This window comes from Enterobacter sp. 186315 (assembly GCF_053290175.1).
The window spans coordinates 227788-285458 of record NZ_JBPTTK010000003.1; the positions used below are offsets into that span (position 1 = coordinate 227788).

At 57.1% G+C, this 57671-nt stretch carries 48 protein-coding genes, 1 pseudogene and 1 riboswitch (1 of these 50 running past the window's edge); of the genes and pseudogenes, 27 read left to right on the forward strand and 22 right to left on the reverse strand.

What is annotated here, in order from left to right; all coding sequences use genetic code 11:
* The 4 genes from ACSVHP_RS05225 to ACSVHP_RS05240 all read left to right on the forward strand — a co-directional run.
* Positions 1-3231: the 3' portion of a response regulator gene (locus ACSVHP_RS05225; RefSeq protein ID WP_447551184.1), read on the forward strand. Its footprint begins 372 nt before the window's first position; 3231 of the gene's 3603 nt are visible here — the last part of the coding sequence; its start codon lies beyond the left edge, outside the window; the stop codon is at positions 3229-3231.
* 189 nt (positions 3232-3420) lie between these two features.
* Positions 3421-4812 carry a glutamate decarboxylase gene (locus ACSVHP_RS05230; RefSeq protein WP_447551185.1) on the forward strand — a complete coding sequence of 464 codons (1392 nt, stop codon included), beginning with the start codon at positions 3421-3423 and terminating at the stop codon, positions 4810-4812.
* Between the two features lie 79 nt (positions 4813-4891).
* Positions 4892-6430: a glutamate:gamma-aminobutyrate antiporter gene (gene gadC / locus ACSVHP_RS05235; protein ID WP_447551186.1), complete on the forward strand. Its 1539-nt coding sequence runs from the start codon at positions 4892-4894 to the stop codon at positions 6428-6430.
* Positions 6431-7074: 644 nt separating this feature from the next.
* Positions 7075-9351: an FdhF/YdeP family oxidoreductase gene (locus tag ACSVHP_RS05240; protein ID WP_447551187.1), complete on the forward strand. Its 2277-nt coding sequence runs from the start codon at positions 7075-7077 to the stop codon at positions 9349-9351.
* Here the strand turns inward: ACSVHP_RS05240 and ACSVHP_RS05245 are convergent, their stop codons facing one another.
* Together ACSVHP_RS05245 and ACSVHP_RS05250 are read right to left on the reverse strand one after the other, a co-directional pair.
* Positions 9352-10107, reverse strand: coding sequence for a phosphate/phosphite/phosphonate ABC transporter substrate-binding protein (locus tag ACSVHP_RS05245; protein ID WP_447551188.1), 756 nt, complete (start codon positions 10105-10107; stop codon positions 9352-9354).
* Positions 10100-11053, reverse strand: a complete 954-nt coding sequence (locus tag ACSVHP_RS05250; RefSeq protein ID WP_447551189.1) for a fatty acid desaturase — start codon at positions 11051-11053, stop codon at positions 10100-10102. Before ACSVHP_RS05250 ends, ACSVHP_RS05245 begins: the two co-directional genes overlap by 8 nt.
* Before the next feature lie 181 nt (positions 11054-11234).
* Here ACSVHP_RS05250 and ACSVHP_RS05255 point away from each other — a divergent pair, with 181 nt between their 5' ends.
* A complete protein-coding gene (locus ACSVHP_RS05255; protein ID WP_447551190.1) occupies positions 11235-12215 on the forward strand; it encodes a GlxA family transcriptional regulator in 981 nt (326 codons plus the stop codon).
* Between the two features lie 78 nt (positions 12216-12293).
* The gene (gene gap / locus ACSVHP_RS05260) at positions 12294-13304 is read left to right on the forward strand and encodes a type I glyceraldehyde-3-phosphate dehydrogenase (protein WP_447551191.1); all 1011 of its coding nucleotides are present in this window, start codon (positions 12294-12296) and stop codon (positions 13302-13304) included.
* Positions 13305-13424: 120 nt separating this feature from the next.
* Here gap and ACSVHP_RS05265 read toward each other — a convergent pair whose 3' ends face one another.
* Entirely contained in the window at positions 13425-14612 is a 1188-nt protein-coding gene (locus ACSVHP_RS05265) for an MFS transporter (RefSeq protein ID WP_447551192.1), read from the reverse strand.
* Between the two features lie 116 nt (positions 14613-14728).
* Here ACSVHP_RS05265 and ACSVHP_RS05270 point away from each other — a divergent pair, with 116 nt between their 5' ends.
* Complete coding sequence (locus tag ACSVHP_RS05270; RefSeq protein ID WP_447551193.1) at positions 14729-15685, forward strand: AraC family transcriptional regulator; 957 nt, start codon at positions 14729-14731, stop codon at positions 15683-15685.
* Positions 15686-15696: 11 nt separating this feature from the next.
* Here ACSVHP_RS05270 and ACSVHP_RS05275 read toward each other — a convergent pair whose 3' ends face one another.
* The gene (locus ACSVHP_RS05275; RefSeq protein WP_447551194.1) at positions 15697-17079 is read right to left on the reverse strand and encodes a carbohydrate porin; all 1383 of its coding nucleotides are present in this window, start codon (positions 17077-17079) and stop codon (positions 15697-15699) included.
* Positions 17080-17175: 96 nt separating this feature from the next.
* Positions 17176-18534 (reverse strand): glycoside-pentoside-hexuronide (GPH):cation symporter, encoded by a 1359-nt coding sequence (locus ACSVHP_RS05280; RefSeq protein ID WP_447551195.1) that lies wholly within the window; start codon positions 18532-18534, stop codon positions 17176-17178.
* A 359-nt stretch (positions 18535-18893) separates the two neighbouring features.
* Between ACSVHP_RS05280 and ACSVHP_RS05285 the strand changes: the two genes are divergently transcribed.
* A complete protein-coding gene (locus ACSVHP_RS05285) occupies positions 18894-20576 on the forward strand; it encodes an alpha,alpha-trehalase (RefSeq protein ID WP_447551196.1) in 1683 nt (560 codons plus the stop codon).
* Between the two features lie 62 nt (positions 20577-20638).
* Here ACSVHP_RS05285 and ACSVHP_RS05290 read toward each other — a convergent pair whose 3' ends face one another.
* Positions 20639-22741: a TonB-dependent siderophore receptor gene (locus ACSVHP_RS05290; protein WP_447551197.1), complete on the reverse strand. Its 2103-nt coding sequence runs from the start codon at positions 22739-22741 to the stop codon at positions 20639-20641.
* A 160-nt stretch (positions 22742-22901) separates the two neighbouring features.
* On the opposite strand from ACSVHP_RS05290, the gene ycgR reads away from it, so the two are divergent.
* Entirely contained in the window at positions 22902-23633 is a 732-nt protein-coding gene (gene ycgR / locus ACSVHP_RS05295; RefSeq protein ID WP_447551198.1) for a flagellar brake protein YcgR, read from the forward strand.
* A gap of 36 nt (positions 23634-23669) precedes the next feature.
* On the opposite strand, the gene emtA is transcribed toward ycgR, so the two are convergent.
* Positions 23670-24281, reverse strand: a complete 612-nt coding sequence (gene emtA / locus ACSVHP_RS05300) for a membrane-bound lytic murein transglycosylase EmtA (protein WP_234674550.1) — start codon at positions 24279-24281, stop codon at positions 23670-23672.
* 107 nt (positions 24282-24388) lie between these two features.
* Here emtA and ldcA point away from each other — a divergent pair, with 107 nt between their 5' ends.
* Positions 24389-25303, forward strand: coding sequence for a muramoyltetrapeptide carboxypeptidase (ldcA, locus tag ACSVHP_RS05305; RefSeq protein ID WP_447551199.1), 915 nt, complete (start codon positions 24389-24391; stop codon positions 25301-25303).
* Between the two features lie 97 nt (positions 25304-25400).
* Positions 25401-27065 (forward strand): annotated as a pseudogene (locus ACSVHP_RS05310) (potassium/proton antiporter); the annotation flags it as partial.
* Positions 27066-27230: 165 nt separating this feature from the next.
* On the opposite strand, the gene dadX reads toward ACSVHP_RS05310, so the two are convergent.
* Positions 27231-28301 carry a catabolic alanine racemase DadX gene (gene dadX, locus ACSVHP_RS05315; protein WP_447551200.1) on the reverse strand — a complete coding sequence of 357 codons (1071 nt, stop codon included), beginning with the start codon at positions 28299-28301 and terminating at the stop codon, positions 27231-27233.
* A 9-nt stretch (positions 28302-28310) separates the two neighbouring features.
* The gene (locus tag ACSVHP_RS05320) at positions 28311-29609 is read right to left on the reverse strand and encodes a D-amino acid dehydrogenase (protein ID WP_447551201.1); all 1299 of its coding nucleotides are present in this window, start codon (positions 29607-29609) and stop codon (positions 28311-28313) included.
* Positions 29610-29930: 321 nt separating this feature from the next.
* On the opposite strand from ACSVHP_RS05320, the gene ACSVHP_RS05325 reads away from it, so the two are divergent.
* Positions 29931-31463, forward strand: a complete 1533-nt coding sequence (locus ACSVHP_RS05325) for a SpoVR family protein (RefSeq protein WP_234674555.1) — start codon at positions 29931-29933, stop codon at positions 31461-31463.
* A 92-nt stretch (positions 31464-31555) separates the two neighbouring features.
* Here ACSVHP_RS05325 and fadR read toward each other — a convergent pair whose 3' ends face one another.
* Positions 31556-32275: a fatty acid metabolism transcriptional regulator FadR gene (fadR, locus tag ACSVHP_RS05330; RefSeq protein ID WP_234674556.1), complete on the reverse strand. Its 720-nt coding sequence runs from the start codon at positions 32273-32275 to the stop codon at positions 31556-31558.
* A 200-nt stretch (positions 32276-32475) separates the two neighbouring features.
* Here fadR and nhaB point away from each other — a divergent pair, with 200 nt between their 5' ends.
* Positions 32476-34014: a Na(+)/H(+) antiporter NhaB gene (nhaB, locus tag ACSVHP_RS05335; RefSeq protein WP_447551202.1), complete on the forward strand. Its 1539-nt coding sequence runs from the start codon at positions 32476-32478 to the stop codon at positions 34012-34014.
* Between the two features lie 143 nt (positions 34015-34157).
* On the forward strand, positions 34158-34688 hold the full coding sequence (gene dsbB / locus ACSVHP_RS05340; protein ID WP_234674558.1) for a disulfide bond formation protein DsbB: 531 nt from the start codon (positions 34158-34160) through the stop codon (positions 34686-34688).
* 122 nt (positions 34689-34810) lie between these two features.
* Here dsbB and ACSVHP_RS05345 read toward each other — a convergent pair whose 3' ends face one another.
* The 3 genes from ACSVHP_RS05345 to ACSVHP_RS05355 form a co-directional block, all read right to left on the reverse strand.
* Entirely contained in the window at positions 34811-35251 is a 441-nt protein-coding gene (locus tag ACSVHP_RS05345) for a YcgN family cysteine cluster protein (protein WP_447551203.1), read from the reverse strand.
* 93 nt (positions 35252-35344) lie between these two features.
* Positions 35345-36004, reverse strand: coding sequence for a fumarylacetoacetate hydrolase family protein (locus ACSVHP_RS05350; protein ID WP_447551204.1), 660 nt, complete (start codon positions 36002-36004; stop codon positions 35345-35347).
* Positions 36005-36051: 47 nt separating this feature from the next.
* On the reverse strand, positions 36052-36327 hold the full coding sequence (locus ACSVHP_RS05355) for a YcgL domain-containing protein (RefSeq protein ID WP_234674562.1): 276 nt from the start codon (positions 36325-36327) through the stop codon (positions 36052-36054).
* A gap of 124 nt (positions 36328-36451) precedes the next feature.
* On the opposite strand from ACSVHP_RS05355, the gene minC reads away from it, so the two are divergent.
* Genes minC through minE form a run of 3 tightly spaced genes read left to right on the forward strand, consistent with a single transcriptional unit; the run spans position 36452 to position 38265 of the window.
* Complete coding sequence (minC, locus tag ACSVHP_RS05360; protein WP_447551205.1) at positions 36452-37159, forward strand: septum site-determining protein MinC; 708 nt, start codon at positions 36452-36454, stop codon at positions 37157-37159.
* A gap of 23 nt (positions 37160-37182) precedes the next feature.
* Entirely contained in the window at positions 37183-37995 is an 813-nt protein-coding gene (gene minD, locus ACSVHP_RS05365; RefSeq protein ID WP_234674499.1) for a septum site-determining protein MinD, read from the forward strand.
* A 3-nt stretch (positions 37996-37998) separates the two neighbouring features.
* Positions 37999-38265, forward strand: a complete 267-nt coding sequence (minE, locus tag ACSVHP_RS05370; RefSeq protein ID WP_003859937.1) for a cell division topological specificity factor MinE — start codon at positions 37999-38001, stop codon at positions 38263-38265.
* Positions 38266-38350: 85 nt separating this feature from the next.
* On the opposite strand, the gene rnd is transcribed toward minE, so the two are convergent.
* The 5 genes from rnd to ACSVHP_RS05395 all read right to left on the reverse strand — a co-directional run bounded on the left by rnd (position 38351) and on the right by ACSVHP_RS05395 (position 44731).
* Complete coding sequence (gene rnd, locus ACSVHP_RS05375) at positions 38351-39478, reverse strand: ribonuclease D (protein WP_447551258.1); 1128 nt, start codon at positions 39476-39478, stop codon at positions 38351-38353.
* 72 nt (positions 39479-39550) lie between these two features.
* Positions 39551-41236 (reverse strand): long-chain-fatty-acid--CoA ligase FadD, encoded by a 1686-nt coding sequence (gene fadD / locus ACSVHP_RS05380; protein ID WP_447551206.1) that lies wholly within the window; start codon positions 41234-41236, stop codon positions 39551-39553.
* A gap of 203 nt (positions 41237-41439) precedes the next feature.
* Positions 41440-42021 carry a Slp family lipoprotein gene (locus tag ACSVHP_RS05385; protein ID WP_447551207.1) on the reverse strand — a complete coding sequence of 194 codons (582 nt, stop codon included), beginning with the start codon at positions 42019-42021 and terminating at the stop codon, positions 41440-41442.
* Positions 42022-42058: 37 nt separating this feature from the next.
* Positions 42059-42754: a tRNA (adenosine(37)-N6)-threonylcarbamoyltransferase complex dimerization subunit type 1 TsaB gene (tsaB, locus tag ACSVHP_RS05390; protein ID WP_234674496.1), complete on the reverse strand. Its 696-nt coding sequence runs from the start codon at positions 42752-42754 to the stop codon at positions 42059-42061.
* A gap of 66 nt (positions 42755-42820) precedes the next feature.
* A complete protein-coding gene (locus ACSVHP_RS05395) occupies positions 42821-44731 on the reverse strand; it encodes an ATP-dependent DNA helicase (RefSeq protein WP_234674495.1) in 1911 nt (636 codons plus the stop codon).
* 133 nt (positions 44732-44864) lie between these two features.
* Here ACSVHP_RS05395 and ACSVHP_RS05400 point away from each other — a divergent pair, with 133 nt between their 5' ends.
* Positions 44865-45209 carry a RidA family protein gene (locus ACSVHP_RS05400; protein ID WP_234674494.1) on the forward strand — a complete coding sequence of 115 codons (345 nt, stop codon included), beginning with the start codon at positions 44865-44867 and terminating at the stop codon, positions 45207-45209.
* A 6-nt stretch (positions 45210-45215) separates the two neighbouring features.
* Here the strand turns inward: ACSVHP_RS05400 and ACSVHP_RS05405 are convergent, their stop codons facing one another.
* The gene (locus ACSVHP_RS05405; RefSeq protein ID WP_234674493.1) at positions 45216-45401 is read right to left on the reverse strand and encodes a YoaH family protein; all 186 of its coding nucleotides are present in this window, start codon (positions 45399-45401) and stop codon (positions 45216-45218) included.
* Positions 45402-45462: 61 nt separating this feature from the next.
* Here ACSVHP_RS05405 and pabB point away from each other — a divergent pair, with 61 nt between their 5' ends.
* The 4 genes from pabB (at position 45463) to ACSVHP_RS05425 (ending at position 50651) form a co-directional block, all read left to right on the forward strand.
* On the forward strand, positions 45463-46791 hold the full coding sequence (pabB, locus tag ACSVHP_RS05410) for an aminodeoxychorismate synthase component 1 (protein ID WP_447551208.1): 1329 nt from the start codon (positions 45463-45465) through the stop codon (positions 46789-46791).
* A gap of 3 nt (positions 46792-46794) precedes the next feature.
* A complete protein-coding gene (locus tag ACSVHP_RS05415) occupies positions 46795-47373 on the forward strand; it encodes a CoA pyrophosphatase (protein ID WP_417313373.1) in 579 nt (192 codons plus the stop codon).
* Positions 47374-47557: 184 nt separating this feature from the next.
* Positions 47558-48922 (forward strand): L-serine ammonia-lyase, encoded by a 1365-nt coding sequence (gene sdaA, locus ACSVHP_RS05420; RefSeq protein WP_447551209.1) that lies wholly within the window; start codon positions 47558-47560, stop codon positions 48920-48922.
* Between the two features lie 130 nt (positions 48923-49052).
* On the forward strand, positions 49053-50651 hold the full coding sequence (locus ACSVHP_RS05425) for an EAL domain-containing protein (protein ID WP_447551210.1): 1599 nt from the start codon (positions 49053-49055) through the stop codon (positions 50649-50651).
* 6 nt (positions 50652-50657) lie between these two features.
* Here the strand turns inward: ACSVHP_RS05425 and yoaE are convergent, their stop codons facing one another.
* The gene (gene yoaE, locus ACSVHP_RS05430) at positions 50658-52217 is read right to left on the reverse strand and encodes a TerC family protein (protein ID WP_234674488.1); all 1560 of its coding nucleotides are present in this window, start codon (positions 52215-52217) and stop codon (positions 50658-50660) included.
* Complete coding sequence (locus ACSVHP_RS05435; protein WP_447551211.1) at positions 52205-52528, reverse strand: protein YoaL; 324 nt, start codon at positions 52526-52528, stop codon at positions 52205-52207. The genes yoaE and ACSVHP_RS05435 overlap by 13 nt, the downstream gene beginning before the upstream one ends.
* A 152-nt stretch (positions 52529-52680) precedes the next feature.
* Here ACSVHP_RS05435 and manX point away from each other — a divergent pair, with 152 nt between their 5' ends.
* The 5 genes from manX to mntP all read left to right on the forward strand — a co-directional run bounded on the left by manX (position 52681) and on the right by mntP (position 56838).
* Entirely contained in the window at positions 52681-53646 is a 966-nt protein-coding gene (gene manX / locus ACSVHP_RS05440; RefSeq protein ID WP_447551212.1) for a PTS mannose transporter subunit IIAB, read from the forward strand.
* Positions 53647-53693: 47 nt separating this feature from the next.
* Entirely contained in the window at positions 53694-54494 is an 801-nt protein-coding gene (gene manY / locus ACSVHP_RS05445; protein WP_012906092.1) for a PTS mannose transporter subunit IIC, read from the forward strand.
* Between the two features lie 12 nt (positions 54495-54506).
* Positions 54507-55358, forward strand: a complete 852-nt coding sequence (locus tag ACSVHP_RS05450; RefSeq protein WP_006810994.1) for a PTS mannose transporter subunit IID — start codon at positions 54507-54509, stop codon at positions 55356-55358.
* A 56-nt stretch (positions 55359-55414) separates the two neighbouring features.
* The gene (locus ACSVHP_RS05455) at positions 55415-55873 is read left to right on the forward strand and encodes a DUF986 family protein (RefSeq protein ID WP_447551213.1); all 459 of its coding nucleotides are present in this window, start codon (positions 55415-55417) and stop codon (positions 55871-55873) included.
* A gap of 197 nt (positions 55874-56070) precedes the next feature.
* Positions 56071-56270: riboswitch (yybP-ykoY riboswitch) on the forward strand.
* A gap of 1 nt (position 56271) precedes the next feature.
* The gene (mntP, locus tag ACSVHP_RS05460; protein WP_447551214.1) at positions 56272-56838 is read left to right on the forward strand and encodes a manganese efflux pump MntP; all 567 of its coding nucleotides are present in this window, start codon (positions 56272-56274) and stop codon (positions 56836-56838) included.
* Here the strand turns inward: mntP and rlmA are convergent.
* Positions 56835-57650, reverse strand: coding sequence for a 23S rRNA (guanine(745)-N(1))-methyltransferase (rlmA, locus tag ACSVHP_RS05465; RefSeq protein ID WP_447551215.1), 816 nt, complete (start codon positions 57648-57650; stop codon positions 56835-56837). The genes mntP and rlmA overlap by 4 nt on opposite strands.
* Positions 57651-57671 lie beyond the last annotated feature (21 nt).

Sequence of the window (57671 nt, forward strand, 5' to 3'; positions counted from 1 at the left end):
CCGGATGAGGCCGATATTACTGAGCCATCCCTGGTCGCCTCGCTGCCGCTGGTAAAAGGCTATCCTGCCCTGGTGAGCCGTCAAACTGAGATGATGAACCCCCTGCACAGCAGTGACCAACGGGTCACGATTGCGATAACGCAGCATTATCCCACTGAAGATTTCATTAAACGATCGTTCCCGCACGCCATTATTGTCTCTTATCCAACGGTTTATCAGGCGTTAGAGTCGGTAGTGAAAATGCGCAGCGATTATTATATCGGCAATAACATTATATCCAGTTTTATCATCTCGCGGGATTTTAATCATCTTCTGGAGATGACTCGCTTCTGGCAAAGCCCGCAAAACAGCAATCGGTTTCTGGCCGCGGATAATCAAAGAAAGCTGATTAAAATTATCAATTCCTTTATCCATTCACTGAACGAACCGCTGCATAATCAGATTGCTCAGTCCTGGGTTGAGATGGGCAGTTTGACATTTTTAACCCGCCCGCTGGATTTAACGCCTCAGGAAAAACGTTGGCTGGAGAAACACCAACGCTTGCGTGTGCTCGTCAATCCCTACTATGCCCCCCTTAGCCTGATCGACAGCAATAACGAGATCAGGGGTATCGTCGGCGACATCATGAATTTGATCCATCTGCAAACGGGCCTCACTTTTGAGCCGGTAATAGCTAACTCTAACAAGGAGATGGCACACATCATGCGTAAGGGAGCGTGGGACATTGTTCCTTCTGCAACCTATAGCCCCGAACGGGCAGATGAAATCGCGTTTTCTCACCCCTTTATCTCCACCCCTTTTGTAATTGTGATGCGCTCGGATGCGCAGGGTCCAGTCGCATTAAAACCGGGTATGAAGGTCGCTATTCCCGTGTACCACACCCTTTCGGAAAAGCTAAGAAGGCGGTATCCCGGAATTGAATGGCTTGATGTAGCAAACACCTGCGTAGCACTGAGTCTTGTGGCGCAAGGGAAAGTGGATGCCGCCATCACGACGCAGCTCACCGGCCGGTACCTCATCGATCATTACTATTCCGGGAAATTAGACTTCTCACACATTCCCGAGGAGCCGCCGGCACAAATTAGCTTCGCCCTTCCTCGTGGGGAGCCAGAGCTTCAGAGCATCATTAACAAAGCGCTGGATGATATTCCAGCTAAAGAGGTACTTGATATTGCCGGTAAATGGACCAGCATGCCAAATGTGCAGATTGAGACCTGGAATCTCTATAGTCGGCCCTTCTATTGGGTGGTGGGGCTGGCCACGTTACTGGTCCTTATTTGTCTGATGTGGGGTGCCTATTTATTAAACGCTGTGCGCAGGCGAAAGGCCTCTGAGGCCGCCCTGGAGTATCAGCTAACGCTGCGCAAAACCCTGTTTAATGCTATTCCTGTTCCGGTATATGTCATGACTGCACAAGGCGAGCTGGATAGCTATAATCACGCCTTTGCCTCCTTTTTTAGTCCCGAACTGCATGACAATATGCGGCTCTCGATGTTCGATCGTCGTCATCCTCTGGCCCATATTTTTCCGCAAATTCAACACGAAGTTGAGCAAGGCCTAACCCCAGATCGGGTTATTCCACATCAAACTGTGCTGCATAACGGTAAAGAAGAGCGATTGGTTTTACACTGGATGACGCTATGTCGTCTGCCTGCATCCCGGCCGCCTCAACTTCTTTGCGGCTGGCAAGACATCACTGAATCACGCCAGCTCATGCAGGCATTACAGGCGGAAAAGGACAAGGCCATCCGTGCAAGCCAGGCGAAAAGTAGTTTTCTGGCCAGTATGAGCCATGAGATCCGCACGCCGGTCAGCGCTATTATGGGCTTCCTGGAATTAATATCATCCGGTAACCAGTCGCCGAAAGAGAATGAGGAGTCTATTAAGTTAGCCTGGTCCACCGCCCAGTCGCTGATTGGTTTAATTGGCGAAGTTCTGGATATGGAAAAAATTGAATCGGGCAAATTAGAACTTAAACCCGAATGGATCGATATCAAGGCGCTTATTGGTTCTACGCTCAGGAACTTTGAAGGGCTGGCCATTCAGAAAAAACTTCACCTGAGCGGCCATTATCGCCTGCCGGAAGAGAAAGCGCTCTGGCTGGATCCGCAGGCTATTAAGCAGATCCTGAGCAACCTCATCAGCAATGCTATCAAGTTCACCACCGAAGGCGGGGTGCAGATTTTTGCCGACGTGCGCATGATGGAGGATGGGCACGCGCAGCTGACTTTACGCGTTCAGGACAGCGGAGTCGGTATTTCTGAGCAGGAGCAAAAAATGCTATACAAACCCTTCAGTCAGGCCAGCAGCGGAAAGCTGCACACCGGGTCAGGTCTGGGGCTGGTGATATCACGGGAACTGACGCAGCTCTCCGGCGGAGATATGCACCTGACCAGCCTGCCGGGGGTGGGAACAATTGTAACGGTGACCCTCACTACCCGCATTTCAGAGCTCATTGCGGGCGTTTCCGTATTGACCGACAGCGTGGAGGAGTTACCCAAAAATCTCCGCATCCTGATAGTGGACGATCATGCCACCAACCGACTTTTGCTAAAACGCCAGCTGATAGCGATCGGTTACGAGGTGATGGAGGCAAAAGATGGCATTGAAGCTCTGAACTTGATCAACTCATACACCTGCGATCTCATGATTACTGATATCAATATGCCGCTTATGGACGGCATAACGCTTACGCAGCGGGTTCGTGAGGTAAATCAAACGCTGATTATCTGGGGGCTGACTGCCAATGCACTGCCCAGTGAAAAAGAGCGGTGTTTACGCAGCGGCATGAATGCGTGTCTGTTTAAGCCGGTGCATTTAAAGCAGTTGCAAAAAGCACTGGGTAATCTCAAAAAGCCTTCGGCAGAACAGGAGCTGAGCAACCTGATCGACATGGAAACTGTTTACGCCCTGGCCTTAAACGATACCGCCCTTATAAGACAGATGCTCGAACAGTCTTGCAGTGAAAATGAAAAGGATATTGTTCATGCCCGCTCGGCAATGCTCGCGAGGAACTGGCAGCAGGCCAGGTACAGCGTCCATCGAATTAACGGAACCGCCCAGCTAATAGGCGCAGGGGCAATTCACGACCAGGCAGAACAGCTGGAGAATGCTTTAGCAATTGCTGCCGATCCCGCTAAGATTGAATCCCAATTGCATAGCCTGGAGCAGCGCCTGAACGAGCTGAACGCAGCTATTAAGACTTTCTTATCGAATGATGGGGGACAGTGATAAGGGAAAGCTTACGAATGTAGTCTTGAGCATACATTAATTACCGACCCCTCTTATATAATTGCTTTTTTGATCGGATTAAGATCGCTGCCGAGTAACATTTATGAAATGTGTCAGCCCCCTCCTTTATTGCTCTATCAATCGAGGGGCGACATGTAATATAAATTCATAACCTACAAGGCAAATAACATGGAAAATATAAAGCAATATAATATTGACGATGACGTATACGCTTCAATCGATTTAGCAAAAGCATTACCGACCTCGGATTTTCCTGACAATGAACACAACGCCCGCCATGTATTTAACGCTATACGCGATGAACTCATGCTCGACGGCAATTCCAGGCAAAATCTGGCGACGTTTTGCCAGACGTGGGTCGATGATGAAATTCGCGAATTAATGGATCTCTCCATTGAAAAAAACATGATTGATAAGGACGAATATCCCCAGACTGCCGAAATTGAAGCGCGCTGCGTCAGAATGCTTGCCGATCTCTGGCATGCTCCCTCCCCGGCAACCACGTTAGGCTGTTCGACGATTGGCTCATCGGAAGCAGCAATGCTGGGCGGGCTGGCGCTGAAATGGAGATGGAGAAAAAAGCGCGAAATGCAGGGGCTTGCAACGGATAAACCGAATCTGGTATGCGGCCCGGTGCAAATCTGCTGGCATAAATTTGCCCGCTATTTTGACGTCGAGCTACGGGAAATTCCCCTGGAAGGCGATCGCCTGATCATGACGCCGGAAGAGGCGCTCAAGCGTGTGGATGAAAATACCATTGGAGTGATGCCAACTCTTGGCGTGACGTTTACCTGCCAGTACGAACCGGTAAAAGCCGTCAGTGATGCGCTTGATAAGCTGCAAAACGAGACGGGGCTGGATATTCCCATGCACGTCGACGGAGCAAGCGGAGGATTTCTGGCACCGTTCTGCGCGCCGGCGCTGGAGTGGGATTTTCGCTTACCTCGCGTTAAATCGATTAACGCCTCTGGCCATAAGTTTGGCCTCGCACCACTCGGGGCTGGGTGGGTCATCTGGCGCGAAGCGGCTGACCTGCCTGAAGAACTCATCTTTAATGTGAACTATCTGGGCGGCAACATGCCTACTTTTGCCCTTAACTTTTCCCGTCCCGGCGGGCAGATTGTGGCGCAGTACTATAATTTCCTGCGTCTGGGCCGTGAAGGCTACACGAAAGTGCACCGGGCCTGTTACGACACGGCTCAGTTCCTGGCTGAAGAGATTGGTAAATTAGGTCCGTTTGAGATCCTGTTTGATGGTGACAGCAATAAAGGTATTCCTGCTCTGGCCTGGAGCCTCAAAAAGGGTGCGAATATTGGTGGTTATACCCTCTACGATCTGGCCGACAAGCTTCTGTCTCGCGGCTGGCAAGTTCCGGCGTACTCGATGCCGGCACAACGCGAAGATCTGGTGATTCAGCGTATTCTTGTACGACACGGGGTAAGCTATGACCTTGCCTGCCTGTTGCTCAACGATATCAAGCGTGCTCTTGACTATTTCAACCAGCATCCCGTTACCCACCCTCTGACCGAAGCGGAAGCAAGCGGTTTCAACCACGCCTGAATTTATCGACGGGGCGTCTAGCTCCGTCATTAACATTGATCTATTCACTGAAAAAACATTCTTTCTTCAGGAGATTCTTATGGCGAACTCACAGCGCAGCGCTGCGTCAAAACAATTAACACTCTTAGGCTTCTTTTCCATAACTGCATCGATGGTGATGGCCGTTTATGAATATCCAACCTTTGCCACTTCCGGCTTTTCACTTATTTTTTTCCTGCTGTTAGGTGGGCTACTCTGGTTTATTCCTGTCGGCTTATGTGCAGCTGAAATGGCCACGGTAGAAGGCTGGCAGGAAGGAGGAATATTTATCTGGGTATCCAAAACGCTGGGAGAGAAATGGGGGTTCGCTGCTATCTCTTTTGGTTATTTGCAAATCGCGATCGGCTTTATTCCCATGCTTTATTTTGTGCTAGGCGCACTGTCCTATATTTTAAAATGGCCTGCATTGAATCACGATCCGATACTTAAAACGGTTGCCGGCTTAATTATCTTATGGGGGCTGGCATTTACCCAGTTCGGCGGAACAAAATATACGGCGCGTATTGCAAAAGTGGGCTTCTTCGCCGGGATTCTGTTACCCGCTGCGATCCTGGTCATTCTGTCCATCAGCTATCTGCATATGGGCGGCACGCTGGCCATTAAAATGGATTCAGATACATTCTTCCCTGACTTCACGCAGGTGGGTACGCTGGTGGTCTCCGTGGCTTTCATCCTAAGCTATATGGGAGTCGAGGCGTCCGCCACCCACGTTAATGAGATGAAAAACCCCGGGCGTGATTATCCTCTGGCGATGCTACTGCTTATGGCGGCAGCCATCGCCCTCAGCTCTCTGGGCGGGCTGTCGATAGCATCCGTGATCCCTGTAGATCAGATAAACCTGTCGGCAGGTGTGATGCAGACCTTCACAATACTGATTAACCATCTGGGTACGGGCTTCGGCTGGGCGGTACGCATTATTGCCTCGCTGCTGTTGCTTGGGGTGCTTGCTGAGATCTCTGCATGGATTGTTGGGCCGTCACGCGGCATGCTGGTAACCGCGCAGAAAGGTATTCTTTCTGCCCGCTTTGCGAAGATGAACAAAAACGGAGTGCCAGTGGCGCTGGTTATTTCCCAACTGGTTATCACCTCCGTGGCGCTGACCGTGCTCACCAATACCGGGGGCGGCAACAATATGTCGTTTCTGATCGCACTGGCCCTGACCGTGGTGATTTACCTTTGTAGCTACTTTATGCTTTTCATCGGGTATATTCAGCTGGTGCGTAAACAGCCAGAAAAGAAACGCACTTTCAATATTCCAGGAGGTAAACACGTTAAGATAGGCGTGGCTATTGTCGGCCTGATCGCTTCAATGTTGGCCTTTGTCGTTTCTTTCTTCCCGCCCACTGGGCTACCCGGGGAGGAGGCGAATGAAATTTACTCTGTATTGCTGGTAGTTTGCTTTCTGGTTGTGTTGTCTATTCCCTTTATCATTTACGCCCTGCATGACAAACGGCAAAAGGCTGCGCAAATTGTGCTGGAACCAATCACTCAGGACTCCGCGCCAGACGGGCATTTCTTCATACATCCTCGGGGTAATGAAACCCACCACATTATCATTGATGGGAAACGCGTGAATTAATTGTTATAGAAATACGCGGAGATTTGAGCGCGCTATTACCGCCGAAGTGTAGTGCAAGTGAGTTTGGGCGTAAGCCCGGAGGCCTTTGAACAGCCTTCATGGTGAGGGCTGGATTTGTCAACGGGCGAGGGGTTAGTCCAAACTCACATATAGCATGCAAATCACGATTCGATGTCTAAGCCCCTTCCCCGCTCAAAAATCCACGCACCGCGTATATTTAAGAATCGTCATAGCTTTTCTCTCATCGTTATTTCTTTATACTCCCCCGCCAGTAAAGCCTCCCCAAGTGCCATTAATATAATTATTAAAATCAATTATTTACAAATAAAAAGGAATGCAGACGTGCCGGTAAAAGTATTATCACTGTGTTTATTATCTTTAAGCCTTGCGGCCTGCGAGTCATACGATCCTGACACGCACGATATCAACCTGGGGACAATTGGAAATGAGAAAATTCATGCCTCTGTCTCGGGTGCAGATAGCGGGGGACGTCATATGGAGCAAATTCGCCAGCGCGGATGCGCGGACAATACGGTCGACTGCTCGGCCACGTTCGGCTGGTAGCAGGATGATATGTATTCGTTGTTAGTTTGTTAAATAAAGTGATGTAGACTTCATCGGATACCCACCTATGCGGAGTCCAGATGAAAACCACAAAACGCTCAGTCCCCGGCATCCGGCATTACGACGGTCCTGCGGGCGGCTGGGGAGCCTTAAAAGCCACCGCCATCGCCGTTCGCACGCAGATGGATACCCTGGACGCCCCCGCCACCCTGCTTCGCACCAACCAGCCCGACGGGTTTGACTGCCCCGGCTGCGCGTGGCCGGACAAAGAGCACAAATCCACCTTCCAGTTTTGCGAGAACGGCGCGAAGGCAGTGACGTGGGAAGCCACCAGCAAACGCGTGACGCCCGAGTTTCTGGCGAAAAATACCGTCACCGAGCTGCTGGCGCGATCTGATTTCGAGCTTGAAGGCTACGGTCGCCTGACCCACCCGCTGCGTTACGACCGGGCGAGCGATACCTTCCGCCCCGTCGAATGGGACGAGGCGTTTGCGCGCATCGGCGAGATCCTGCGCGGCCTTGAGCCTGACGAGGTGGAATTTTACACTTCCGGTCGAGCCTCTAACGAAGCGGCCTATCTGTTCCAGCTTTTCGCGCGCGAGTACGGCACCAATAACTTCCCTGACTGCTCCAACATGTGCCACGAAGCCACCAGCACCGGCCTGCCGCGCTCCATTGGCATCGGCAAAGGCACCGTATCGCTGGACGATTTCGATAAAACCGAGCTGGTGATCTCCATCGGGCATAACCCCGGCACGAACCACCCGCGCATGATGGGCACGCTGCACGAGCTGGCGCGTCGCGGGGTGCCGATTATCGTCTTTAACCCGCTGCGCGAACGTGCGCTGGAGCGTTTTGCCGATCCGCAAAGCGTGGTGGAAATGGCAACCTATGGCTCTACCGACATCGCCTCAACCTATTATCAGGTGAAGGCGGGCGGCGATGCGGCGGCGCTGAAAGGGGTGGCGAAACATCTGCTGGAGATGGACGATGCGCTGGACAACGCCTTTATCGCCGACCATACCGAGGGCTTTAACGCGTTTGCTGAGGATATTGCGCACACCGCCTGGGAAGCCATCGAGCGCGAGTCCGGGTTAACCCGGGCGGCGCTGAAAAACGTCGCCGGGGCGTATGCAAAATCCAACGCCACCATCATCACCTACGGCATGGGCATTACCCAGCACAACAAAGGCACCGCGAACGTGCGTCTGATTGCCGACCTGCTGCTGCTGCGCGGCAACATCGGCAAACCCGGCGCGGGGATTTGTCCCCTGCGCGGACACTCTAACGTGCAGGGCAACCGTACCGTCGGCATTACCGAGAAGCCCGGCGCCGCCTTCTTAAGCCGCATTAAAGCGGTCTTTGGCTTCGAGCCGCCCGCCGCGCACGGCCATGACGCGGTGCAGGCGACCCAGGCGATGATTGACGGGCGCGCGAAGGCGCTGCTCGCCCTCGGCGGGAACTTTGCGGTGGCGATGCCCGATCACGAAAACGGCTTCCCGGCGATGGGCAAGCTTGATCTGAGCGTTCACGTCGGCACCAAGCTTAACCGCACGCACCTGCTGGTCGGCAAAGAAACCTATATTCTGCCCTGCCTGGGCCGCACCGAGCTGGATATGCAGCAGAGCGGGCGTCAGTCCATCACCGTGGAAGATTCCATGTCGATGGTCCACGCCTCGTCCGGCAAGCTGAAGCCCGCCTCCCCGCAGATCCGCTCTGAACCGGCGATTGTGGCGGGCCTGGCGAAAGCGACTCTGCCCGACACCAAAGTGAGCTGGCTGACGCTGGTGGAGGACTACGACCGCATCCGCGATCTTATCGAACAAACCCTGCCCGGCTTTGAGGATTACAACGCGCGCATTCGCGTGCCCGGCGGCTTTCGAATGCCGCTGCCGCCAACGGAGCGCGTCTGGCCGACCGCAACGGGCAAAGCGATGTTCTCGGTGTTTGACGGCGTGGATGAAAACGCGCCGGGCGAAGGGGATAACGTCCTGCGCCTGATCACCCTGCGCAGCCACGACCAGTACAACACTACCATCTATGCGCTGGACGATCGCTATCGCGGCGTGTTTGGCCGCCGCGATATTCTGTTTATGAATGAAGGGGATATGGCGGCGTTAGGTCTCGAGCACGGCGACCGTGTGGATATCGAAACCGCCCTGCCGGGAAGCCGCCAGCGGCTGGACGATATTACCGTGGTGGCCTACGGCATTGCGCCGGGTTCGGTGGGCGCCTATTATCCGGAGGCTAACGTGCTGGTGCCGCTCGATTACCTCGACAAAGAGAGTGGAACGCCCTCCTACAAGTCCGTTCCCATCCGCGTCACGCTGCGCTCGAAAGAGATCCGCCAGATGTAGTCAGTCCAGCAGCGGCGACCACGCCTCACGGGTCGCCGCGCTAAACCCGCGGATCAGCACCGCATCGCACACCTGCCGGTATTCCGGCAAACTCACCAGCGCGGTCAGCGCCTCGCGAATCGCCTGGAGCCTGTCTGGTGACGTTTTGCCGGAGGTGATCAGCGGTAAACCCGGCGTCAGCGGGCTTTGTTCAATGACCGCCAGCCCGGCAACGACATCCGGCTCGTGGCGCTGCAACAGCGCCCAGGTCACGCAGTCGATAGCCGCCAGATCCGCCCTATCGCCCTTAATCTCAATCAGCGACCGGCGATGGCTGCCGCTAAAGCTGACGCGGGTGAAATACCGATCCAGTACCTCGGGCGCGATGCGTTTGCGCAGCACGTTATAGCCGGACTGCGAATCAGCCGAGTTACACACCAGCCGCCGCCCGCGAAAATCCGCAACGGTAAGATGTTTATCCGAATCGCGCGCCACCAGAAAGCTGCGGTAGCCCATGCCGTCACAGCCCGGCGCGGCGTAGTGAAAAGCGCCCACCACCTGCACGTCCGGCAGGCGCGTGATCAGCGGATAGCCGCAGGTCTGGCTGAGGATCAGATCCGGCTGCTGCCAGTGGGCCAGCAGATCGGATTCGGGCAGGCCGTAAGGCTCATTAACGGTTACGCCGCGCGCCGCCAGCAGGTGGTTAACCACCTGCCGCAGCGCCTCGGTGTCGGCCCGATCCACGGCATACATCGGAAAGGCCAGTCGGTTACTCATTGTCTTTTTTCACTCCCGGATGTGCGGTGACGTCCACCGGCGTGGCCCAGAACTGGCGCAGCCACTGCCCGTATCCCCTGACCACAAACCCCTGGTTACGCTGCTGATACGCCTCCCGCTGGTGAAGATAAATCGTCTTCAGCCCGTACCAGGGCACGCCGGGGAGGTCATGGTGTACTGAATGGTAGTTGAGATTTAAAAACAGCACCTGCCAGAACGGTCCGGCTTCGTTGATGACCGAGCGCGCCAGCGGGTCGTCCGCCGCGCGATGCTCAAGGAAAGAGCGTACCTTAGTGAGCGCCAGCGCCGGATAGCTCACCGCCAGCACAAACCAGACGGGGGAGAAACCCCGCTGCGCCATCCAGATAAAAAGTACCGCCAGCAGCGCGCCGTGCATCAGCCACATCCCCATCGCCCGCAGGCGCAGATGGCGAAATGCCGCCACCGCGCTGCCCAGCGTGTTGAGAATATCGAGCAGCGGGGCCAGCAGCAGTCGGCCGATAAAGGTGTTGCGCAGGTGGATCACCCGCTTTTGCCACGGGCGAAAACGCGCCCAGCTTTCGGGCGTGAAGTAATACGACTCAGGATCGTCCTGCGGCACCGTCAGACTATCGTTGCGATGGTGGGCCAGATGCGAGTCGCGGTACAGGCCGTAGGGATACCAGACCGCCAGCGGCAGCGTGCCGAAAAGCTGGTTAAGCCGGGGAAAGCGCGTGGGGTGACCGTGGATCAGCTCATGCTGAAGCGACATATACCAGGCGGTGAAAAAGATAAGCAGCAGCGTGGCGGGCAGCAGGCCGAGGATCTGCCAGAAGGCCAGCGTGGCAAACCAGCCGCCATAAATCGTGATAATCAAAAGCCAGGTGGGCAGTTCGCTGCGCCACATCAGGCGCGCGGCGAGCCTGTGAATATGTTCGCGCTGTTGCGGGTGGAGATATTTACTCATTCCTTCAGACGCCGTTTCGCCAGAGAGACAATGCCCTGACATTCTGCGAAAACGCCTGAAATAACAACGAAGTTAAATTGCTATCCTTTGCCGGAAAATGCGGGCAACCACGTGCCGCTGCGCGGGGTAGCCCCTTCTCCTGCCGCTTGACTTATTTTGCGATAAAGGTACTTTTCAGGACATGAAAAAGATCCTGATTATCGTTCCCGACGGCGGCATGCTGTTCGAAGCCGCCGGTATCGCCGACATTCTGATGCAGGCCAACCGGCTGCACCCGGAAGGCCCGCAGCATCCCTGCTACCGCATTATTATCGCCACCACCCAGCCGCATCAGGTGATCCACGGTCAGTCTGGCTTAAACCTGCTGGCGGACTACCGCCTGCCGGAGCTTGATCCCCGCGAGCCGCTGGACACCATCATCATTACCGGGCGCGGGATGCACGAACAGGAGAGCACCGCCGTGGTGGACTGGCTGCATCTTGCCGCGCCCCATGCCCGGCGCGTGGCCTCAATTTGCGGCGGCGCGATGCTGCTGGCGCAGAGCGGCCTGCTTAACGGCCGCCGGGCAACGACCCACTGGCGGCTGCTGGACACGATGCAGGCCGCCTACCCGGAAATTACCGTCGAGGGCGGGCCGCTTTATATTCAGGATGGCCCAATCTGGACCTCGGGCGGCGTCAGCTCAGGGTTTGACCTGACCCTTGCGCTGGTTGAGGATGATTACGGTTTCAGCCTTGCCCGCGACGTGGCGCAGGACATGGTGATGTACCTGCGTCGCCCCGGCGGTCAGCTTCAGTTCAGCCGCTACAATTTGCACCCGTCGGGCGCGTCGGCGCCGATTAACGAACTCCAGACCTGGATCCTGCAAAACCTCACCGCCGACCTGTGCGTGGAGAATCTGGCGCAAAGAGTCGCCATGAGTCCGCGCAACTTCACCCGCGTCTTTACCCGCGAAACCGGCGCTTCTCCGGCTAAGTACGTCACCGAGGCGCGCCTTGCCGCCGCGCGTCAGCTTCTTGAGCAGACCGCCGAACCGCTGGATCGTATCGCCGAAAAGAGCGGCTTTGGCAGCAGCATCAACCTGCGCCGGGTATTTGAAAAACAGCTTCATCTCACCCCCGGGGAATACCGCCAGCGCTTCCACTGCCGCAAGATGGCGTAATGTGATCCTTTTTTGTCGTTTACGCCATTTCGGGCAGCGCCTACAGTCACTCCAGAGACATCAAATAAGGAGTGCATCATGGTTAAGGTCGGTATTAACGGTTTCGGCAGAATCGGACGTAATTTCCTGCGCGCTGCGCTGGGCAACCCGGATATTCAGATTGCGGCAATTAACGATCTGACGGACAGCAAAACCCTCGCCCACTTGCTGAAATATGACTCTCTGCTCGGCACGCTGGGAGCCTCCGTTGAGGCGGCGGACGGGGCGTTACAGGTCGACGGGCAGCGGATCGCCGTCTTTAGCGAACGCGATCCGGCGAACATTCCGTGGCGCGACGTGGGCGTTGAGGTGGTGATTGAGGCGACCGGCTTCTTCACCGAACGCAGCAAGGCGGAGGTGCATATCACCCACGGCGGCGCGAAGCGCGTGATTATTTCCGCGCCGGGCAAGGACGATGACCTGACGATTGTGATGGGCGTAAACCACGAGAATTACGATCCGGCGCGGCATTACGTGGTCAGCAACGGGAGCTGCACGACCAACGGGCTGGCCCCTGCCGCGCAGGTGCTGCATCAGGCCTTTGGTATTGAGCACGGGCTGATGAACACCACCCACGCCTACACCAACAGCCAGGCCCTGCACGACCAGCCGGAGAAAGATCTGCGCGGCGCGCGCGCGGCGGCGCTGTCGATTGTGCCTTATTCCAGCGGTGCGGCGAAGGCGCTGGGCAAAGTGATCCCCGAGCTGGACGGGCGTCTGACGGGGTATTCCCTGCGCGTCCCGGTTCCGGTGGTGTCGGTTGTGGATTTGACGGTCACGCTCGGTCGCGACGTAACGGTAGAAGAGGTTAACGATGCGTTCCGCCAGGCGGCTGCCAGCGGGCCGCTGAAGGGAATTTTGGGATACAGCGACGAGCCGCTGGTCTCCAGCGATTACCGGGGCGATCCGCGCTCGTCCATCATCGACGGGCTGTCCACGCTGGTGATTGGCGGCAGGATGGTTAAGATCCTCGCCTGGTACGACAACGAGTGGGGCTTCTCGAATCGTCTGGTGGATCTGGCGGTGCTGATGGAGAAAAAAGGGTTGTAGCGCCCGGTGTTAAAACTGCCCGGTGGCGCTTGCGCTTACCGGGCCTACAAAACCTGATGCAGAAAAAGGGTGTGGTGCCCTTTGTAAAAAGCCCGGTGGCGCTTACCGGGCCTACGTTCGTTACGCTGTTTTAACTTTTACGCCCATCAGCACAATCACCATCGCGCTAACCAGCAACAGCCCGCTTCCGGCGAACACTCCGCTCGCGCCGTTGAGATCGAACACCGCCCCGCCGCCCGCCGCGCCCGCGCTGATTGCCAGCTGAATGGAGGCCACCAGCAGGCCCCCTGCGCTTTCGGCTTCATCCGGTACGGTGGTGGCAAGCCAGGTTGACCAGCCCACCGGCACCAGACCAAACGCAAAGCCCCACAGCGCCACCAGCAGCCCGTCGAGCATCGCCAGATGGCCAAAGGCGACCATCGTCAGGGCCAGCAGCCCCATGGCAAACGGCACCAGCGCCAGGGTCAGACGCAGGTTGCGCGCCAGCAGATGCCCGGCAATCGACGTCCCGACAAAGTTCGCTACGCCAAAGCCGAGCAGGATCAGAGAGATGCTCTCCACGCTCGCCTGCCCCACCGTTTCAAGGAACGGGCGCAGGTAGGTGAAGAAGGCGAAGTGGCCGCTGAAGATCAAAATCGTCGCCAGCATGCCGCCAATCATTCCCGGACGGCGCAGCACGCGGAACAGCGTCCCGAGGCTGCCGCTGCTTTCCGGCTTCATGGAGGGCAGAACCCACAGCTGCCACAGCAGCGCCGCCAGGCTCGGCAGAATGCAGAGGATAAACACGTTGCGCCAGCCGATCAGGCTGCCGAGATAGCTGCCGAGCGGCGCGGCGACCACCGTCGCAATGGACACGCTGGAGAAGATCACCGCCAGCGCCTTCGGCACTTTATCCGCTGGCACCAGGCGCATCGCCGTGGCGGTGGACATCGCCCAGAAGCCGCCGATGGCGACGCCGAGCAGCAGACGCCCCAGCAGCAGGACGTGCAGCGTCGGCGCAAAGGCCACCAGCAGGCTGGAGATGATTTGCAGCACCGAGAAAAACATCAGCACCCAGCGTCTGTCGATACTTTTGGTGGCAGAGGTAATCAGCAACCCGGTGACCAGCGCCACCAGCGCCGTGGCGGTCACCGCCTGCCCGGCCATCCCCTCACTGACGCCGAGGCTCGCCGCCATCGGCGTCAGCAGGCTGGCGGGCAGAAATTCCGCCGTGATCAGACCAAACACGCCCAGCCCCAGTGAATAGACGGCCCGCCAGGCGGGTTTTGCGGGGGCTATGGCCTCGCTCGCCGCGACACATGAATTCATCTGTTGTTCTCCCGTTATAAAATTGTGACAACTGTCGCAAAAGCATAGAGAGTTCCCGGTGGACGATCTATGACATATAATCTTGGATTATTGATTATTCGTCCGGAAGTGATGAGATGAGCAGCCAGTCCCCCGATTTAATCAGCGAGCTTCTGCACGGAATGCGCCTTTCCGGGGTGAAATACCGCCGCATCGAGGCCAGCTCGCCCTTTGGCGTGGCGTTTCATCAGGCGCCCGGCAAAGCGCAGTTTCACTTTGTCAGCCACGGCACGGCCCTGCTGCGCATGGAGAGCGGCGCGACCTTCCCCCTAAGCGGCGGCGACGCGCTGTTTATTCCCAACGGCAATGCCCATGCCCTGCTCTCGGACGAACAGGCGGATATCACCCCGGTGAGCGCCTTCCCGAGCGAGCCGATTTGCAGCTCGGTGTGCGCTATCAGCTGCGAGCCGTGCCCGGACAGCGAAAACACAATCATATTCAGTGGATGTATGGACTTCGAGCTTGGCGGGATGCAGCCGCTGATCAAGGCGATGCCGGAAGTGATGATGGTGAGCCGTCTGATGACCACCTGGCCGGAGATCCACCCGCTGCTCGCGGCGATGGAGCGCGAATCCATGACCCGTCAGGCGGGTTTCGCCGGGATCCTCGCGCGGCTTGCGGACGTGGTCGCCGCGCTGATCGTGCGCGGATGGGTGGAAGGCGGATGCGGGAAAGCGACCGGATGGGTGCAGGTGCTGCGCGACCCGCGCCTGAGCCGGGCGATTTACGCCATGCACCAGCAGCCCGGCGTGAACTGGAACGTGGCGGACCTGGCAAAAGAGGCCGGCACGTCACGCTCGGTCTTCGCCGAGCGTTTTCTCTCGGCGACGGGCACCACCCCGGCGAAATATCTCACTGAGCTGCGCATGCGCCTGGCGGTGCAGTACATTCGCCATGAACATCAGCCGCTCGAAACGGTGGCGCTGCGCCTGGGATATGGCTCCCTTGCCGCATTTAGCCGGGCGTTTAAGCGGATTGTCGGCCACGCGCCGGGGGCATTACGGGAGAAGGGCCAGACCCCGGAAGAGGTCTGACCCGTTACACATCAGAAGTAATACTTAAACCGCAGGCGGCCGCCGTAGCGGGAGTCGTTATTGCCCTCGCCGCTGTTTGGATGCCCTTCTATCCACGAGGCGTAGGCCCCCAGATAAATATTGAAGTTCTTCATCTTCATGACGTCAGGAATGAGATACGAGGCGTGCAGCGTGTGGATATCGTATTTGCCCGGATCGCTTATCCAGCAGTCGCTGTCACAGTCGGCGTTGAAGCTGGCGGTATTAAACTTCTCGATCTCGTTGTGCGCGTAGATATAGCCGAGTTCGACGTTACGCCACAGGCCGTTGATGCCCGAGGTGAAGTCGTTTTCATCCGTGGCGTCCATATAGGCGGTATTGAAGTTCACCACCACGCCGTCATCCGGATCGGCCTTCTGTCCGTTCCAGGTCATGGTCAGGCCGTAGCCGGTACGGCTGGATTCGTCGATCCATTTGCCGGATGAATCACGGTAGCCGTAGGCGTTGTTGACCAGGTTGCTCTCCATCGCGACGGCGGTCGAAAACGCGCCGCTCTGCCAGGACACCACCGGGCGTACGTAGGCGACGTTTTTCTGATTATCGAGATCCGCGCCGTGGTACTGCTGGTCAACAAACAGCGTGCTGCCGTCCTCCAGCAGGGTGTTCACCTCGAAATACCAGTTATCGAGGGTTTTACTGACCAGGAAGTTGCCGCCGCTGTTGCTGCGCCCGCGCCCCTCTTTCATCATGTAGATATAGCCGTATCCGTCGCTGTAGAGATCGTTAGCCGTGTTACCGGAATATTCAACGAAGGTATCCTGATTCAGCGGGAACATGTCGTAGGCTTCGAAGCGCCCGACCTTCACCTTCCAGTCGTTTTCCGTGCCGAAGAAGAACACCGCGTCATCGAGGTTCATCTTGCCGGTCAAATCCGCGAGCGGCTGAACGGAGAAGCCCGCAAAGTTGCCGTTATCCATTCGACGATAGCCGTCAAAGCCCAGCAGCAGGCGACCGTTGATATCCCAGCGCTCGTCGCTGCCCGGCGCCCAGTCCTTATTCGCTGACGTTTTAACGGAGGTCAGGCTGCCGGTGCTGCTCGCCGCATCCATATTAAATTCCACGTCGCCGTAAAATTTAATATCGCCATAGCCTGAAAGCGTCAGTTTTGGCGCGTTGTCGGCGGCCACCGGCTGCGCCGATTCAACGGCGATTGCGGGGGCTTTTTGCGCGGTGACGGTTTGCTGCTGTTGCAGCACTTTAATTTGCGCTTCCGCCTGTGCCGCGCGGTTTTCTGCATTTTCGAGCCGCGCCTCCAGGTTTGCCAGCTTTTGTTCAAGGGTCAGGGGTGTGTTTGCTGCGAAGGCGCCTGGCATACATAAAGCACTCATGGCCAGAGCAATAGGTTTAACTCTCATGGATTCCATCCTCGTGATTTATTTTTTTTCACTTCTACGTGCAGAGCGAATAGCCGGTAATACTGCGTCATTACCGGCCGGGTACATCATTCGTTATTATTCTTTGGCGAACTCACCTTTATTCAGATCGCTCACCACGCCGTTCATCACGTTTTCGGTCAGGCTATAAAATTTAATAGAGATCGCGGTGAGTAAATAAAAGAGGGAGGGAATAAGGGTGAACAGTAATATTACCCCCTGTACCGCGCTTTCAGACTGAACCTGGCTGTTGGATTCATAATTAAACCACGCCAGCACCCAGCCTAATATCGCACCGCCGACGGCGACCCCTAATTTAATAATGAATATATTGGCCGCGACGTTCATGCCGGTAATACGACGCTGGGTTTTCCACTCGCCGTAGTTATTGGCATCGGTAATCATCGACCACTGCAACGCGCCGTTGCCCCCCTGCACAATCTGGATCAGCACGTGGGCGATCAGCGGCACAATCCAGAACTCCAGCGGCAGCCAGAAGCAGGCCACGCCGAGCGCCGCGTTGAGCAGGTTGATCCAGAACGAGAGCTTCACCTTGCAGAACCGGGTGCCGAACGGCTGCGCCAGTACCGAGCCAAACATCGAGGCCAGCATCCCGCCGAGCATGAAAATAGAGATGACGTCCGCCCCTTTTTGCAGCACCGTGTTGACGTAATACACCACCGCCCCGCCGCGGATCACCACCGCCACCAGCATCATAAAGTTATAGACCGACAATATGCGCCACTGGTCGTTACGAAACAGGATCTTCACGTCGCGGGCGATGTTGAGATTCTCTTCTTTGATGGGCTGAACGCGCTCTTTGGTCGTGAGGAAGCAGACCAGGAACATCAGGCAGCCAATCACGCCAAATATGGCCATCGCCACCTGAATACCGGTCGCGCGATCGCCAGGGTAGAGGTAATCCGCCAGCGGCAGGATCAAGGCCGTACCGAGCGCGCCGCCGACGGGGGTGATGGCAAAACGCCAGGATTGCAGGGAGAGATTTTCGCGCGGGTCGGAGGTCAGCGCCGCGCCCAGCGAGCAGTAGGGAATGTTAATCGCGGTGTACATCAGGGTCATGAAAATATAGGCCCCGACGGCGTAGTAGATTTTCCCGGTTTCGGTGAAGTCGGGAATGGAATAGACCAGCACGCAACTGACCGCAAAGGGAACGCATATCGCCAGCAGCCACGGGCGGAATCGCCCCCAGCGGGTGGAGGTGGCGTCCGCAATAGCGCCCATCACCGGATCGGTTATCGCATCTAATAAACGCACCAGAAGAAACATGGTTCCCATTATTGCGGGAGGTAAACCGTAAATATCCGTGTAGTAATAGGCAAGAATGGCGACAGAGGAGTCAAATACAATATGGCTTGCCGCATCCCCCAGGCTATAGCCTATTTTTTCTTTTACTGGAATTTTTACTGCAACCGACATAGATATCCCTCTTGTTTTTTATGAAACCGGTTTCTGTTGTCGGCAATCATTTCGCCTGAGCGGGGCGGGTTAATCCATTATGTTTTTTCACTAAAAGCTTATGTTTTTTGTTTTATGTGATCCTGATATTTAAATAGGCGTATTTCCTGAAAAAAGGTGTGAGGTGGATATTTGTATTTTTGCCATTTATTCCTCCAGTCAATATTTTAAGCGTTAATTACATTTACCATCGCAACGGTAAATTGTCTGGTTCTGTGAAAATTGGGATATTCACCACGCGAATTTTTCAATATTCGTCTAAGGTTTTCAGGTGGTTGATGAGAGCGGGCACGCTGCTCAGCGAATAAAGGAGAGAACCGATGATAAGACCTCATATGCGCCACCCTACACTTTTGCAGCTCGCGCTTGGCGGCGCGCTGCTGGGCGTTACCGCCTTCGCGGCGGCTAACGAGCCGGCAACCGGCCAGCCGACGTCCCCGGATATTCTGCTCGGCCCTCTGTTTAACGACGTGCAGAGCGCCAAACTTTTCCCGGATCAAAAAACCTTTGCCGACGCGGTGCCGAAAAGCGATCCGCTGATGATCCTTGCCGATTACCGTATGCAGCACACCCAGTCCGGCTTTGACCTGCGCCACTTCGTAGAGATGAACTTTACCCTGCCGACGGAAGGCGAAAAGTATGTTCCCCCGGCGGGACAAAGCTTACGCGAGCACATTGACGGCCTGTGGCCGGTGCTGACGCGCGCCACGGATAAAGCCGGTAAATGGGATTCTTTGCTGCCGCTGCCGAAACCCTACGTGGTGCCCGGCGGACGTTTCCGCGAGGTCTATTACTGGGACAGCTACTTCACCATGCTCGGGCTGGCGGAGAGCGGTCACTGGGACAAAATCAGCGATATGGTGGATAACTTCGCCTATGAGATCGATACCTGGGGCCATATCCCGAACGGCAACCGCAGCTACTACCTGAGCCGCTCGCAGCCGCCGTTCTTCTCGCTGATGGTGGAACTGCTCGCCACGCACGACGGCGAGGCGCTGAAGAAATATCGCCCGCAGATGGAAAAAGAGTATGCCTACTGGATGGACGGCGTGGACGCGCTCCAGCCGGGACAGGGCAGCAAACGCGTTGTGAAACTGGACGATGGCGCGGTGCTGAACCGCTACTGGGACGACCGGGACACGCCGCGCCCGGAGTCCTGGCTGGATGACGTCACCACCGCGAAAAACAACCCTAACCGCCCGGCGACGGAGATCTATCGCGATCTGCGCTCCGCCGCGGCGTCCGGCTGGGACTTTAGCTCCCGCTGGATGGACGATCCGCAAAAGCTCGGCACGATCCGCACCACCAGCATTGTGCCGGTCGATCTGAACGCCCTGATGTTTAAGATGGAAAAACTGCTGGCACAGGCGAGCCAGGACGCGGGCGATGCCGCCAGCGCGAGCAAATATGAGGCGCTGGCGACCGCGCGTCAGAAGGCGATTGAGAGCCACCTGTGGAACGACAAAGAGGGCTGGTACGCAGATTACGATTTGAAAACCAAAAAGGTGCGCAATCAGCTGACCGCCGCCGCCCTCTTCCCGCTGTACGTGAAGGCGGCCTCGCAGGAGAGAGCGGATAAAGTGGCGGCGGCGACCTCGTCGCGGCTGTTAAAACCGGGCGGGATTTCTACCACCACTATCAACAGCGGCCAGCAGTGGGATGCCCCGAACGGCTGGGCGCCGCTGCAATGGGTGGCGACGGAAGGGTTGCAGAACTACGGTCAGGACAAGGTGGCGATGGATGTGACCTGGCGCTTCCTGAAAAACGTTCAGCACACCTACGATCGCGAGCAGAAGCTGGTGGAGAAGTATGATGTGTCGAGCACCGGAACCGGCGGTGGCGGCGGCGAGTACCCGTTGCAGGACGGCTTTGGCTGGAGCAACGGGGTGACGCTGAAGATGCTGGATCTGGTGTGTCCGAAGGAGAAACCGTGCGATAGCGTGCCGGAGAATCCGCCTGCGGCGAATGATGCGGTAGCACCGCAGAAGAGCGCGGCGCAGTAGCGGGGTTGAGCCGGGTGGCGGCGATGCCTTACCCGGCCTACAAAACCTTAACCTAAAACACGTCAGAAACTATAGCTCGCCCCCAGCTGCCAGGTGCGGTCGCGCCCGATCCAGCAGTTGGTGGCGTCGTAGCAGGTTAAGGTTTCTTTGTTGGTGACATTTTGCGCGCTGGCCTTAACCGTCAGCCCCGCAAGCGATGGCGAAATCTCCTCCATGCGATACGACGCCGCGAGATCGTACTGGGTGGTGCCGCCGAGCTTGCCCGCGTCGTTGGTCGGCGCAATCTCCATCGGCCCGGTGTAGCGCAGGCCAGCGCCGATATTCAATCCCCGCAGCGGCGTGTTATCAAAGGTGTAATCCCCCCACAGGTTCGCGGCGTTTTCCGGAACCTGGGTCGGGCGTTTGCCTTTGTATTTGTCATCTTCGGTATTGATCGCGTGGGTATAGGCGTAGTTCGCGATAATTGTCAGGTTATCGGTTGGACGACTCACCATCGACAGCTCGGCGCCTTTGGACTCCACTTCCCCGGTCTGGCGATAGTTCAGGAAGCCCGGATCGGAGGTGACCACGTTTTTCTGGCGAATATTGAACACCGAGGCGGTAAAGGTCGTCGCGTAGTCCGCCAGCAGGTATTTCACCCCGCCCTCAACCTGCTTGCTGGTCGTCGGTTTAACGTCCTTCGCCGTCAGCGTGCCCTGCGGAGAAACCGGCGCGAAGCCTTCGGAGTAGCTGATAAACGGCGAAATACCGTTGTCGAAGGCGTAGAGCGCCCCCAGGCGTTTCGTTACTCTGTCCTGCGATACCCAGGCCTTATCGCCGTTTTGCAGGTAATCGGTGGTCACCGAGCGGTAGTCGTCATAGCGCAGGCTGCCCAGCAGGTTCAGCCCGCCAAACTCCACCTGATCCTGAAGGTAGTAGCCGTTTTGCTGATAGCTCAGGCGGTTTTTCTGCGCCGTGTAGAGCCCAAGCGCGCTCTCGCTGACCTGCGAGTAGTCAGGATCGCGCATATCGATCCCCGGCGTGGCGGAGGCGTAACGATAGTGGAAGTGGGAGTTCATCTTCTGGTAGTCGAAGCCCGCCAGCAGATGGTGTGTCCATTCACCCAACGCATAGGTTTTGGTGATCTGGTTATCAATGTTAAAACTCTGGAGATCTTCATCCGTGGTATAGGCGAAGCGGTTGAGTTCGTAAACCTCTGCCCCCGTCCCCGTTGAGTAAACGCTGCGCTGGTGGGTATCGACGTCAAAATAGCGCGCCTTCTGGTTGAAGCCCCAGCCGCTGTCGAACTCGTGTTCGAAGCTGTAGCCCAGCATCCACTGGCGCTGCTTAAAGCCGCTCCACTCGTCCCCGGCGTAGTCGCGGCGGTCGGCGTATTTCGAGCGCAGATAGGACAGCGGAAGCGGGTTAGACGGCGACAGGCTCGGCGTGTTCTGCGCCAGCGCGTCAATAGTCAGACGGGTTTTGTTGTCCGGCTGCCAGGTGACCGACGGGGCGACAAGATAGTTTTCATAGCGCGTGGTGTGCGGCTGGTCGTCGTTCTCCGTCGCCTTGCCCAGCAGACGGTAGTTCCAGTCGCTGTCGGCAATTTGCCCGGTAGAGTCGAGATAGCCCTCTTTCAGATTGCGGTTGCCGGTGGTGAACCCCAGCTCGGTTTTCGCCGCTTTTTGCGGTTTTTTACTCTGAATATTGACCAGCCCGCCCGGCGATCCGCCGCCGTAGAGCACGGACGATGGCCCTTTAAGAATATCCACGCTCTCGATCAGCAGCGGATCGATACGCGCCTTGGTGTTGCCGGTGACGTTATAGGGCAGCTGAAGCCCGTTATAAAACTCCTGATCGACCGTGAAGCCGCGGATTTTGTATTCGCTCATGTAGGACGTGTTGCCGCGCACCTCCGTCGACACGCCCGGCGCATAGCGCAGTATTTCATTTACCGAGCTGGCGTGGCGCTGTTCGATCTCCTGCGCCGATACCGTATTGATCGTCTGCGGGGTTTTACTCTCCGCCACGGCTGATTTGGTGGCGCTGTTGGTCCAGACCGGCAGCTCGCTGCCCTGCTCGGCCCCGGTGACCAGTATCGTCGTTTCTTCGGCAAAGGCCTGTGCCTGTAAGGCCAGCGTCACGGCTCCTGCCAACGCGCATAACGCAAAACGTGAGGAATTCATGGTCTCTTCTTATTATTACTTGATATTGGGAACGCCAATTATTCTCATTTCCATTAGCAAATCAATACGGGCGCGAAAAATTCACCGGTTTGTATTAAGTTTCATTTCAGGCTGCCGATAACTCCATGACAGTCTGTCACATATCGAGGAGCCATCTGGCGTGAGTAATTACAGTGAGCAGTTCCTGAAACAAAATCCGCTGGCTGTATTAGGGGTATTACGCGATCTGCAAAAAGGCGGGGTGCCGCTGCGCGTTAGCTGGGCCTCCAGCCAGTTTATCAGCAAAATCCTCGATGCCTCGCCGGAGCGCCTGGTGATCGACCTGGGCAGCCAGGCGTCTGAAAACCGCGCCGCCCTCCGGGGCGAAAATATTTCGGTGCTGGCGGAAACGCACGGGGCGAAGGTGGAGTTTATGCTGCCGCGGCTGGAACAGGGTGAATACCAGGGGCTGCCCGCGTTTATCACCGCGCTGCCGACCAACCTCTGGTTTGTGCAGCGCCGGGAGTATTTCCGTATCAGCGCCCCGCTGCACCCGGCCTATTTCTGCAAGGCCAAAATGCCGGATAAAAAAGAGTTTCGCTTTCGCCTGTTCGATCTCTCGCTCGGCGGCATGGGCGCGCTGATGGACGCGGCTAAGCCCGACGGACTGGTCGAAGGGATGCGTTTTTCGCAGATAGAACTGGATATGGGCGGCTGGGGACGTTTCTTTTTTGATGCCCAGCTGATTGCCATCAGCGAGCGTAAAGTGGTCGACGGTAAAAACGAAACGAAAACGACCCCGCGGCTGAGCTTTCGCTTTTTGAATGTTGGCCCCGCCGCCGAGCGCGAACTACAGCGCATTATTTTCTCACTGGAACGCGAAGCGCGCGAGCGCGCGAATAAAGTACTGTGATGGCGTCGGGCAGCGTGACCGCCGCCCGACAAGGCATTACATGGCGTCCATCGCTTTCTGTACTTTCCAGATATAGCGTGGCGCCTGCGGTGCCGGATGGTTTTTCACAACGTGGTCAAAGAACTCGTCTTTATCCATGCCGTTAATCTCTTCAATCGCCTCTTTGCGATCCGAGGAGAAGGTTCGCAGCAGCGCGCCCGCGCCGTTTACGTAAGAGACCACCAGCGCGTACTGCATCACCTCTGGATCCTCAATTCCCTTCAGGATGCCGTGCTCAAGAATGCTCAGATAGGCGGTGCCCATGGAGATGTTACGCTCCGGGTTTTTCAGCTCGCTGGTGGACGGCTGCCCGCTCCAGCCCATATAGCGATATACCTCTTTCCCGGCCGTTGACGCCTTAAGCTGCATCAGCCCCACCGCGTTGGATTTACTGACCAGCGTCGGGTTACCGCCCGATTCCACCGCAATGATCGCCGTCACCAGACGCGGGCTGACGCCCCAGGCCTTACCGGCTTGTTCGCTGATTGGCATCCACTGCATCGCCCGCTTCACGGGCACTTCAGGGTTCCACGGCGGATTTTGATAGTCATGTTTTGAACTACAGCCAGCAAGCAACACAATCAAAAAAGCAAACCATCTCAGTTTCACGTCATCTATCCTTATAGCCTTCGTCGCGGTGACTCTGCCCCTTGAAGCGAGGCACGTACAGGCGGCATCATATAGGCATTTAGTTTCTCATTCAGCAAGGAATTGCCATGTCTCAGTTTCATCTCGTCGCGCCGTCAGGCTACTGCATTAATCAGGACGCCGCCGCGCGGGGCATCCAGCGCTTACTGGAATCCGGCCACCGGGTAGAAAATCAGACGATTGTACCCCGCCGCCAGCAGCGCTTTGCCGGAACGGAGGCGCAAAGGCTGAGCGATATCAACGGCCTGGTGAACCTTAGCGGGGAGAACACCATCGTGCTGGCGGTGCGCGGCGGCTACGGCGCAAGCCGCCTGCTGGAGAGCATCGACTGGGCGGGGCTGGCGAAGCGTCAGCAGCAGGATCCGCTGCTCATCTGCGGGCACAGCGATTTCACGGTCATCCAGCTGGGCCTGCTCGCCCTGCACAACGTCATCACCTTTAGCGGGCCAATGCTGGCGGGCAACTTTGGCGCGCCGGAGCTGAACGCGTTTACCGAAGACCATTTCTGGCGCGCGCTGCAAAATCCAACCTTCAGCATTGAATGGCAGGGCAACGGCCCGGAGTGGACGTGTGAGGGGCAGATCTGGGGCGGAAACCTGGCGATGCTGGCGTCGCTGATTGGCACGCCGTGGCTGCCGCAGATTGAAGACGGGATCCTGGTGCTGGAGGACATCAACGAGCATCCGTTCCGCGTCGAGCGTATGCTGCTCCAGCTTTATCACGCGGGAATTCTCGGCCGTCAGTCGGCCATCGTGCTGGGCAGTTTCAGCGGTTCTGCGCCTAACGATTACGATGCGGGTTATAATCTGGAGACCATGATCGACTTTATCCGCTCACGGCTGGATATTCCGGTGATTAGCGGGCTGGATTTTGGTCACGAACAGCGCACCGTTACCCTGCCGCTGGGCGCGCATGGGACATTAAATCATCATAATTCAGGCACAACGCTAACAATTAGCGGTCATCCGGTCATAAAGGCATAAATAAGCGTTAAATCTCCTTATTAAAACGCTGTTTCCGTCGATAATATGTTAGGGTTTTTAATAATAGATTCAGCTATAAGGTGGGAGTAAGACAACATTGGATGCCACAGCGATAATCAGTCTCTTCATTCTGGGTTCCGTCCTTGTAACCTGTAGTATTTTATTAAGTTCATTTTCATCGCGTCTTGGCATACCCATTCTCGTGATTTTCCTCGCCATCGGCATGTTAGCCGGCGTCGACGGCATCGGCGGTATCCCGTTCGATAACTACCCTTACGCCTACATGATCAGCAACCTCGCGCTGGCGGTAATTTTGCTCGACGGCGGGATGCGCACCCAGGCCAGCTCCTTCCGCGTGGCCCTGGGCCCGGCGCTGTCGCTGGCGACCGTCGGCGTGCTGATCACCTCCGGGTTAACGGGGATGATGGCGGCGTGGCTGTTCAACCTGAATATTATGGAAGGGCTGCTGATCGGCGCGATTGTCGGTTCAACGGATGCTGCGGCGGTGTTTTCCCTGCTGGGCGGTAAAGGGCTGAACGAGCGCGTGGGCTCGACGCTGGAAATTGAATCCGGCAGTAACGACCCGATGGCGGTGTTCCTTACCATCACCCTGATTGAGATGATCCAGCAGCACGAAAGCGGCCTCAGCTGGATCTTCGCCTGGCATATCATCCAGCAGTTCGGCCTCGGGATTATTATCGGCCTGGGCGGTGGCTATCTGCTCCAGCAGATGATCAACCGCATCTCCCTGCCTGCGGGTCTGTACCCGCTGCTAGCCCTGAGCGGGGGGATATTGATCTTCGCCGTGACCACGGCGCTGGACGGCAGCGGCATTCTGGCGGTCTACCTGTGCGGTTTCCTGCTTGGCAATCGGCCTATTCGCAACCGTCACGCCATCTTGCAGAACTTTGACGGGCTGGCGTGGCTGGCGCAAATCGGCATGTTCCTGGTGCTGGGCCTGCTGGTGACGCCGTCCGACCTGCTGCCGATTGCCGTTCCGGCGCTGATCCTCTCGGCGTGGATGATTTTCTTTGCCCGTCCGCTGTCGGTGTTTGCCGGACTGCTGCCGTTTCGCGGGTTTAACCTGCGCGAGCGCGTGTTTATCAGCTGGGTGGGCCTGCGCGGTGCGGTGCCGATTATCCTCGCCGTCTTCCCGATGATGGCCGGGCTGGACAACGCCCGCCTGTTCTTCAACGTGGCCTTCTTCGTGGTGCTGGTGTCGCTGCTGTTCCAGGGCACGTCGCTCGGCTGGGCGGCGAAGAAAGCGAAAGTGGTGGTGCCGCCGGTCGGGTGGCCGGTCTCCCGCGTGGGGCTGGATATTCACCCTGAAAATCCGTGGGAGCAATTTGTCTACCAGCTCTCCGCCGACAAATGGTGCGTGGGCGCTTCCCTGCGCGATCTGCATATGCCTTCAGAAACGCGTATCGCCGCCCTGTTCCGCGATAACGTGCTGCTGCACCCAACCGGCAGCACCCGTCTTCGCGAAGGGGATATTCTGTGCGTGATTGGACGCGAGCGCGACCTGCCCGCGCTCGGCAAGCTCTTTAGCCAGTCGCCGCCGGTGGCGCTGGACCAGCGCTTCTTCGGTGATTTTATTCTGGAAGCCAACGCCAAGTTTGCCGACGTGGCGCTGATTTACGGCCTGGACGAGGGGCTGGAGTATCGCGACAAACAGCAGACGCTCGGCGAAATTATCCAGCAGCTGCTGGGCGCCGCGCCGGTCGTCGGTGACCAGGTGGAGTTTGCCGGGATGATCTGGACGGTGGCCGAGAAAGAGGATAACGCGGTGCGTAAGGTCGGCGTCAGGCCGATGGAAGAGGAACCGGAGTAGCTGTTTTTTGCCGGGTGGCGCTAACGCTTACCCGGCCTACAAGGCCATCGATCGTAGGCCGGGTAAGGCGAAGCCGCCACCCGGCACACAAACACGTTACACCGTCACAACCGGCACCCTCGGTGCCAGCGCGCACATCAGTTCATACCCCACCGTTCCCGCCGCAGAGGCCACGTCGTCAATTTTGACTTCGTTACCCCACAGCTCTACCGGCGAACCGATCCCGGCCTGCGGGCAAGGGGTTAAATCAATCGCCAGCATGTCCATCGACACCGTGCCTACCGTGCCGGTACGCACGCCATCGACCCACACCGGGGTGCCGCTCGGGGCGATGCGCGGATATCCATCGGCATAACCGCCCGCCACAATCCCGATACGCTGCTCGCCGCTGGCGCGGTAGCGGCTGCCGTAACCCACCGTGTTCCCCGCCTTCAGGGTCTGCACGCCGATGATTTCACTGCGCAGGGTCATCACCGGCTTCAGGCCGCTGTTGGCGATGTCCTGCCACTGGCCGGACGGGGACGCGCCGTACAAAATAATCCCCGGACGTACCCAGTCAAAGTGTGCTTCCGGGTGCCACAGGGTCGCCGCAGAGTTGGACAGCGAGCGCGGGCAGTTAAGCCCCTCCGCCGCCTGCTCTACCCGCCGCATGGCATCGTCAATGCCGTCGGGCTTTTCCGCATCCGCGAAGTGCGCCATCAGCGTCATTTCACCGACGTTTTTCAGGGCACGAAGCTGCTGCCAGACCGTGTGAACGCGCTCGGGCTGAAAGCCCAGGCGGTTCATCCCGCTGTTGACCTTAAGATAAATATCGAGCGGCGCATGGAGCTTCGCGTCCTGCAACGCCTTAATCTGCCAGTTACTGTGAATGCTGGTGGTCAGACGGTACTTATCCAGCAGCGGCAGATCGTCCGCGTGGAAGAAGCCTTCAAGCAGCAGTATCGGCCCTTTCCAGCCGCGCTCGCGCAGCAAAATGGCCTCTTCCAGGTTGAGTAACGCGAAGCCGTCGGTGGCACCCAGCGCGCTCCAGATCCGGTCGATACCGTGACCGTAGGCGTTGGCTTTGACCACCGACCACACGCGTGCGCCAGGTGCTGCCCGGCGGACAATCTGGAGGTTATCCTTCAGCGCCTGCAAATCCAGCTGAGCCTGAACAGGACGGGACATGACGACTCCTTATTGATGCGCACCGTGCAGATGCTGTGGGCGCGATGGGATAAACCCCGATTGATACCGCGCGGCGCTTAAATCGTCAAACGGAATGGCCGGCGTGCGCCCGGAAAGCAGATCGCTCAGCAGCTGCCCGGAGCCGCAGGCCATCGTCCAGCCCAGCGTCCCGTGCCCGGTGTTGGTCCACAGGTTTTTGTACGGCGTGCGGCCAACAATCGGCGTGCCGTCCGGGGTCATCGGACGCAGGCCGGTCCAGAAGGTTGCCTGTTCCACAAACCCGCCGCGCGGGAAGAGATCGCCTACCACCATCTCCAGCGTTTCGCGACGCGGTTGCAGCAGCTCGGTGTTGAAGCCCACGATCTCCGCCATCCCGCCCACGCGAATGCGGTTATCGAAGCGGGTGATGGCGATTTTGTAGGTTTCATCCAGAATCGTGGAGACCGGCGCGCCGGTCTCTTCTTTAACCGGAATGGTGAGCGAGTAGCCCTTCAGCGGGTAAACCGGAATATCGAGAATGCCCTTCAGCATGGCGGTGGAGTACGAGCCAAAGGCCATCACGTAGGCGTCGGCTTTAATCACCTCTTCGCCGCACTTCACGCCGTAGATTTTGTCCCCTTCCGACAGCAGCTTGTCGACGGAGGTGTTAAAGCGGAATGTGACCCCCGCCTGCTCGCACATCTGCGCCAGACGCTGGGTAAAGAGCTGGCAGTCGCCGGTTTCATCATTCGGCAGGCGCAGGCCGCCCGTCAGCTTGTGTGCCACTTCCGCCAGCGCCGGTTCCACCTGCGCCAGCTGGCTGGCTTCCAGCAGCTGGTACGGCACCCCGGCATCTTCCAGCACCGCGATATCGCGGGTGGCGTTTTCATACTGCTGCGCGGTGCGGAACAGTTGCAGCGTCCCGCCCTGACGGCCTTCGTACTCAATACCGGTCGAGGCGCGCAGCGCCTTCAGGCAGTCGCGGCTGTATTCGGCCAGGCGCACCATGCGGCCCTTATTTTCCATGTAGTGGCGGGTGTCGCAGTTGCGCAGCATCTGCCACATCCACTTGAGCTGGAACTGAGAGCCGTCGAGGCTGATGGCCAGCGGCGCGTGGCGCTGGAACATCCACTTGATTGCCTTGAGCGGAACGCCCGGTGCCGCCCACGGCGCGGCGTAGCCCGGGGAGATCTGCCCGGCGTTCGCCGCGCTGGTTTCCAGTGCCGGGCCAGGCTCCCGGTCGATAACGGTAACCTCATGTCCCGCCTGACTTAAATACCAGGCGCTGGTCACGCCAACGACACCACTTCCCAGTATCACAACACGCATAGCAACTCCATTATGTGCAAAAGAACAATCTTCTAATTACAGATTGATAACCTAGTTGAAAATATTATTCAACATACGACTTTTTTATGGTGACTTATCTCACATCTTCCCCTGCTGGCGGGGATGGGGCGTATTTGGGATCTCCTGCTGCGCGTCATTTTTAGCCAGTAGAAAATCCTGCGAGACCGCCCTTTTCACCCGCATCAAAAACGGGAAATCGCAAAGAAATAATTTCTGAGCCAGCGCCCTTTTGAATGGGGTGTTCTATGCTTGAAAAGAGGCTCTCCAGACAGAGAGAGCACCCACAACGAGGGCGCGCTAATGGCTACTATTGATTCCATATCTAAGGACAGCACACGTCTCAGCGATGGACCCGACTGGACCTTCGAACTGCTGGATGTCTACCTGGCGGAAATAGACCGGGTGGCAAAACTGTATCGCCTCGATACCTATCCTCACCAGATTGAAGTCATTACCTCCGAACAGATGATGGATGCTTACTCCAGCGTCGGGATGCCCATTAACTATCCCCACTGGTCGTTCGGGAAAAAATTCATCGAAACAGAGCGGCTTTACAAGCACGGGCAACAGGGGCTGGCGTACGAAATCGTCATTAACTCTAACCCGTGTATCGCCTATCTGATGGAAGAGAACACCATTACCATGCAGGCGCTGGTGATGGCGCACGCCTGCTACGGGCATAACTCGTTTTTCAAGAATAACTATCTGTTCCGCAGCTGGACGGACGCCAGCTCAATCGTCGATTACCTGATCTTCGCCCGCAAATACATCACCGACTGCGAAGAGCGCTACGGCGTGGATGAGGTGGAGAAGCTGCTCGACTCCTGCCACGCGCTGATGAACTACGGCGTTGACCGCTATAAACGTCCGCAGAAGATCTCGTTGCAGGAGGAGAAAGCCCGGCAGAAAAGCCGCGAGGAGTATCTGCAAAGCCAGGTGAATATGCTGTGGCGCACCCTGCCGAAGCGGGAAGAGGAGAAGACGGTCGCAGAGGCGCGCCGCTATCCGTCCGAGCCGCAGGAGAACCTGCTCTACTTTATGGAGAAGAACGCCCCGCTGCTGGAGCCGTGGCAGCGTGAGATCCTGCGCATCGTGCGCAAGGTGAGCCAGTATTTCTATCCGCAGAAGCAGACCCAGGTGATGAACGAAGGCTGGGCGACCTTCTGGCACTACACCATCCTTAACCATCTGTATGACGAAGGGAAAGTCAGCGAGCGGTTTATGATGGAATTTCTGCACAGCCACACCAACGTGGTGTTCCAGCCCGCCTACAACAGCCCGTGGTACAGCGGTATCAACCCGTATGCGCTGGGCTTTGCCATGTTCCAGGACATTAAGCGTATCTGCCAGTCGCCGACTGAAGAGGACAAGTACTGGTTCCCGGATATCGCCGGATCCGACTGGCTGGAAACGCTGCACTTCGCGATGCGCGACTTTAAGGACGAAAGCTTCATCAGCCAGTTTATGTCGCCGAAAATCATGCGTGATTTCCGCTTCTTCACGGTGCTGGATGACGATCGCAATAACTTCCTGGAGATCTCCGCCATTCATAACGAAGAGGGCTACCGTGAGATCCGCTCGCGCCTCTCGTCCCAGTACAACCTGAGCAATCTGGAGCCGAATATTCAGGTCTGGAACGTGGATCTGCGCGGCGATCGTTCCCTGACCCTGCGCTATATTCCGCAGAACCGCGCGCCGCTGGACAAGGGGCGTAAAGAGGTGCTGAAGCACGTGCATCGTCTGTGGGGCTTTGACGTGCTGCTGGAGCAGCAAAATGAAGACGGCAGCGTGGAGCTGCTGGAACGCTGCCCGGCGCGATTGAATACGCTTTAGTGGGGCTTTGCCGGGTGGCGGCTACGCCTTACCCGGCCTACAGATTTGTGCGTTGGTCGAAAAAAAACCTCTCTGTCGAGAGGTTTTTTCTTTTAGCGCCCCTGGATCGCCAAGTCACCGGGCAGGGTTTTCTGCATACGGTGCCAGATCTCACCCGAGTCACGGCCGTAACGGCGCACGGTTTCATAGACCTGATCGTGCTGGCCGCTGGAGCACAGCTCGCTCAGGCGGTGATAGAACCCCAGCGCCAGGCTGCGGGCTTCAGGATTGGCAAAATAGTGACGACCAATGCGGGTATACAGCCCTTTCATCCCGTTGAGGATCAGGCCGTAAATCGGGTTGCCGGAGGCAAACGCCAGACCACGGAAGACGTTGTAGTCGAGGGTCGCGAACGCGTCTGCGTGATCTTCAACGGCCTTCGCGCTCGCCAGCACGTCCAGCGCATCCTGTGGATGCTGGCGGAACGCGGTGCGGATAAAGATGGTCGCGATGTTGGTACGCACGGAGAGCAGATTATCAATCAGCTGCGGCACGCTTTCGTGATCGAGGCGAGCGAGCGTTTCAAGAATGTTCAGCCCGGACGTTTCCCAGAAGTTATTCACTTTGGTCGGTTTACCGTGCTGGATCGTCAGCCAGCCGTCGCGCGCCAGACGCTGTAACACTTCGCGCAGCGTGGTGCGGGTGACGCCAATCAGTTCAGAGAGTTCGCGTTCAGCGGGAAGAATGGATCCAGGGGGGAAACGATTATTCCAGATGCTTTCAATGATGTACTCTTCCGCGAAACCCGCCGGGCTCTGCGCCTTAATGACCATAGTGAGATTTCCATTACACAGCTTTAGCAAATTGGACTCATCATACCAGAGGCACGGAAAGGCAGATAGCGCGGCGGAGCCAGAAAAAGGGATCGCCGTTTCATTTTTGTGAAATTTACAAACCGCCCTTCTTCCCGCGCCTGACACCATTTATGCGTATACTAGAACTTTGTTTAATTTGACGGGGAAGGATGTTCGTCGTGGAAATATCATTTGGGCGCGCACTGTGGCGCAACTTTTTAGGCCAATCACCAGACTGGTACAAACTCTCTCTGCTGGTCTTTCTGATCGTCAATCCCGTTATCTTTATCATCAGCCCGTTTACCGCCGGGTGGTTGCTGGTGGTGGAGTTTATCTTTACCCTGGCGATGGCGCTGAAATGCTACCCGCTGCTGCCGGGCGGCCTGCTGGCGATTGAGGCAGTCATCATCGGCATGACCAGCGCCGAACATGTGAAAGAAGAGCTGGCGTCGAATCTTGAAGTGCTTCTGCTGCTGATGTTTATGGTGGCGGGCATCTATTTCATGAAGCAGCTGCTGCTGTTTATCTTCACTCGCCTGCTGCTGAGCATTCCTTCAAAAGCGCTGCTGTCGCTGGCGTTCTGTATCGCGGCGGCGTTTCTTTCCGCTTTCCTGGACGCGCTGACGGTGGTCGCCGTGGTGATCAGCGTCGCCGTCGGCTTTTACGGGATTTATCATCGCGTGGCCTCTTCGCGCCAGAGCGACGATATGCACGACGACAGCAAGGTGGATAACGACCATCGCGACGTGCTGGAACAGTTCCGCGCCTTTCTGCGCAGCCTGATGATGCACGCGGGCGTGGGCACCGCGCTCGGCGGCGTGATGACGATGGTCGGCGAACCGCAAAACCTGATTATCGCCAAAGCCGCAGGCTGGCATTTCGGTGAGTTCTTCCTGCGCATGGCGCCGGTCAGCGTGCCGGTCTTCTTCTGCGGCTTGCTAACCTGCTACCTGCTTGAGCGCTTCGGCGTGTTCGGGTACGGCGCGAAGCTGCCCGAGCCGGTACGCCAGGAGCTGCACAAATTTGACCAGCAAAGCCGCAGCCAGCGCACCCGCCAGGACACGCTGCGCCTGGTGGCCCAGGGTATTATCGGCGTCTGGCTTATCGCGGCGCTCGCGTTTCACCTTGCGGAGGTCGGGCTAATCGGGCTTTCGGTGATTATTCTGGCAACCAGTTTTACCGGCATCACGGATGAACATGCTATCGGCAAAGCCTTTACCGAGGCGCTGCCGTTTACCGCCCTGCTGACGGTGTTTTTCGCCGTGGTCGCGGTGATTATCGATCAGCAGCTTTTCTCGCCGATTATTGCCTACGTGCTTCAGGCCGCGCCTGACGCCCAGCTAACGCTCTTCTATCTTTTCAACGGCCTGCTGTCGTCGATTTCGGACAACGTGTTTGTCGGCACGGTCTATATCAACGAAGCGAAAGCGGCGATGGAGCACGGGGCGATTAGCGCCGGGCAGTTCGAACTGCTGGCGGTCGCGATCAATACCGGCACCAACCTGCCGTCGGTGGCGACGCCGAACGGCCAGGCGGCATTTTTATTCCTGCTGACCTCCGCCCTCGCCCCACTCATACGACTTTCTTATGGAAGGATGGTGTGGATGGCGCTGCCTTACACGCTGGTCCTGACGCTTGTAGGATTGTTTTGCGTCAAAATTACTCTCATTCCGTATACGCAATGGTTAGTCCAGGCAGGTATAATCGCGGCGCAGTAAGTCAGTCATATCGGGCAGTTAGCTGCCCGTTTGCGTTTTCGCATGATAAACATCCGATTACGCTTTATTTCGCACGGCCCAGGTGGCGCAGAAATCGAATTGGTTTACACTGCGCTTTCTAAGCATGTTCCAGGGAAATGATTATGTTGAGATTTTTAAACCAGTGCTCTCGCGGTCGCGGAGCGTGGTTGTTAATGGCCCTGACCGCCTTTGCGCTGGAATTGGTCGCTCTGTGGTTCCAGCACGGTATGGGTCTGAAGCCTTGCGTGCTGTGTATATACGAGCGCTGCGCGCTGTTCGGCATTATGGGCGCGGGTCTGGTTGGGGCGATTGCGCCAAACACCCCGCTTCGCTATGCCGGTATCGCTATCTGGATCTACAGCGCCTGGAAAGGCCTTGAGTTGTCCTGGCAGCACACCATGATGCAGCTGCATCCGTCACCGTTTATGACCTGCGATTTTGCCGCCCGTTTCCCGAGCTGGCTGCCGCTGGATAAATGGCTGCCGCAGGTGTTCGTGGCCTCCGGCGACTGCTCCGTTCGCCAGTGGGAATTCCTGACCCTGGAGATGCCGCAGTGGCTGGTGGGGATTTTCGCCGCCTTCCTCGTGGTGGCTCTGCTGGTGCTGATTGCCCAGCCGTTCAAGCCTAAGAAACGCGATTTGTTCGGAAGGTAAAAGCAAAACGGCAACCTCGGTTGCCGTTTTTAGTTTTTGCCCCCTCTCCCGTGGGAGAGGGTTGGGGTGAGGGCATCAGGCCGCACAACAACAAAAAACCCGCCTCGGCGGGTTTTCTGTTTTCAGCGGTTGGGGTGATTCATGATGTGATCTTCCCAGTCCCGCACCTCGGACTCTTTCACCGCGATGTGACGCACCGAGATACGCTCGCCGTGCATCGCCGCTTTCGAGCCGGTCAGCAGCGGGTGCCAGTCAGGCAGCCCTTTGCCTTCGGCGAGCAGGCGGTAGGCGCAGGTATGCGGCAGCCATTCAAAGGTCGGCAGGTTGTCGCGGGTCAGCTTGATGCAGTCCGGCTCAAACTCGAAGCGACGTTCGTAGTTGCGGCACTGGCAGGTTTTGGTGTTCAGCTGTTTGCAGGCGACGTTGGTGAAATAGATCTCGTCGGAGTCTTCATCCATCAGCTTGTGCAGGCAGCACTGCCCGCAGCCGTCACATAACGACTCCCACTCCACGTCGGTCATTTCATCGAGCGTCTTGCGTTGCCAGAAAGGGGTTTCGTTCATCAGGATGTCCACACGTCAAAAGAAAGCGCACCTTATAACGAGTCTGGCACGTTGATGCAAGTTTTGCCGCCTTTCGCAGGCGGCAAGATGCTTTTACAGCACGCGGGTTTTCAGCGACTGGCCGTCAAAGCTGACCTCCAGCTCGTCACCGCTGGCAAGGGGGCCCACGCCTTCCGGGGTACCGGTCAGGATCACATCACCCGGCTTGAGGGTAAAGAAGCGGCTCATGTAGGCAATCAGCGGCAGGATCTTGTGGATCATGTCGGCGGTGCTGCCCTGCTGGCGGATTTCGCCGTTAACCTTCAGGGCTAATTGCGTGTCCTGCGGATTACCAGAAAACTCGGCGGCCGGAATAAAGCCGGAAATAGGACAGGAATTATCAAACGCCTTTGCCTTTTCCCACGGCTGCCCGGCTTTTTTCATTTTGCCCTGCACGTCGCGCAGCGTGAGATCCAGCGCAACGCCGTATCCGGCAATGGCTTTCTCAACGTGTTCTTCGGAGGCCTGGCGCAGCGTGCCGCCAATCAGCACCGCCAGCTCGACTTCATGATGCACTGAGCCTAAGCCCTGCGGCAGCGCGAGCGGCTGGCGAATGTCGCAAAGCGCGGTCTCGGGTTTAATAAACAGCACCGGCTCTTCCGGCGTGGCGCTGCCCATCTCCTGAATATGTTTTGCATAATTGCTGCCGACGCAGACAACTTTGCTGACGGGATAATCCAGTAACGCACCTTGCCAGTTATGATGTTGATACATTGACGTCCCCTAAACGGTTGATGTGTTGTTCCCGAGCGCACCCGGCGTTATTTTGTTCCGTGACCTTCCAGATGCTGTTTTAATAAATTCTCGGGCGGTGGCGGAAGCTGTAAATAATAGCCTTGTTCAGATAATCCTGATTTAACTTTCTCCAGATCCGCATTTGCTAGTTTTTTACGCCCGTCCAGCGGGAACAGCATTACCAGCTGTGGACGACCAAAGCCTGCCATTAATTCTTCCGGCACGCGGGAAAAATCGTCTTTCTTTTCGACATAAAGGTAGGTCTGGTCGCGGCGGGTACTTCTATAGATCACACAAAACATGTTTTTACTCTGAAATAATGGGTGGTGGCTTGCCTCAATATACTCCTGACTATAACATGCCTGGTACTCTTCGGAATATCGCAACGACTGCGTTGCGGTTAATAGCAAATTGAGTAAGGCCAGGATGTCAAACACGCCCATCGAGCTTAAAGGCAGTAGCTTCACCTTATCAGTGGTTCATTTGCATGATGCAAAACCCGAGGTTATTCGTCAGGCGTTAGAAGACAAAATCGCGCAGGCTCCCGCTTTTCTGAAGCACGCCCCCGTCGTCGTTAACGTTGCCGGTCTTGATGCTCCTGTGAACTGGACACTTCTCCAGCAGGCGGTGTCCGCAACCGGACTTCGCATTGTCGGCGTCAGCGGCTGTAAAGACCCTGAACTAAAAGCCGAAATTGACCGTGCAGGGCTGCCGATTTTAACGGAAGGGAAAGAAAAAGCCCCCCGTCCGGCTCCCGCCCCTGCCGTCGCGCCCCCTCCTCCGGTGCAGAACGTTACACCAGTCACAAAAACGCGATTGATTGATGTGCCGGTTCGTTCCGGTCAGCGCATTTATGCACCAAACTGTGATCTGATTGTGACAAGCCACGTCAGCGCTGGCGCTGAACTCATTGCAGACGGCAATATTCACGTTTACGGTATGATGCGTGGACGTGCGCTCGCGGGTGCAAGTGGCGATCGGGAAGCACAAATATTTTGTAGTCACCTGACGGCGGAACTGGTTTCCATCGCAGGTGAATATTGGCTGAGCGATAAGATCCCAGCTGAATTTTATGGCAAAGCGGCTCGCCTGCTTTTGGCAGACGACGCGTTGACCGTTCAACCGTTGAATTGATCCCTTTTTAACAAGGAATTTCTATGGCACGCATTATTGTTGTTACTTCGGGTAAAGGAGGCGTTGGCAAGACCACCTCCAGCGCGGCCATCGCTACTGGTTTGGCCCAGAAGGGAAAGAAAACCGTCGTTATCGACTTCGATATCGGTCTGCGTAACCTCGACCTCATCATGGGATGTGAGCGTCGCGTCGTGTATGACTTCGTGAACGTCATTCAGGGCGACGCCACCCTCAACCAGGCGCTGATTAAAGACAAGCGCACCGAGAATCTCTACATTCTTCCGGCTTCTCAGACGCGCGATAAAGATGCCCTGACCCGCGAAGGCGTGGAAAAGGTGCTCGACGATCTGAAAAAGATGGAGTTCGACTTCGTGGTCTGCGACTCCCCTGCCGGTATCGAAACCGGTGCCCTGATGGCGCTGTACTTCGCTGATGAAGCGATTATCACCACCAACCCTGAAGTGTCGTCCGTGCGCGACTCTGACCGAATTCTGGGTATCCTCGCCTCCAAATCCCGCCGTGCGGAAAATGGCGAAGAGCCGATTAAAGAGCACCTGCTGCTGACCCGCTACAACCCGGGCCGCGTAAACAAGGGTGACATGCTCAGTATGGAAGACGTACTGGAGATCCTGCGCATCAAGCTGGTTGGCGTTATCCCGGAAGATCAGTCCGTGTTACGCGCATCCAACCAGGGTGAGCCGGTTATTCTGGATGCAACGGCAGACGCGGGTAAAGCCTACGCTGATACCGTCGATCGCCTGCTGGGAGAAGAACGTCCTTTCCGCTTCATTGAAGAAGAGAAGAAAGGTTTCCTCAAACGCCTGTTCGGAGGATAAGTTATGGCATTACTGGACTTTTTTCTCTCGCGGAAAAAAAGCACCGCCAACATCGCAAAAGAACGCCTGCAAATTATCGTTGCGGAGCGTCGTCGTAGCGACGCCGAGCCACACTACCTGCCGCAGCTGCGCAAAGACATTCTGGAAGTGATCTGTAAATACGTGCAGATTGACCCGGAGATGGTCACGGTACAGCTGGAGCAAAAAGACGGGGATATTTCGATTCTGGAGCTGAACGTGACGCTGCCAGAAGCGGAAGAGTCGCGTTAATCCGTTTGTGGTTTTGTAGGCCGGGCAGGCATCGCGCCGCCCGGCACTTCCCCGGTGGCGCTGCGCCTGCCGGGGCTACAATGCTTTAGCGTGGATAGCCTTCCAGCAGCGTATTCAGACGATCGGCCATCAATTCACCGCGCCATCCCGCCATCAGTTCCGGTAACCCGTTTTGCGGCTTCAGCTTCCAGTGCCAGTTCAGCAGCTGGTTAATCTGACGACGTGACGCCAGCAGCTCGGCCCCGAGCTTACTTTCCGCCGCCACCTCCTGCACCAGCGCCTTAATCTCTTTGAACGCTTTGCGATAACCCGGCATATCCATCAGGTTCAGCAGCGGTTCAGGCAGGTTTTCTTCCGGCATCTGCTGGGCTTTCTCCACCAGCGACAGCAGGGTTTTACCGTGGAAGCGGATCTCGCTGCCGGACAATCCGATGCTGTCCAGCTCGCCGAGGCTGCCCGGCATATAGCGCGCCACCGCCCACAGATGCTCTTCACGCACCACAAAGTTCACCGCCAGATCGCGCTCGCGGGCCTTGCGCAGGCGCCAGTCGGCCAGCAGCTGCAAACAGGCCAGCTGGCGGGTGCGCAGCTGCCAGGCGTTGCTGATGTCGCGCCAGGCCTCTTTCGGGTCGAGCACTTCCTGACGACGCTGCTGGGTCATACGGCATTCGTCCAGCGCGGCGGAAAGCCAGCCGGAGGCTTCCGCTTCTTTCATCAATTGCCCGGCAATCGGCAGCAGGTAGAACACGTCTGCCGCCGCGTACTCCAGCTGACGTTCGGTCAGCGGGCGCGCCAGCCAGTCGGTGCGGGATTCGCTCTTGTCCAGCGCGATGCCGGTGTACTCCTCCACCATCGCCGCAAAGCCCCAGGAGAGCGGACGATTGCTGAACGCGGCGAGGATCTGGGTATCAATCAGCGGCTGCGGCATAATGCCAAAGGTGTTGAGAAACACTTCCAGATCTTCACTGCCCGCGTGCAGGTATTTGGTGACCTGAGTATCGAGGAGTAAATCGCGCATAGGCGACCAGTCGGTTATGCCGAGCGGGTCAATCAGCGATACGTGTTTGCCGTCGTACATCTGAATCAGACCCAGCTGCGGGTAGTAGGTCCGGGTGCGGACAAACTCGGTATCCAGGGCGATAGCAGGATAGTCGAGCGTAACCTCGCACAGCGAAGCCAGCTCGTCGTTGGTGGTGATCATCTGGTAATTCAAAACGGTTTCTCTTTGGTTAGCGCCCATAAAAAACGCCGGCTTAACCGGCGTCTGGGGCGATTAGCGTGAAGCTTATGCCTTATTGTCTACTTTGGCACGGGCTTCGTCACGTAATTCTCGTCGTAATATCTTCCCGACGTTGGATTTCGGCAGCTCGTCGCGGAACTCAACCAGCTTCGGCACTTTGTAGCCCGTCAGCTGGCGACGGCAGAAGGTTATTAGCTCTTCCTCGGTCAGGGATGCCTCTTTTTTGACCACGAAAATCTTCACCGCCTCGCCGCTGCTGCCGGACGGGACGCCCACGGCCGCCACTTCCTGCACGCCGTTGTGCTGCATTACCACGTCTTCAATTTCGTTTGGATAGACGTTAAAGCCGGACACCAGGATCATGTCCTTTTTACGATCGACGATGCGCAGGAAGCCTTCGTCGTCCATCACGGCGATATCCCCGGTGTGCAGCCAGCCGTCTTTGATGATTTCGTCGGTGGCATCCGGACGCTGCCAGTAGCCCAGCATCACCTGCGGGCCTTTCACGCACAGCTCGCCCGGTTCACCCGGCGCAACCTCGTTACCCTCGTCGTCCACCAGTTTGGCTTCGGTTGACGGCACCGGCAGGCCGATGCTGCCGCTGTGATAGTCAATATCGTGCGGGTTAACGCTCACCAGCGGTGAACATTCGGTTAAGCCGTAGCCTTCCAGCAGATACTGCCCGGTCAGCTTCACCCAGCGCTCGGCAACGGCCTGCTGGACCGGCATTCCGCCGCCCGCAGAGAGGTGCAGCGTCGAGAAATCAAGCTGCTGGAACTCTTTGTTATTCAGCAGCGCGTTGAACAGGGTATTCACCCCGGTCATGGCGGTGAACGGGTATTTCGCCAGCTCTTTCACCAGCCCCGGAATATCGCGCGGGTTGGTGATCAGCACGTTCTGGCCGCCCAGCTCGATAAACAGCAGGCAGTTCATGGTCAGCGCGAAAATGTGATACAGCGGCAGCGCGGTGATCACCAGCTCTTTACCCGGATGCAGCAGCGGCCCGTAGGTCGCATTCACCTGCTCAAGGTTCGCCAGCATGTTGCGGTGGGTCAGCATCGCCCCTTTCGCCACGCCCGTAGTGCCGCCCGTGTATTGCAGGAACGCGAGGTCGTCTGACACCACTTCCGGCTTCACGTACTGCATACGGTAGCCCGCATGAAGCGCACGGCGGAACGAGATGGCGTCCGGCAGATGGTATTTGGGCACCAGGCGCTTAACGTATTTGACGACGAAGTTAACCAGCGTGCCTTTGGCGGTCGAAAGCTGATCGCCCATGCGGGTCAGAATGACGTGTTTAACCTGGGTTCTGTCGACGACTTTTTCCAGCGTGTGGGCAAAGTTCGACACGATCACAATCGCCGCCGCGCCGCTGTCGTTCAGCTGATGCTCCAGCTCGCGCGGGGTGTAGAGCGGGTTGACGTTGACCACGATCATCCCGGCACGCAGGATGCCGAACAGCGCCACCGGATACTGCAACAGGTTCGGCATCATCAGCGCGACGCGATCCCCTTTTTGCAGCCCCAGCCCTTCCTGCAAATAGGCAGCAAACGCCCGGCTGCGCTCTTCCAGCTTACGGAAGGTCATGACTTCGCCCATATTCACGAAGGCGGGCTGGTCAGCATAGCGCCGTACCGAATGCTCAAATAATTCAATCAGGGATTGATAACGGTCAGGATTGATCTCCGCAGGCACGTCTGCGGGATACCGGTTAAGCCAAACCTTCTTCAATGCATCACCTCTGAAATGAGTGTTCGTCGTCATCACAGCCCCGATAATAAACAGTTTGTTAACATTATATTAACTCAGCGTACCAGTTTATTAATTGTTCAGATTTAAGGTTGCGAAGCGCGTCACTCTTTTTTTCTGTCTTGTCCGTAAAAAAACAGAGACAGCGGCTGAGCCGCTGTCTCTTTCCTATTAATAACAGGGAGTTACTCAGTTACAATCGTTTGAACCTGTGCGGGCGCGGGGCTGTACCAGCCCCAGCCTGGATAACCGTAGCGGTAAGGGTGCGGACCCCACATCCACGGATCGATTGGCTGCGGCGGCATAATCACCTGCTGCGCAATCCGCCAGCGCTTGTAACCGTTGACCTGCATGGTCATGAATTTGTACGGCGTGTTGCCGATTTTACCCTGCACCGCGCCGGTAATCGGGCCAACGACCGTCACCAGCTGATTGCGGAAATCCACCGGGTCGAGGAAGCCGCTGACGTCCGCGTAGATGCGACCGCGTGAAGCCTCTCCCAGTATTGGACGCGCGCCGCTGTCCAGGGGGACGGAGGCTATCTCCAGACGGGTTTTGCCCTGCTGGTTTATCACCTCAACCACTTTACCGCCGAAACGGGCTTCCTGACCGACGTACAGCTCAGGGGCATTCATCACGCGCACCAGATCCTGCTGCGGCGTGGGGCTTGTTCCCTTAATCGCGTCGGGCACGGTGACGCAGCCGCTCAGTGCGACCGCTACCGCCCCCGCCAGAATCAGGCGTAATGCTTTTATTTGAACCGCCATGGTGCGACTCCTTTTTCTCAGTTCCTGTTACTGAGATTCACTCACGGCCCGGAAGTTTCTTCCACGCCACGGTGTTTCGCAAATAAACTGGCTCAGCCTGTTCAACGGCAACGGTTTTTCCGGCGGCCAGCAGCTGGCAGGCCAGCGGGAGCATATCTTCTGCCGCAGGCAGCAGAATGCCGCCGTCGACCAGCGTCAGGCCGGTTTCGTTAGCCATATCCGGCCACGCGGGCCAGCCGGTGCCTACCGTCGCCCATTCGCCCGAAAGGTTTTTCAGACGCGCGGTCACCGCCTCCGGCTTCAGCACGGCTTCGGTCTCTTCGCCATGCCACACGCCCTGTTCGTCGCGGGTATATTCCGCCCAGTAGACTTCGCCCATACGCGCATCGATGGCGGCCAGCACGCGGGTAGCGCCGGTTTTGCGCCAGGCGCCCTCGGCCATTGTCGCCAGGGTCGATACGCCGATCATCGGCAGGTCAGCGCCCAGCGCCAGCCCCTGCGCAATGCCGATACCAATACGCACGCCCGTAAAGCTGCCGGGGCCGCGGCCATAGGCCAGCGCATCGAGGTCGGTTAAGGAGGTATTGCCCTGGGTGAGGATGGTTTTTACCAGGGGCAGAATGCGCTGGGTGTGTTCCCGTGGGCACTCTTCGAAATGAGCAGAGATAGCACCGTCATTCCACAGGGCTGCCGAGCAGGCCTCTGTGGCGGTATCGATAGCCAGAATTCGCATGAGTCGTCGCGCTCTCGCAGTGGTCAGTCACAAAATGGCGCGCATCTTAGCACACCTCAGGAAAAATTACTCCGCCGTTGGGTTCGCGAGGAACCGGACCGCGCGTTTAATGTCCCGCGTTCGCGGCGCGGGCGGCAGGCTTGCCAGGAAGGTGGCGCCGTAAGGACGCATCACCAGGCGGTTATCGCAAATCACCAGCACGCCGCGATCGGTAACGTCGCGGATCAGGCGCCCTACCCCCTGCTTCAGGGTAATGACCGCGTCCGGCAGCTGCACCTCGTCAAACGGATCGCCGCCGCGCAGACGGCAATCCTCCATACGCGCTTTCAGCAGCGGATCGTCCGGGGAGGTAAATGGCAGTTTGTCGATAATCACCAGCGAAAGCGTATCGCCGCGCACGTCCACCCCTTCCCAGAAGCTGCTGGTCGCCACCAGCAGCGCGTTGCCCGCGCTGACAAACTGCTGTAGCAGCTGGCCCTTGCTGGTTTCGCCCTGGAGCAGAACGGGCAGCGTCATGGTGGCGCGGAACTGCTCCGCCAGGTCGCGCATCATGGCGTGGGAGGTGCAGAGCATGAAGCAGCGGCCGTTGTTGGCTTCGATCATCGGCTTGAGCATCGCCGCCAGATGGCGCGCCGCGCCCGGCTGGTTCGGCAGCGGCAGGTTGCGCGGCACGCAGAGCAGCGCCTGTTTTTGATAGTCAAACGGGCTTGGCAGCAGCAGGGATTCGGCCTGCTCAATCCCCAGACGTTCGGTGAAGTGGTGCAAATCGTCGTTTACCGACAGGGTTGCCGAGGTAAAGATCCAGCTTCCCGGCTTTTGCGCCATCACCTCTTTGAATTTATCCGCCACGGTCAGCGGCGTCAGCGCCAGGGTGAAGTGGCGCGAGGTGCATTCGTACCAGTAGCTGAATCCCGGCTGGTTGATCTCTTTAAGCCGCTTGAGGCGACCGCGATAGACCGCCGCGCGCTCGAAGGCCGCATCCAGCAGCGCCGAGCGGCCAAGGGAGAGTTTTGCCACGTCATAACAGAGCTCCAGAGAATCATCGAGCAGCAGCAGCGCGCGCTGAATGTTTTTGTCCGCCAGCAGTTCACGCAGGTTGCCGCGATAGCCCGGCTCACCGAGCTGTAAGCGGAAATCCTGCGCGCTTTGCGCCAGGCGGTCGGCGCACTTTTGCAGCTGCTGGGTATCTTTTAACTCCGTGCGGTAGGCGATGGTGAAATCTTTAGCGAGATCGAGCAGCTGTCGGCTGGAGATCGACTGACCAAAATACTGGCTGGCGATATCCGGCAGCTGGTGGGCTTCATCGAAAATCATCACCTCCGCTTCGGGGATCAGCTCGCCAAACCCGCTGTCTTTCACCACCATGTCGGCGAGGAACAGATGATGGTTCACTACCACCACGTCCGCGTCCATCGCGGTTTTACGGGCTTTGACCACAAAGCAGTCTTTATACAGCGGGCAGTCGCTGCCGAGGCAGTTATCGTTGGTGCTGGTGACCAGCGGCCAGGCCGGAGAATCTTCCGCCACGCTCGCGCAGGTGCTGATATCCCCTTCTTCCGTCTGATTGGCCCACGCGCGCAGAATGATGACGTCGCTGAGGGTCTGCACCGGCAGATCGCCCCCGGCCAGCGCCTGCTGTTCGAGGCGTTCCAGACACAGGTAGTTTGATCGCCCTTTCAGCAGGGCCAGGCGACCTTTGTACTTCAGCGCTTTCGCCACCGTTGGCAGGTCGCGGCTGTAGAGCTGATCCTGCAAGGCTTTCGATCCGGTAGAGATGATGACCTTCTTTTTGGCACGCAGCGCGGGGGCCAGGTACGCATAGGTTTTACCCGTCCCGGTTCCCGCCTCTACCACCAGCGGCTGCGCGCTCTCGATTGCGTGCGCAACGGCGTGCGCCATATGACGCTGGGGCTCACGCGGCTTAAAGCCGGGGATTGCCTGCGCTAACTGACCCTCTAAGGAAAAATCGTCTGCCACGGTGCTCTCTCACTGTATTTTTGCACAGGGATTATGTCAGCCCCACCTCGCCAGTGCCACCCCAAATAGTGACGAGGCCAGAACAATATGGCAGTCTTGCGGCCTGAAACGAAAAATTAACGAGGAAACGTTTATGACAATCGTGCGCATTGATGCCGAAGCCCGCTGGTCTGATGTCGTTATTCATAACCAGACGCTCTACTACACCGGCGTACCGTCAAACCTTGACGCGGACGCCTTCGAACAGACGGCAAACACCCTGGCACAGATTGATGCGGTGCTGGAAAAACAGGGCAGCGATAAATCCCGCATTCTGGATGCGACCATTTTCCTCGCCAGTAAAGAGGATTTTGCGGCAATGAACAAAGCCTGGGATGCGTGGGTGGTGGCGGGTCACGCGCCTGTACGCTGTACCGTACAGGCGACGCTGATGAAGCCGGAATATAAGGTAGAGATTAAGATCATCGCGGCGGTCTAAGCCCGGTTACTCTTCGTCGTCTTCATCTTCGAATCGCGCCACGATCCGCTCGCCGGTATGGCTGGCGCGAATTTCCTGAGCAACAACGGTAATTGCCTCTCCGCTGCTCATCCCCTGGGACATCAGCTCCTGGATCCGTTCTACCGCTTTCTGCTGCTGCTCGTGGCTGAGGGAAGGTAAACCTGCAAACATCGTCAACTCCTGCTAAATTATCCGCGCTAATTATTTCACGCTGCCCGGTAGTATGCCACACATGAACACGCGCACCCCCACTGTAATAACGTTACCCTGGCGCCATGACGCCGCCGAATTCTGGTTTGCCCGTCTGAGCCACCTGCCGTTCGCGATGCTGCTGCACTCCGGCCATGCGGACCACCCCTATAGCCGGTTTGATATTCTGGTGGCTGACCCGCTGCAAACCCTGACCACCGACGCGCTTTCACAAGACGACGACCCCTTGATGCGCCTTCAGCAGGCCATCGACGGACTCGGGTTAACCGCCACCCCCAATCCCGACCTCCCCTTTCAGGGCGGCGCGCTGGGGCTGTTTGGCTACGATCTCGGGCGGCGCTTCGAAACGCTGCCGAACGTTGCCGAAGATGACATTGCGCTGCCGGATATGGCGGTCGGGCTGTACGACTGGGCGTTGATTGTCGATCACCACAAGCAGGTGGTGTCTCTGTTGAGCCACTCGGATGTGAACGCGCGCCTGGCATGGCTGGACGCGCAGAAAGCACCACCTCAGCAGGATTTCACGCTAACCTCAGGCTGGCGCTCGAACATGAGCGCAGACGCGTACGCGGAGAAATTCCACCGCGTTCAGGCCTATCTGCGAAGCGGCGACTGCTATCAGGTTAACCTCGCCCAGCGCTTTCAGGCGCGCTACGCGGGGGACGAGTGGCAGGCGTTTACCCGCCTCAACGCCAGCAACCGCGCGCCATTTAGCGCCTTCGTGCGGCTTGAGCACGGGGCCATTCTGAGCCTGTCGCCGGAGCGGTTTATTCATCTTGAGAACGGCACGATTCAGACGCGGCCCATCAAAGGCACTCTGCCGCGCCTGGCCGATCCCGCAGCGGATCGTCAGCAGGCGGAAAAGCTCGCGGCATCGCCGAAAGATCGCGCAGAGAACCTGATGATTGTCGATCTGATGCGTAACGATATCGGTCGGGTGGCCGAGCCGGGCAGCGTGCGCGTGCCCGAGCTGTTCGTGGTGGAGCCTTTCCCGGCGGTGCATCATCTGGTTAGCACCATTACCGCGCGGCTTCCCGCCTCACGCACCGCCTGCGACCTTCTTCGCGCCGCCTTTCCGGGCGGGTCGATTACCGGCGCGCCAAAGGTGCGGGCGATGGCAATCATTGATGAGCTTGAACCGCATCGTCGCAACGCCTGGTGCGGCAGCATCGGCTACATGAGCCTGTGCGGAACGATGGACACCAGCATTACCATTCGCACCCTGACCGCCTGCGACGGCCAGCTTTACTGCTCCGCCGGGGGCGGGATTGTGGCGGACAGCCTGGTCGAGGCGGAATATCAGGAAACCTTTGATAAAGTGAACCGGATCCTGAAACAACTGGAGAAATAACGGGTGGAGAGAGACAACCTCACGCTGGATGATTTTCTGTCGCGTTTTCAGCTTTTACGTCCGCAGGTCAACCGCGAAGCCCTGAACCAGCGCCAGGCGGCGGTTTTAATTCCGGTGGTGCGCCGGGAGCAGCCCGGCCTGCTGCTAACCCAGCGCTCGCCGCATCTGCGCAAGCACGCCGGACAGGTCGCCTTCCCCGGCGGCGCCGTTGACAGCACCGACGCGTCACTCATTGCCGCCGCGCTGCGCGAGGCGCAGGAAGAGGTCGCCATCCCGCCCGAGGCCGTAGAGGTGATCGGCGTGCTGCCTCCGGTGGACAGCGTGACCGGTTTTCAGGTGACGCCGGTGGTGGGGATTATCCCGCCGGATCTGCACTATCACGCCAGCGAGGATGAAGTCTCGGCGGTGTTCGAAATGCCGCTCGAAGAGGCCCTTCGTCTGGGGCGTTATCATCCGCTGGATATTCACCGTCGCGGACACGATCATCGGGTGTGGCTCTCCTGGTATCAGCATTATTTTGTCTGGGGCATGACGGCGGGGATTATTCGTGAGCTGGCGCTGCAAATCGGCCTGAAGCCTTGACTATACTTTACATTTCGCCCTCTTCGACCGGGTTTGCGAGCCCGGTCGCGCTATTAGCAAAACAGGTGTTATTCATTAGTTTAATTCATGTGAATAGTTAAGCCGAGGTTGAGGTTCCCTCTTACACTATGCGCAGTTATAACATCGTTACTGGAACCCCGGTAACCCTGTCAGGAGTGTGAAAGTGATTAGTATATTCGACATGTTCAAAGTGGGAATTGGCCCCTCGTCTTCCCACACTGTAGGCCCGATGAAGGCCGGTAAACAGTTCGTCGATGATCTGGTCGAAAAAGGATTACTGGAAAGCGTTACCCGTGTTGCCGTGGACGTCTACGGCTCGCTGTCATTAACGGGTAAAGGCCACCACACCGATATCGCCATTATTATGGGTCTGGCAGGTAACATGCCGGACACCGTTGATATTGATGCCATTCCGGCATTTATCCGCGACGTGGAAACGCGCGGTCGCCTGCTGCTGGCAAACGGCCAGCAGGAAGTGGATTTCCCGCTGGACGACGGGATGCGTTTTCGCAGCGACAACCTGCCGCTGCATGAAAACGGCATGACCATTCACGCCTGGAGCGGCGATAAAGAAATTTACACCAAAACCTACTACTCCATCGGCGGCGGATTCATCGTTGATGAAGAGCATTTTGGTAAAGACAGCGTGGGCGACGTGTCCGTGCCGTATCCGTTCAAATCCGCCACCGAGATGCTGGGCTTTTGCAAAGAAACCGGCCTGTCGCTCTCCGGCATGGTGATGAAGAACGAACTGGCGCTGCACAGCAAAAAAGAGATCGAAGACTATTTTGCTAACGTCTGGCAGACCATGCGCGCCTGTATCGATCGCGGGATGAACACCGAAGGCGTACTGCCTGGCCCGCTGCGCGTGCCGCGTCGTGCCTCGGCGCTGCGTCGTATGCTGGTGACTACCGACAAGTTCTCTAACGATCCGATGAACGTGGTCGACTGGGTGAACATGTTTGCTCTGGCGGTGAACGAAGAGAACGCCGCAGGGGGTCGCGTGGTGACGGCGCCAACCAACGGCGCATGCGGTATCGTTCCGGCGGTGCTGGCCTATTACGATCACTTTATCGAACCCGTCACCCCGGATATTTATATCCGCTATTTCCTGGCCTCGGGTGCGATTGGCGCGCTGTATAAAATGAACGCGTCGATTTCTGGCGCGGAAGTGGGCTGTCAGGGTGAAGTGGGCGTAGCCTGCTCGATGGCCGCCGCTGGCCTGGCCGAACTGCTTGGCGCAAGCCCTGAGCAGGTGTGCGTGGCCGCTGAAATCGGGATGGAGCATAACCTCGGTCTGACCTGCGACCCGGTTGCCGGTCAGGTACAGGTGCCGTGCATCGAGCGTAACGCGATTGCGTCGGTGAAAGCGATTAACGCCTCCCGCATGGCGATGCGCCGCACCAGCGAACCGCGCGTGTCGCTGGATAAGGTTATCGAAACCATGTACGAAACAGGTAAGGATATGAACGCCAAATACCGCGAAACCTCGCGCGGCGGCCTTGCCATTAAGGTGCAGTGCGACTAATACCTCCCCTTCGCCCATCTGCAACGGATGGGCGAATTTCTTTCTCCTCCTCGTCGCTCCCCTTTTTCCCCACTACACTTGCTCTGTTGCTTCTGGCTTTTGGTGCCGGTGGCGTATCGGGCGATTGTTCATGCAAACGGCACAAACGATCATAAAAGACTACCGCCGAAAACGCGCGATCGTCTGTATAGCGGTCGCCCTTCTTACGCTCATCCTCACGCTGGGCATTCGCTTTATTTCACAGCGCAATATAAATCAGGAACAGATCCTCACCTTTACCCGCAATACCGTTAACGCACTGGATAACGTGTTGCTCTCGCTGGAAAACAGCCGCAGTACATTGCAGGCGCTGGTTGGCAAGCCCTGCACCGTGGCGCATCTGGTACTGCGAAAGCAGGCGGCGATGCTGCAAACCGTCCGCTCGATAGCGCTGGTCAAGGATGGCGTTTTGTACTGCTCGAGCGTTTTTGGCAGCCGGGACGTGCTGGTGCGTCAAATCCAGCCTCTGTTACCCTCGGGCGAGCCGCAGCTGCTGCTGACGACCGACCATATGCTGCTCAAAGGCAGCCCGATCCTTATTCAGTGGTATCCCGTTTCGCCAGACGGTGAAGACGGCGTGATAGAGATCGTCAATATCGAGCTGATTACCCGAATGATGCTGGAGCCGCAGCGCCCGCTGATCGCCGACGTGGTGCTGACGGTGGGCAACCATTTCCTGCGCTACGGGCAGAGGGTCACGGATACGCTGAGCGTGGAGGACGGCGATGCCGTTTTGCGTAGGTCATCAGGCCATTTCCCCTTCAGCATTACCGTAAGCGGCCCCGGACCCGGCAAGCTGGCGCTGAAATATCTCCCCACCCAGCTGCCGCTGGCGTTGATGATCAGCCTGCTGGTGAGCTATATCGCCTGGCTTGCCACCGCACGGCGCATGAGCTTTACGTGGGAAATCAATATCGGGCTGGCGGCGCGCGAGTTTGAACTCTTCTGCCAGCCGCTGGTGAATGCGCGTACCCAGGACTGCGTGGGGGTGGAAATTTTACTGCGCTGGAATAATCCCCGTCAGGGCTGGATCTCCCCGGACGTGTTTATCCCGCTTGCCGAGGAACATAATCTGATTGTCCCGCTGACCCGCTACGTGATTGCTGAAACGGTGCGCCAGATCGGCTATTTCCCTGCATCACCGGGCTTTCATATCGGCATCAACGTGGCGGCCAGCCATTTTCGCCGCGCCACCCTGCTTCAGGATCTTAACCGCGGGTGGTTCAGCGCTCACCCGGTTCAGCAGCTGATTATTGAGCTGACCGAGCGCGACGTGCTGACGGACGTGGATTACCGCATCGTGCGCGAACTGCACCGTAAAGGGGTGAAGCTGGCCATTGACGACTTCGGCACCGGCAATAGCTCGCTCTCGTGGCTGGAAAAACTGCGTCCTGACGTGCTGAAAATCGACAAGTCCTTCACCACCGCAATCGGCACAGACGCGGTGAACTCGACGGTGACGGACATTATTATCGCTCTCGGGCAAAGGCTGAATATTGAGCTGGTAGCGGAAGGGGTCGAAACCGCTGAGCAGGCGCGCTATTTGCGTCGCCACGGTGTTCATATTTTGCAGGGGTATTTCTATGCGCGGCCGATGCCGCTGCGGGAGTTTCCGAAATGGCTGGCGGGGAGTCACCCTCCGCCAGCGCATCATAACGGGCACATCGTGCCCTTAATGCCGTTACGGTAGAACGCGTTATTCTTCTTCGTCGTGCGCGGATTGCTCTTTAACAATACGCACCAAATCAACGCGATAATCGTTCGCTTCAACGATGGTAATGTGCAGCGGCGGCAGCTCGATCACGTCACCGGTGCGCGGGATTTGCCCGTTCACCGCGATAACCAGACCCGCCACGGTGGCGATGTCTTCTTCATCGTTCACCACGTTTTCCACGCCCAGGGTGTGGGACAACGCGTGAAGATCGGTCGCACCTTTAACCAGCCAGCCGTCACCGTCCGCGACGATTTCCGGGGTTTCATCCGCATCCGGGAATTCACCGGCAATCGCTTCCAGCACGTCCAGCGGCGTCACCAGACCCTGCACCACGCCAAACTCGTTGGTCACGATAACAAAGCTGCCGCGGGCGCGACGCAGCACGCCTAACAGGTTGATCGGATCCAGCGTTTCCGGCACCACAATCGCAGGCGAGGCGGCGGCGATAGCTTCAACGTTACCGCCCTCTTCCAGCGCGACCAGCATCTCTTTCGCACGCACCACGCCGATGATTTCATCCAGCTCGCCGCGACACACCGGGAACAGGCTGTGCGGAGAGGAAAGCAACTGCTGGCGAATTTCGGCAACGCTCAGGTTGGCATCCACCCAGCTAATTTCACCGCGCGGGGTCATGATGCCGCGCAGCGAGCGGGAGGCCAGGGAGAGCACGCCGTTAATCATATAGCGTTCTTCTTCCACAAACGCCCCTTCAGGGACCGGGACCGGGTTACGGTTTTCGCTATCAGACTGAACGGTAGCCTGACGACGACCGCCCATCAGGCGCAAAATGGCGTCGGCGGTACGGGCGCGCAGCGGCTGATTCGACTGCTGCTTGATAAAGTTACGGCGCGCAATCTGGTTAAACAGCTCGATAAGGATTGAGAAACCAATCGCCGCGTACAGGTAACCTTTCGGAATATGGAAGCCAAAGCCTTCTGCGACCAGGCTCAGGCCGATCATCAGCAGGAAGCTCAGACAGAGTACAACCACCGTCGGATGCTCGTTCACAAAGCGCGTCAGCGGTTTGGAGGCCAGCAGCATTACCGCCATCGCAATCACGACCGCCGCCATCATCACCGGGAGGTGGTTCACCATACCTACCGCTGTGATCACCGCATCCAGCGAGAAGACCGCATCAAGCACCACGATTTGCAGAACGACTACCCAGAAGCTGGCATAGCCTTTTCCGTGCCCGTCGCCATGCTGGCGGTTTTCGAGCCGTTCGTGGAGTTCCGTCGTCGCCTTAAACAGGAGGAAGATACCCCCGATCAGCATGATCAAATCACGGCCCGAGAAGCTGTGATCCATGACCGTGAACAGCGGTTTGGTCAGCGTGACCATCCACGAAATGACGGACAGCAGCGCCAGTCGCATGATAAGCGCCAGCGACAGGCCGATCAGACGCGCTTTATCGCGCTGCTTCGGCGGCAGTTTGTCCGCAAGAATGGCAATGAATACCAGGTTGTCGATGCCGAGAACAATCTCCAGCACCACCAGCGTGAGTAAGCCCACCCAGATTGACGGGTCCATTAAGAATTCCATGACAAGCTCCTGCTAAAGGAATGACTAAACGGTGCCCCGAAAACTGTGGGCAAATCACTAGTAGACACAACGGATGCGTGGCGAGGATCGCCGAGGGTAGAGGCGCGAGATGGCCTGATAGATGACTGACGTCGGTGACGGTCCATACGGTGGGCTACAGCCCTATACTCCTGATCGATTAAACGGAGGCTAAACATATCAGAGGCAATGAGTTTTTGGCAAAGATTTACTTTCCTTTGCAAACATCTGTAACACAAGTTATTAACCTTACAGGAAATTCTGCACTGCGAAGCTAAATTACGGATCTTCATCACATAAATTATTTTTTCGCTATCTAAAATAAATCGCGGAAGTCTTAGTTCATTTAACCCTAACCCTTATCTGAATCGATTCGGTCAGCCTAATACGATTCTCAGTACGCCTGCCCGGCAGGCGTATTAATGATAATAAAAGGAGGTAGCAAGTGACCATTGCTATTGTCATAGGCACACATGGTTGGGCTGCGGAGCAGTTACTCAAAACGGCAGAAATGCTGTTGGGCGAGCAGGAAAACGTCGGCTGGATCGATTTCGTTCCCGGTGAAAACGCCGAAACGCTGATTGTGAAATACAATGCTCAACTGGAGAAACTGGATACCAGCAAAGGCGTGTTATTTCTCGTAGATACATGGGGCGGCAGTCCGTTTAACGCTGCAAGCCGCATTGTCGTCGATAAAGAACATTACGAAGTCGTCGCCGGGGTGAACATCCCGATGCTGGTGGAAACCTTCATGGCGCGTGACGACAACCCGAGTTTTGACGAGCTGGTTGCGCTGGCCGTTGAAACCGGTCGCGAAGGCGTGAAAGCGCTCAAAGCGCAGCCGGTGGCGAAAGCCGCTCCTGCGACCGCGGCTGCGCCAAAAGCGGCGGCACCGGCGAAACCAATGGGCCCGAACGATTACATGGTTATCGGCCTTGCGCGTATCGATGACCGTCTGATCCACGGGCAGGTTGCCACACGCTGGACCAAAGAGACCAACGTTCAACGCATTATCGTTGTCAGTGACGAAGTTGCCGCCGACACCGTGCGTAAAACCCTTCTGACCCAGGTAGCACCACCGGGCGTAACCGCGCACGTTGTGGATGTCGCCAAAATGATCCGCGTTTATAACAACCCGAAATATGCGGGTGAGCGCGTGATGCTCCTGTTTACCAATCCGACAGACGTCGAGCGCATTGTTGAAGGCGGCGTGAAAATCACCTCCGTTAACATTGGTGGTATGGCTTTCCGTCAGGGTAAAACCCAGGTGAACAACGCGATTTCAGTCGATGAAAAAGATATCGAGGCGTTCAATAAACTGAATGCGCGCGGTATTGAGCTGGAGGCCCGCAAGGTGTCTACAGACCAGAAACTGAAAATGATGGATTTGATCGGCAAGGTCGGGAAATAAGCTCGCGCCGGTTTTTCACATAATGCTTATGTAATAGGAGAAGTACAATGGAGATTACCACTCTTCAGATTGTGCTGGTGTTCATCGTCGCGTGTATTGCGGGTATGGAATCCGTACTTGATGAATTTCAGTTCCACCGCCCTCTGGTGGCCTGTACGCTGATTGGTGCCGTTCTCGGTGATATGAAAACCGGTATCATCATCGGTGGTACGCTGGAAATGATCGCCCTCGGCTGGATGAACATCGGTGCGGCGGTTGCGCCGGACGCCGCGCTGGCATCCATTATTTCAACCGTTCTGGTTATTGCCGGTCACCAAAGCATTGGTGCAGGTATCGCTCTGGCAATTCCGCTGGCCGCAGCAGGCCAGGTTCTGACCATCATCGTGCGTACTATCACTGTTGCGTTCCAGCACGCGGCAGATAAGGCGGCGGAAAATGGCAACCTGACGGCGCTTTCCTGGCTGCACGTATCGTCCCTGTTCCTCCAGGCGATGCGTATTGCAATCCCGGCGGTTATCGTTGCTATCTCTGTCGGTACCAGCGAAGTTCAGAGCATGCTGAACGCCATCCCTGAAGTCGTTACCGGCGGTCTGAACATTGCGGGTGGCATGATTGTGGTTGTGGGTTACGCGATGGTCATCAACATGATGCGCGCGGGCTACCTGATGCCGTTCTTCTACCTTGGCTTCGTTACCGCTGCGTTCACCAACTTCAACCTGGTTGCTCTGGGTGTGATTGGTGCGGTCATGGCGATTCTCTACATCCAGCTCAGCCCGAAATACAACCGCGTGGCGGGTGCCCCAGCGCAGGCTGCTGGTAATAACGATCTCGATAACGAACTGGACTAGCAGGTGAGCGAAATGGTTGATATGACAAAAACTACCACTGAGAAAAAACTCACTCCGGGTGATATTCGTGGCGTGTTCATCCGTTCTAACCTGTTTCAGGGTTCATGGAACTTCGAACGTATGCAGGCGCTGGGCTTCTGCTTCTCCATGGTGCCGGCCATCAAACGCCTGTACCCGGAAAACAACGAAGCACGTCGTCAGGCGATTAAGCGTCACCTGGAATTCTTCAACACCCATCCATACGTAGCGGCTCCGGTTCTGGGCGTAACGCTGGCGATGGAAGAGCAGCGTGCTAACGGCGCAGAGATCGACGATGGTGCCATCAACGGTATCAAAGTCGGTCTGATGGGGCCGCTGGCAGGCGTAGGTGACCCAATCTTCTGGGGTACCGTCCGTCCGGTCTTCGCGGCACTCGGCGCGGGTATCGCGATGAGCGGCAGCCTGCTTGGGCCACTGCTGTTCTTCATCCTCTTTAACGCCGTTCGTCTGCTGACCCGTTACTACGGCGTGGCATACGGCTACCGTAAAGGGGTGGATATCGTTAAGGATATGGGCGGCGGCTTCCTGCAAAAACTGACCGAGGGGGCGTCAATTCTCGGCCTGTTTGTCATGGGGGCACTGGTTAACAAGTGGACGCACGTGAACATCCCGCTGGTGGTATCGACTATCACCGGTCAGGATGGTCAGACTCGTGTAACCACCGTACAGACCATCCTGGACCAGCTGATGCCTGGCCTGGTGCCGCTGCTGCTGACCTTCGCCTGTATGTGGCTGCTGCGTAAGAAAGTTAACCCGCTGTGGATTATCGTTGGCTTCTTCGTCATCGGTATCGCGGGCTACGCTGTCGGTCTGCTGGGTCTGTAAGTTTTGCGTATTACGCCGGGGGCTCGCCCCCCGGCTTTTTTATATCTGGAGGATGAATGATTGCCACGGACATCGTGCTGGTGCTGTTTATCGCTGCCCTTCTCGCTTACGCCATTTATGATGAGTTCATCATGCCCCGCCGCCACGGCGAAACCTTGCTCACCATCCCTCTTCTGCGCCGCAACCGTGTCGATGCCGTGATCTTTGCAGGCCTGCTGGTCATTCTGATTTACAACAACGTCATGAGCCACGGTGCATTATTAACCACATGGTTATTATGTGCGCTGGTATTAATGGCCATTTATTTGTTCTGGGTTCGCGTGCCTAAGGTAATCTTTAAAAGCCACGGGTTCTTCTTTGCGAACGTGTGGATAGAATATAACCGTATTAAAGAGATGAATTTATCTGAAGACGGTGTGCTGGTCATGCAATTAGAACAACGTCGCCTGCTGATTCGAGTCAAGAATATTGACGACCTCGAAAAAATCTACAAATTACTCGTTAAAACTCAATGAGTTAAATATATAGCACTGGCTATAATCTGTCTTATTTTTACGCAGCGATTATAGCCATAGCTATATTAAACCCGGAAATATACGCATATTTATTAACGATATTTTCACGCATAAACCTAAATGAAAATCGTTATCAACTGGTTAATTAAATAATACCTTCCTGTTGTTGTTTTATATTCTCAAAATATGTTAAGGTTGCGCCCGTCGTTGGGGAGTAGCCGATTTCCTGTGTTCCAGGAAATGTACGTGTCAACATACTCGTTGAAAAACGTGGCACGTACGGATCGTTTCTGCACATTTGCTGTGTCAAAAAGATCAGGCGAGACCATAGATACATCAACTGCTGTTTACTGGGGGCAGTGATGTGTCATATGGATATCCCCGGTCTGGACGCTCTTATGAATATCTCCGCAACCCTCCTTCTCGCCTTCGGCATGTCCATGGATGCATTCGCAGCATCTATAGGTAAAGGCGCCACGCTGCACAAACCGAAATTCTCCGAAGCCCTGCGCACCGGCCTTATTTTTGGCGTTATTGAAACGCTGACGCCGCTAGTTGGATGGGGTCTGGGAATGCTCGCAAGCCAGTTCGTGCTGGAGTGGAACCACTGGATCGCCTTCGTGCTGCTGGTGTTCCTCGGCGGGCGAATGGTGATTGAAGGTTTCCGGGGCAACGGTGACGAAGACGAAGCGCCGCAGCACCGCCACGGCTTCTGGCTGCTGGTGACCACCGCCATCGCCACCAGTCTTGACGCAATGGCCGTCGGGGTGGGCCTGGCGTTCCTTCAGGTCAACATTATTGCCACCGCGCTGGCCATCGGCTGCGCGACGCTGATTATGTCAACCCTGGGGATGATGGTCGGTCGCTTTATCGGCCCGCTGCTGGGCAAACGCGCCGAAATTCTGGGGGGTATCGTGCTGATTGGCATTGGTAGCCAGATCCTCTGGGCACACTTCGCCGGTTAACCCTCGCGCTGCCAGCAGTGAATGCTGAAATCCGTCTGGCAGCGAAACGCGTCCTGCTTCGCTAAACCTTCCCACACCTCTGGCTTTGCCCGCCACGCAAAAGGCGTCATTTGCAGTAACGCGACCGCTTCATCCCCTTTCAGGTTCATCTCGTACGCGACCGTCTGTTCCTGCTGCATGGTGAAGCCGGGCAGCTGTTCCGAGTGCGGGGCGTGCAGGCGGATCTCATCGTAAATCAGCCCTTTGAGCTCCATCAGATGACGAGGCCCCGGCGTGACGGTAATGACCCAGCCGCCGGGCTTGACCACGCGCGCCAGCTCTTCGGCTTTACAGGGAGCGTAAATACGCACAACGGCGTTCATGGTGGCATCGTCAAACGGCAAACGGTGGCTTGAGGCCACGCAGAAGGTGACGCTGGAATAACGCTTTGCCGCCGCGCGGATAGCCACTTTAGCGACATCAAGGCCAAAGGTATCAGCCCCTTTCGCACGCGCCACGTCCGCAAAGGCCGCCGTGTAGTAGCCTTCCCCACAGCCGATATCGAGAATGGCCGTTGCATCGTTTGCCAGACGGTCAGCCAGGATTTCCGCGACCCTATCGCGCAGCGGCTGATAATGCCCTGCATCCAGAAACGCGCGGCGGGCCTGCATCATCTCCGCGCTGTCGCCCGGATCCCGCGAGCGCTTGTGCTGCACCGGGAGAAGATTCACATACCCCTCTTTCGCCATATCAAACTGGTGTCCCTGCGGACAGGTAAAGTTTTTCACAGCGCGCGCAAGCGGCGCGTGGCAAAGGGGGCAACTGAAGGACATGGCAACTCCGGGCAATCATAA

Excerpts from the sequence above, each read along its gene's own strand:
- ACSVHP_RS05385 (WP_447551207.1), bottom strand. The coding sequence starts at position 42,021 with ATGGCGGTTCAAATAAAAGCATTACGCCTGATTCTGGCGGGGGCGGTA.
- ACSVHP_RS05290 (WP_447551197.1), bottom strand. The coding sequence starts at position 22,741 with ATGAATTCCTCACGTTTTGCGTTATGCGCGTTGGCAGGAGCCGTGACG.
- pabB (WP_447551208.1), top strand. The coding sequence starts at position 45,463 with ATGAACACGCGCACCCCCACTGTAATAACGTTACCCTGGCGCCATGAC.
- ACSVHP_RS05250 (WP_447551189.1), bottom strand. The coding sequence starts at position 11,053 with ATGAGTAAATATCTCCACCCGCAACAGCGCGAACATATTCACAGGCTC.
- ACSVHP_RS05345 (WP_447551203.1), bottom strand. The coding sequence starts at position 35,251 with ATGAACGAAACCCCTTTCTGGCAACGCAAGACGCTCGATGAAATGACC.
- ACSVHP_RS05270 (WP_447551193.1), top strand. The coding sequence starts at position 14,729 with ATGAGCAGCCAGTCCCCCGATTTAATCAGCGAGCTTCTGCACGGAATG.
- ACSVHP_RS05245 (WP_447551188.1), bottom strand. The coding sequence starts at position 10,107 with ATGAGTAACCGACTGGCCTTTCCGATGTATGCCGTGGATCGGGCCGAC.
- ACSVHP_RS05405 (WP_234674493.1), bottom strand. The coding sequence starts at position 45,401 with ATGTTTGCAGGTTTACCTTCCCTCAGCCACGAGCAGCAGCAGAAAGCG.
- ACSVHP_RS05455 (WP_447551213.1), top strand. The coding sequence starts at position 55,415 with ATGATTGCCACGGACATCGTGCTGGTGCTGTTTATCGCTGCCCTTCTC.
- ACSVHP_RS05435 (WP_447551211.1), bottom strand. The coding sequence starts at position 52,528 with ATGAAGATCCGTAATTTAGCTTCGCAGTGCAGAATTTCCTGTAAGGTT.
- ACSVHP_RS05280 (WP_447551195.1), bottom strand. The coding sequence starts at position 18,534 with ATGTCGGTTGCAGTAAAAATTCCAGTAAAAGAAAAAATAGGCTATAGC.
- ldcA (WP_447551199.1), top strand. The coding sequence starts at position 24,389 with ATGTCTCAGTTTCATCTCGTCGCGCCGTCAGGCTACTGCATTAATCAG.
- dsbB (WP_234674558.1), top strand. The coding sequence starts at position 34,158 with ATGTTGAGATTTTTAAACCAGTGCTCTCGCGGTCGCGGAGCGTGGTTG.
- dadX (WP_447551200.1), bottom strand. The coding sequence starts at position 28,301 with ATGTCCCGTCCTGTTCAGGCTCAGCTGGATTTGCAGGCGCTGAAGGAT.
- ACSVHP_RS05325 (WP_234674555.1), top strand. The coding sequence starts at position 29,931 with ATGGCTACTATTGATTCCATATCTAAGGACAGCACACGTCTCAGCGAT.
- mntP (WP_447551214.1), top strand. The coding sequence starts at position 56,272 with ATGAATATCTCCGCAACCCTCCTTCTCGCCTTCGGCATGTCCATGGAT.
- ACSVHP_RS05275 (WP_447551194.1), bottom strand. The coding sequence starts at position 17,079 with ATGAGAGTTAAACCTATTGCTCTGGCCATGAGTGCTTTATGTATGCCA.
- fadR (WP_234674556.1), bottom strand. The coding sequence starts at position 32,275 with ATGGTCATTAAGGCGCAGAGCCCGGCGGGTTTCGCGGAAGAGTACATC.
- gap (WP_447551191.1), top strand. The coding sequence starts at position 12,294 with ATGGTTAAGGTCGGTATTAACGGTTTCGGCAGAATCGGACGTAATTTC.
- rlmA (WP_447551215.1), bottom strand. The coding sequence starts at position 57,650 with ATGTCCTTCAGTTGCCCCCTTTGCCACGCGCCGCTTGCGCGCGCTGTG.
- gadC (WP_447551186.1), top strand. The coding sequence starts at position 4,892 with ATGGCGAACTCACAGCGCAGCGCTGCGTCAAAACAATTAACACTCTTA.
- tsaB (WP_234674496.1), bottom strand. The coding sequence starts at position 42,754 with ATGCGAATTCTGGCTATCGATACCGCCACAGAGGCCTGCTCGGCAGCC.
- manY (WP_012906092.1), top strand. The coding sequence starts at position 53,694 with ATGGAGATTACCACTCTTCAGATTGTGCTGGTGTTCATCGTCGCGTGT.
- ACSVHP_RS05400 (WP_234674494.1), top strand. The coding sequence starts at position 44,865 with ATGACAATCGTGCGCATTGATGCCGAAGCCCGCTGGTCTGATGTCGTT.
- ACSVHP_RS05285 (WP_447551196.1), top strand. The coding sequence starts at position 18,894 with ATGATAAGACCTCATATGCGCCACCCTACACTTTTGCAGCTCGCGCTT.
- yoaE (WP_234674488.1), bottom strand. The coding sequence starts at position 52,217 with ATGGAATTCTTAATGGACCCGTCAATCTGGGTGGGCTTACTCACGCTG.
- ACSVHP_RS05265 (WP_447551192.1), bottom strand. The coding sequence starts at position 14,612 with ATGAATTCATGTGTCGCGGCGAGCGAGGCCATAGCCCCCGCAAAACCC.
- ACSVHP_RS05425 (WP_447551210.1), top strand. The coding sequence starts at position 49,053 with ATGCAAACGGCACAAACGATCATAAAAGACTACCGCCGAAAACGCGCG.
- ACSVHP_RS05320 (WP_447551201.1), bottom strand. The coding sequence starts at position 29,609 with ATGCGTGTTGTGATACTGGGAAGTGGTGTCGTTGGCGTGACCAGCGCC.
- ACSVHP_RS05450 (WP_006810994.1), top strand. The coding sequence starts at position 54,507 with ATGGTTGATATGACAAAAACTACCACTGAGAAAAAACTCACTCCGGGT.
- ACSVHP_RS05230 (WP_447551185.1), top strand. The coding sequence starts at position 3,421 with ATGGAAAATATAAAGCAATATAATATTGACGATGACGTATACGCTTCA.
- ACSVHP_RS05255 (WP_447551190.1), top strand. The coding sequence starts at position 11,235 with ATGAAAAAGATCCTGATTATCGTTCCCGACGGCGGCATGCTGTTCGAA.
- minC (WP_447551205.1), top strand. The coding sequence starts at position 36,452 with ATGTCAAACACGCCCATCGAGCTTAAAGGCAGTAGCTTCACCTTATCA.
- ACSVHP_RS05240 (WP_447551187.1), top strand. The coding sequence starts at position 7,075 with ATGAAAACCACAAAACGCTCAGTCCCCGGCATCCGGCATTACGACGGT.
- minE (WP_003859937.1), top strand. The coding sequence starts at position 37,999 with ATGGCATTACTGGACTTTTTTCTCTCGCGGAAAAAAAGCACCGCCAAC.
- minD (WP_234674499.1), top strand. The coding sequence starts at position 37,183 with ATGGCACGCATTATTGTTGTTACTTCGGGTAAAGGAGGCGTTGGCAAG.
- ACSVHP_RS05355 (WP_234674562.1), bottom strand. The coding sequence starts at position 36,327 with ATGTTTTGTGTGATCTATAGAAGTACCCGCCGCGACCAGACCTACCTT.
- ACSVHP_RS05350 (WP_447551204.1), bottom strand. The coding sequence starts at position 36,004 with ATGTATCAACATCATAACTGGCAAGGTGCGTTACTGGATTATCCCGTC.